Here is a 56,157-nt window from a genome sequence, read left to right as displayed (position 1 = left end):
GCGCGCCTCCTGGCTGCCGGTTTCGGCCAGCGGCGCGCGGTCGACATTGTCGCCCAGCTCGCTGGCGGCCCGCGCCAGCTGCTGGATGGGCCGCGCCACCAGCCGCGCCACCGCCAGCGCCATCACGGCCCAGGACAGGAATTCGACCCCGGCGATGGTCCAGATGCCGCCCGGCGGCGGCCGCTGTCCCGGCCAGGTATGGAACACCAGCACCATCAGCACGAAGGTGACGGCGTGGCTCAGCACCATGGCCGCCAGCACCAGCGCCAGCAGGCGGGCGTACAGGGTATTGAACCTGTCCATGCTAGCGCTCCACCTGCGCTTCCAGGATATAGCCTTCGCCGCGCACGGTGCGCACCAGGCGCGGCTCCCGGGGATCTTCCTCCAGCTTCTGGCGCAGGCGCGAGACCAGCAGGTCGATGCTGCGGTCGAAGGCTTCCATGGCGCGCCCGCGCGCGGCGTCCAGCAGCTGGTCGCGGTTGAGCACCTGGCGTGGCTTTTCCAGGAAGGCCCACAGCAGGCGGAATTCGCCGTTCGACAGCGGGATCACCACGTCCTTGGGAGAGGTCAACTGGCGGGTCGAGCGGTGCAGGCGCCAGCCGTCGAAGCGCACTTCATCGCCGTTGCCGATCGAGGCGGAGCGTGGGCGCTCGTCGCCGTGGGCCCGGCGCAGGATGGCGCGCACCCGCGCCACCAGCTCGCGCGGATCGAAGGGCTTGACCACGTAGTCGTCGGCGCCCATTTCCAGGCACATGACTTTGTCCGGGGCCTCGCCGCGCGCGGTCAGCATCAGGATGGGGATGTCGCTGCCGTCGCGCAGGCGGCGGCACAGCGACAGGCCGTCCTCGCCGGGCAGCATGAGGTCGAGGATGACGATATCGAACTGGCGCGCCTCGATGGCGGCGCGCATGGCGCAGCCGTCGGCGACGGCGGTGCACGCGATGTGGTAATCGCCCATGTAGTCGGTGAGCAGCTTGCCGAGTTCGGGATCGTCATCGACGATCAGGGCCTGGATGGTGTTGGACATTGTTGCGCAGTGCGTGGCATGGGCCGGACCGGCTATTCTACCGGTCCGGTGCGCACCGCTTTATGTCGTCTTTGTATCAGTCTGCCGGGCTGCCGGGTCAGGCGGCGGTCTGCAGGCTGCCAAAGGACTGGCTTTCGAAGGACGCGGCGGCCTGCTGGTAAGCCTGCTGCGCGGCCTGGGTCTTCTGCTCGTAGGCCAGGCGTTCTTTCTCGCTGACGCTACCGTCCTCGTTGGTATCGGCCGCCTCGTAGGTCTTGCTGGCGCTGCTGCTGGCGGTGGTGCCGGTAGCGCTGGCGCCAGCGCCAGTCTCGCCGCCGGCTGAAGCCCCACTGGCGCCGCCCTGGCTGTCGGCCTGGTCCGCAGCGGCGGCGCCGCTTGCCGCCACCGCGCTATCGACGCGCGACTGGTCGAATTGCGCATGCAGCTGTTCGCCCAGCTTTTTGGCGCCGTCGGTGAATTCTTCCTTGGTGATCTTGCCGTCGCCGCTGGTGTCCAGCGTTTTCAGGACCTCGCCGGCGCTGGGGCCCTTGCCGTCCTGCGACGGCGACGCCTGCTCCAGATCGGCCGCGTCGATATAGCCCTTGTTGCCGGTATCGAGCTTGCTGAAGGCTTCCGATGGATCGGGGCGCTTGCCGCCCTGGACCGGATACGCCGCCGTGCTGGCGGAACTGATGCCGCTGATGGAACCTGCCATGATGTACTCCCGTGGTTGAGCCTATATTTGCCGCTGCCTTGGCGCGGCGCCTGACTCATTTACGGCATGCAGGGACAAAACTGTGTCGCAGCTTTGTCTCAACCCTGTATCAAGCTTGATACACAAATCATTCGATCTCGACGAAGCGCATCTTGAAGTTGCGGCCCTTGAAGCTGCCGAAGTCGGCCCCGGCGCGGCTGCCGGCCGCCAGGCGCGCGAAGGCGTCGTAGGCCACGCGGCGGTCCAGCGCCACATAGGTCTGGAATTCGAACACATTGATCTTGCCGACCTGCTCCTTGGTCAGGCCGCCGTCGCCGGTCAGGGCGCCCAGCACGTCGCCGGGACGCAGCTTGTCCTTCTTGCCGGCCAGGATGCACAGGGTCAGCATGGGCGCGGGATCGCCCGCGTGCTCGTCGTCATCGAGGTCGTTGATGTCGAACCATTCGACTGCGATGCCCTGATATTCCTCGATCAGCTTGACCCATTTGCGCTCGCCGAACGAGGCCAGCGACAGCGCCAGGCCCTGCTCGTCGCCGCGCCCGGTGCGGCCGATGCGGTGGATGTGCACCTCGGCGTCGCGCGACACGTCGACATTGATCACGGCTTCCAGGTTGGCGATGTCCAGTCCGCGCGCGGCCACGTCGGTGGCCACCAGCACGGTGGCGCTGCGGTTGGCGAACAGCACCAGGATTTCGTCGCGCTCGCGCTGTTCCAGTTCGCCGTACAGGGCCAGCGCGGTGAAGCCCTCGGCGCGCAGCGCTTCCACCAGTTCGCGGCAGTGCACCTTGGTGTTGCAGAAGGCAATCGCCGACGCCGGTTTGTAATGCTTGAGCAGCTTGCCGACGGCGGCGTCGCGCTGCTCGTTCTCGATCTCGAAGAAGTGCTGCTCGATCTTGGTGTTGTCGTGCTGCGATTCCACCGTGACTTCGACCGGATCGGCCAGGAAGGCGTCGGTGGCGACGCGGATATCGTCCGGATAGGTGGCCGAGAACAGCAGGGTCTGGCGGCGCTTGGGACAGGCGCTGACGATGCCCGCGATTTCGTCGTAGAAGCCCATGTCGGTCATGCGGTCGGCCTCGTCCAGCACCAGGGTCTGCACGGTGGACAGGTCCAGGGTCTGGCGGCCCAGGTGGTCGCGCACCCGGCCCGGGGTGCCGACCACGATGTGGGCGCCATGCTCCAGCGAGGCGATTTGCGGGCGCATGGGCGATCCGCCGGTCAGCACCAGGATCTTGACGTTGCCGACCCCGCGCGCCAGCCGGCGCAGTTCATTGGCCACCTGGTCGGCCAGCTCGCGCGTGGGGCATAGCACCAGGCCCTGGATCGCGAACCAGGCCGGGTTGATCTTGCTCAGTATGCCGATGCCGAAGGCGGCGGTCTTGCCGCTGCCGGTCTTGGCCTGGGCGATCAGGTCGCGCCCCTGCAGCACCGAGGGCAGGCTTTGCGCCTGGATGGGCGTCATCTGCGTGTAGCCCAGGACATCGAGGTTGGCGAGGAATTCTGGCGTCAGCGGCAGGCTGTCAAAGGTATGGGAGCTCATGGGCGGGGGAATAAGGTGGGGGCGATGCGCACAGTCTAGCAGTCTGTGGCCGGGCTGCGCGCGGGGTGTGGTACGGGTGAGACTGGACGAAGCTCAGTCCCGGCGCCAGACCGGCAGGCCGGTGATGTCGAGGTTCTCGTCGCGCTGCCAGATGGGCAGGCCGGTGGTGTCGGTCGGTTCCAGCAGTTCCATCTGCACCTGCTTGATGGCCGCACGGCGCGCGCGCGGCGGCGGCGGGCGCTTGGGCTCCGGCTCCAGCGGCGCGGCCGGCGCAAAGCCGGGCAGGTCGAAGGTCGCGTTGTCTTTTTTGTCTCTCATTTCTCTGCGCGACGCTTGCGCGCCCTACAAAACAAAAGCCCGGCTGTATCAGTCGGGCTCCGTGGATTAAAGCAGGCCGCAGTGTATCACAAAGCCCTGCGGCCGTGTCGGGATTAGCGGAAGCTCAGGGCCCCGGTCAGGTCGCCCGGCGGCAGCGCGTTGCGGGCCGCGAAGGCTTCGTTGCGTAGCTTCAGGCCTTCCAGCAGCGGCAGGTCGTGCAGGCGCGTGATGAAGCGCATGATGGAGGTGGTGTCGTAGAAGGTGTGGTCGACCTGTCCCTGCTTGGCGAACGGCGACACCACGATGGCCGGGATGCGCGAGCCCGGGCCCCAGCGGTCGCCCTTGGGCGGCGCCACGTGGTCCCACCAGCCGCCGTTCTCGTCGAAGGTGATCACCACCAGCATGTTGCTCCACTGCGGCGACTTCTTCAGGTGCTCGACGACGTTGGCCACGTGGGCGTCGCCGGATTCCACGTCCGAGTAGCCGGCGTGCAGGTTGAGGTTCCCTTGCGGCTTGTAGAAGGTCACCGCAGGCAGCTTGCCGGCCACCGCGTCAGCCAGGAATTTGTTCGAGATCGGGCTGTCGCCCAGGCCGCCGTCGCGCAGGTGCTCGGTCCGTTCGGCGCTGCCGGGCGCGAAACTCTTGAAGTAGTTGAAGGGCTGATGGTGGTACTGGAAGTTGGGCTTCTCGCCGCCGCCGCGCGCGTCCAGGGCGGCCTGCCAGGCGCCGCCATACCAGGCCCAGCTCACTTTTTTACGCGACAGCAGGTCGCCGATGGTGTCGTAGGTCTGGGGCGGCAGGGTGGCGGCGTCCTTGGGATCGGCGTGCAGCGGATCGCCGTCGTAGGCCGGCCTGATGTAGCTGGGCTGGTAGGGCGGGGCCATGGTGTTGACCGCATAGCCGTCCGGCGTGATGGCGCCATCGTTGACGAAGTGCGGGCGGCCGTCCAGCGCCGAGGCCGGGCTGTCCTTGGCCACGGCCAGGCGGTAGCCGGTGGGGCCGTCCTCCAGCACCGCGATCTTTTTCTTGGCCGCGGTGTCCTTGGCGTTGAAGTATTCCGGCGTGCGGCCCGAGATCAGGAACTGGTGGTTGAGGTAGGAGCCGCCGAAGGCCGCCATGAAGAAGTTGTCGCACAGGGTGAACTGCTCGGCGATCTTCCACATGCCCAGGTTCTTGTTCGATTCGCCGTAATAGCCCATCACCATGCCACCGGTGTTGCCCCAGGCGGCGAAGCCATCGTTCTTGCCGCCGTTGATCTGCATCTGGTTGTGATAGAACAGATGCCACAGGTCGCGCGTGATGACGGCTTCCGGCAGCGGCTTGCCATCCTTGTCGGCCAGCTTGAAGGGGGCGTTGGGCAAGTCCTGGATATCGTCTTCCTTGATGATGTACTGCTTGCCGCCGATGTTCTGGCTGTTCGGCACCATGCCGCCCCAGATCTTGGGCAGCTTGGGCAGCACCGAACCGTCGCGGTCCTTCTGGGCGGCGGCGCTGGCCGGCACGGCCGACAGCGGCGACTGGGTGCCGGGGAAATTGGCGAACAGGTTGTTGAAGCTGCGGTTTTCCAGGTAGATCACGACCACGGTCTTGATGTTGGCCTTGAGCTTGGCGTCCAGCGAGCTGCCGGCGGCGACCTTCTTGCCGGGCGCGGCCTCGGCCACCCGGGGCAGGGTGGCGGCCACGCCGGCGGCGGTGGCGGCCTGGAAGATGCGGCGGCGCGCGGGATTGGCCGGCAAGTCCTGGTTGATGGCCGGGTCGCCGGCTGGCTGCTGTTGATCCTTCACGCGCTTCTCCTCTGCAATGGTTTCAGGCAAAGGCCGATTGTGACATCTTGCCGCTCATGTGAAAAGCGGGGTGGATGAAAATTCCGGGCGGCGGTCTGAACGCAGACCGTGCCGCAAAACAAAAAGCCGCTGATTCCTGATGAGAATCAACGGCTTGCGTATCTGGTTGCGGGGACAGGATTTGAACCTGTGACCTTCGGGTTATGAGCCCGACGAGCTGCCAGACTGCTCCACCCCGCGTCTGAGGCACGTATTATATACAGCTTTGCCGCATTCCGCAAGGACGGCTGAGATCAACCCGCCGCGCCCAGGCGCCAAAGAGACGTCACCTCGGCCGCACGCGCCGCGTGCAGGGGATCGCTGGCGTCGGCCGCCTTGCCGTGCAGCGGCTTGACGTCCTGCCGGCCCAGCACCTTCAGTCCGGCGGCTTCTATCCAGCCCAGCAGCTGTTCGCGCGGGCGCAGGCCCAGGTGCTCGGCCAGGTCGGACAAGACCAGCCAGCCCTCGCCGCCGGGCGACAGGTGGGCCGCCAGCCCGTCCAGGAAGCCGCGCAGCATGCGGCTGTCCGGGTCATACACGGCGTATTCGATGGCGGAACTGGGCCGCGCCGGCACCCAGGGCGGATTGCACACCACCAGCGGCGCGCGGCCCTCGGGGAACAGGTCGGCCTTGATGACCTCGACCTGGTCGTCCAGCCCCAGGCGCGCCATGTTCTCGCGCGCGCAGCCCAGGGCGCGCTGGTCCTGGTCGGTGGCGGTCACGCGCAGGCCGCGCCGCGCCAGCACCGCCGACAACACGCCGGTGCCGACGCCGATATCGAAGGCCTCTTTGGCGCCCTTGGGCAGCGGCGTATCGGCCACCAGCTGCACATACTCGCCGCGCACCGGCGAGAACACCCCGTACCAGGGATGGATGCGGGCGCCCAGCGCCGCGATCTCGACCCCGGTGCGGCGCCATTCATGGGCCCCGATCAATCCCAGCAGTTCGCGCAGCGAGGCCACGAACGCGTGTTCGCCACGTCCGTAGGCCTCGTTGCAAGCCAGCTTGACGTCCGGCGCGCGCCGCAGCGGGATGCTGTAATCGGCCTCGAACGGGATCAGCAGCATGGCCAGGGTGCGGGCCCGCTGTGATTGCGCCTGGCGGTGCAGGTGGAAGGCTTCGGTGGGCGTGGCCGGCGCCTTGGCGGGTTTGGTCTTGCGGGCGCCCTTGCCGTGCTTGTGGTCGGCGCGGCGCGCCAGCGCCTGCAGCAGCTGCCGCGCATTCTGGAAGTCGCCGCGCCACAGCAGGGCCGTGCCTTCGCAGGCCAGGCGGTAGGCCTGGTCGGCATTGGTGCGGTCGTCGGCGATGAGGACCCGCTTGGGCGGCGGCAGGCCGCTCTCGGAACGCCAGCGGGCCGTGTGCTGGGCGCCGTTTTCCTCCCACTGGATGAGCGGGAAGTCGGCGGTGGTGGTTTCTGGCATGGCGTGTGTGTTCGGCAGTGGAAGTAATGACAACGCCGCCGGTGCGCAGGCATCCGGCGGCGTGTTCGGTGATGCGCCTATTATACTGGGCTGATGACCCCGGGGAAGGCCACCCTCGCGGGCAGGCCGCGACGCAGGCACGCGGCCTGCCCCTTGGCACCCCTGCTGCGCGGCGTCAGGAAGCGGCGGGGGGCTGGCCGCCATTGGCGGCCTGGCCGGCCTGGGCTGCCGGCGCGGTGCCGCTAACGGTGGTGCTTTCCACCGGCGCCGCCGCGACCGCGCCGGCCGGACCGCCGGGCGTGACGCCATAGGCATCGTTGACCGCCTTGGACTGGTCGGCGGCAGGCGCCTCGTAGGTATCCTTGTCCTTGCTGTCGACCAGGTTGAGCAGGCGCAGCGACAGGTTGCGCAGGGCGCCGCGGTCCAAGCTGTTGCCATCCGTAGTGCCGCCTTGCCGGTCCGAGACGATGGATTGCAGATCGCGCCCGATCAGCTTGAACAGGTCCGACAGCGTGCCCGGGAAGTCGATGTTCGGCACCTGCACGGTGGGCAGGTCGTTGGTTGATACCGGCTTGCCGCTGGCTGCATCGCCGGCTCCATCCAGCGCATCGGAGCCGCTGCTGGTCTGGGCCGCGCCGGCCGTCAGCTCGTAGCTGTATTTGACTTCGATCTCGAAGTCGAACTTGCGGCCGTCGGCGGTGGTAATGGTGCCCTTGCCGATGAAGTGGGAGCTGTCGGCGAGGCGGAAGGCGGCGGCGTCGGTCACGCCGCTGGCGTCCTCGCTGTGCAGGGCGCCTATGCCGAAGCTCGATTGCGCCTCCAGGCTGGCCGAGTCGAAATCGATATTGGCGCCGTCGCCGAACAGGTTCTGGGCGAAGCTGTTCATCAGGCTCTGGGCGTAATCGATGGTGTCGTTGCCCACCGACTCCAGGCGCTGCTGCAGGTCCAGCGCGCCGCTGGACAGCGAGGTGGGCGTGGACGACACGCTGCCCTGCGCCTGGCGCGTGGCGGCTGCCGTGTTCTTGCCGTCGTCCTGCGCCGCCGTATTGTTCAGCAGCGAGTTGGGCAGGTAGCGGTTGGCGAGGGATGAAATGCTAGACATGGCGGTTCCGTTCATTATCACTACTGCAGGCAGCTTAGCAAGCTACAACGGCATCCGCGCCGGATACTTGAGCCGCAATGCTTAATGGTGATGGTGCCAGTCGCCGATCGGAGACGCCAGGTAGGACTGGACGGCGTCCGCCTGGCCGGTGGCGTGGCGCTTGATCTCGCCGCACTTGCAGATGCCCTGGTAGGGCTGGATGTGCGAGCAGGCCGAGACTTTCTGCAACTGGAGCTGGAGCGGCTTGCCGCAGCCGTCGCATTTAAAGGTCAGGAAACGTGGTGCTTTGGACATGATTTCAAACGATGTAAAACCCAAAACCCGATTTTAACATTCACGCGTAGATGTCGAGCACGGGCGGCACCAGCGGTGCGGTGTTGTAGGCTTGCCGCAGCCGGCCGCCGTCCACGGACTGGCGCTGGCGTTCGGCCAGTTCGGCGCGGGCCTGCTGTTCCATCTGCTGGGCCTGGGCAGCGACGGCGCGGTCGGCGTCCGAGGGCTGGGCCGGGGCCAGGGCGGCGGCCTGCATTGCGCGCGCCCGTTCCACTGTTTCCTCCGGCGTGGCGCCGGGCGAGGTATCGATCTGCACTTCGCCGCCGACGGCGTAATTGACGCCGTTCGGGCCGCGCTGGTAGGTGTAGGTGGGGCCGGACAGCGCCAGGCCGCCGGCCGCCGCCATGTGGGCCTGTTCGTGCTGGCGCACTTCCGTATCGCGCGACTTGAGCTTGTCCAGCAGGACCAGGTCGTCCCGGGACAGTGCGGTGTCTGCGGCGGCCTGGCGCGCCGGCGTGGCCGGTTGCGCGGCCGCGGCGTACCCCGATGCCGATGGAATGGCGGCGATGCTCATGGTGGCTGAATGATAGCAAATTTATAGCATTTGCTTGCAGTCAGTCAGCCGGATGGTGTGGTTCTTACTGCACGCTGACCGTGCTGCGGCCCCCGGCCGAGGGCTGGACCAGGATCTTGGTGGCGATACGCTCCGTCATTTCCTGCACGTGCGAGATCACGCCGACCTTGCGGCCCATCGATTGCAGGCCGTCCAGCGCATCCATGGCCACGCGCAGGGTGTCGGCATCCAGGCTGCCGAAGCCTTCGTCGATGAACAGCGACTCCACCTTGACCCGGTTGGACGACAGCGACGCCAGGCCCAGGGCCAGGGCCAGCGACACCAGGAAGGATTCGCCGCCGGACAGCGAGTGCACCGAGCGCATTTCGTTACCCATGTCCTGGTCGCGCACCAGCAGGGCCAGCGATGGATTCGAGGGGTGGACGATGCGCTCCAGCCGGTAGCGCCGCGCCAGCTGCGCCAGGTGTGCGTTGGCGTAGCCGAGCAGCACGTCCAGTGTGTACTGCTGGGCGTAGTTGCGGAATTTCTTGCCATCGGCCGAACCGATCAAGTCGCTCATGCGCGCCCAGCGCTGCTCGATGGCTTCCTGGCGCGCGATCTCGGCCAGCATGGCGCTGGCGCGCTGGCGCTTGGCGTCGTCCTGGGCCAGCGCCAGGCGCAGGGCCGTTGCCTGGTCATGTGCCGCGCGGCGTTCGGAGGCCAAGGCGTTCAGTGCGTGTGCCAGGCGGGCCAGGGCGGCGGACGAGGACTCGGCCGCCGGCGGCGCGGACCGGCCTTCGGCCTCTCCATCCTGGCTGGCCGCTGCGGCGTCCGATGGCTGGTCGCGGCCCGGCAGGCTGGTGTCACCGGCGGCTTGCCCGCTTGCGGGCGCTGCGGCCTGGGCGCCGGGAGCGCTGGATGGCGGCGCGGCGGCGCGGTGCTGCTCCAGCTGGCGCTGGCGCTCCGCCAGCACGGTGGCGGCGCTGGCGGCGGCGCGTTCCAGCGCCTGCAGCGCGGCGCGCTCGGCGTCCACGTCCTCCTGCGGACGCAGGAGCAGTTCGCGCAGGTGCGCCATGTCGCGCAGGCCGGCGACGGGCTGGCGCTGCTGAAAGTCTTCCAGCCAGTCCGCCAGCCGCTGCGCCGCCGTGTGCGCAGCCTGGTGCAGGGTTTGCTGGCGGGAGTGGGCCTGCACCAGCGCTTCCTCGGCGCGGGCGCGGCGCTGGGCCGCGTCCTGGCCCGCCAGCTGCGACTGCTCCAGCTGCGAGCGCGCCGCCGCGATGGCGCCATCCAGCGCCGCCTCCACGTTGCGCACCTCCTTGCCGCCCCATAGCTGCATGCGCTGTTCCTGGGCGGCGGCCAGGGCCTGGTCGGCCGCCGTGTATGCGGCCTGCACAGACTGGCCATCGTGCACGGTCCTGGACCAGGCCTCTTCCAGCGCCTTGAGTTCGATGGCGATGGCGGCCAACTGCTGGGCGCGCTCGTCGTGGCCGCTGCGCTGCGCCGTCCACTGGCGGCTCTCGGCCTGGCGCGCCTCGTAGAAGCGCGCCGGTCCGGTGCGCCAATCCTCTTTCCACTCATCGGACGGCAGGTCGGAGCCGCTGAAGGCCGGGTCCAGGTCGGACAGCAGGGCGCCCAGCTGCAGCGCCACCTCGATGCGCTGCCCGTCCAGCGCCGTGTGCTCGGCCTCGGCCTGGGCCAGCGCGGTGCGGGCCTGCGCCGCCACCTCCTGCAGGCGCGCATGTTCGGCCGCGACCCGGTCACAGGCCTGCTGCGCCTGATCGCGCGCCGCCTGGGCCGCGCGCAGCGCGTGCTCCTGCCGCTCCAGCTCCTGCAGCAGGGCGCGGGCCTCGGCCAGCTGCGATTCCAGCCATGCGCCGCGCTGTTCCGGCGGCGCCGATGCGGCCAGCGCGTGCCCGTCCCAGGCCTCCTGCAGACGCTGCAGCGCAGGCGCCTGCGCGCGCGCCTCGACCGCATTGGCGCCCAGCTGCTCCAGGCAGGATTGCATGGTGGCGCGCAGACCGGCCTGGCGTTCCACGTTCTGCTCCAGCTGGCGGCGGCAGCGCAGCACCTCGCCCTGCAAGCCCTGCAGCATGGCCTGCAGCGCGCCATCGTCGTGGCGGTAGGGATGCTCGGTGGCGCCGCACACGGGGCAGGGCGTGTGGTCTTCCAGCGCGGCGCGCAGGGTTTCCACATTTTCCGCGCAAGCCGCCTGCGCCAGCCGCAGCGAGCGCTCGGCCTGCTCGAAGGCCGCCATGATGAGGGGATTTTCCTGCTTGGCCTGCTCCAGCTGGGCTTCGGCGGCGGCGCGCGACTGCGACAACTGCGCCTCCTGCGCCGCCAGCTGGCGGCTGCGCGCCTGGCGCGCGTCCAGGTCCAGCCAGATCTTCTCGGCCCCGGCCAGCAGGTCGCGGCGCTGCTCCAGGGCGCGGCGCGATTGCTGCATCTGCTCCGGCGCGAACGAGGACAGGGTGCGTACCGCTTCCTGCCGGCGCGCTTCCAGCGCCTGCAGCTGCGCGGCGCTGGACTCCAGTTTATTGCGCGCCCCTGACTCCTCGTCGCGCAGGGCCTGGGCCCCGCGCTGCGTGCGCGCCAGGGCCAGCGACAACTTCTCGGCCTGCGCCGCCGCCTGCCCGGCCTGCATGAACAGCACTTCCCAGCGCGGCCACGATTGCGCCAGGGTTTGCCAGTGACGGTGCCGTTCCAGCCAGGCGGTGCTGGCGTCCTGGGTGGCGGCCAGCCTGCGCTGTTCCGACTGTTTTTCCTGCAAGGCGCCGCGTGCGGCCGCCTCTACCCGCTCGGCCTGCTCGCGCGCCGCGCTGGCCTGGCGGTGCGCCGGCAGCATGGCTTCGATGCGTGCGTCCAGCGCCTTGGCCTGGTCCAGCAGCGGCGCGCTGTCGCGGCGCGCCTGTTCGTCGCCCTGCAGGCGCTGGCCGGCCGCCTGCACCGCCAGCGCCGCATTGCGCTGCGCGGCTTCGGCCTGCTCCAGCGCGGCGGCGCCGGACGTCAGGGCGTGTTCGGCGGCGACGATCTCGGCCGCGATGCGTTCGATGTCGGCCGCCAGGGCGCGTGCCGGCTGCACCGCATCGCCCAGTTCCAGCGCGGCGCGGCGCGGCGCGGCCCGCTCCAGGTCCTGGCGCCGCGCCTGGCAGGCCGCCTGCGCCTGTTCGATGTCCGCCTCCAGTTTCTGGCTGTGCTGGTGCCAGCGCAGTTCCTGCTCCAGCAGCGTTTTCTGCTGGTCGAGCTGGCGCAACACGCCGTCGGCTGCCGCGCAATCGGCTTCCGCCTGCGCGCGCTGCGCGCCGCTGAGCGGCTTCTGGTCTGCCAGGCGGCCGTTCAGGCGCTGCAGTTCGGCCTGCTCCTTCCTGGCCCGCTCGTAGGCGCGCACCGAGATCTCGCTGTACACGGTGCTGCCGGTCAGCGTCTCCAGCAATTCGCCGCGCTCGTTGTCCTCGGCCTTGAGAAAAGCGGAAAACTCGTTCTGCGCCAGCAGCACGGCGCGCGTGAACTGTTCGAACGACAGGCCGATGCGCTTCTCGATCTCGGCCTTGACTTCGGTCTTGGTGGCGCCCACCGGTTGCAGCGCCGGCAGCACATGCAGGCTCATGGCGGTGGGCTGCAGCGCGCCCTCGGCGCGGGTGCGCGAACGGCGCACGCTCCAGCGGGCCCGGTAGCGGGCGCCGTCGCCGCCGACGAAATCGACTTCGGCATAGCCCTCGGCGGCGCCGCGCCGCAGCAGGTTGCGGGTGTCGCCGGTACTCACGGTGTCGCTGCCGACGTCGGGCAGGGCGCTGCGGCCGATGGCGCGCAAGAGACGCGGGGTGTCGTCGTACAACGCCAGGCACAGGGCGTCCAGCAGCGTGCTCTTGCCGGCCCCGGTCGGGCCGCTGATGGCGAACAGGCCGGACGAGGCCAGCGGCTCCTGCTCGAAGTCCACGCTGAATTCACCGGCCAGCGACGCCAGGTTCTTGCCACCTATTTTCAGTATCTTCATGGGGAATGCGGGACAGTGGTTCAGGCGCCGGGCAGCATCAGTTCGGCAAAGGCGGACAGCTGGTCGGGCGGCGCTTCGGCGCCGAATTTGTGCCGGTAGAGCTGGCGGAAGATATCGTCCGGTTTCAGGCGTGCCAGCTGGTCCAGCGTCATCACCTCCTGCTCCAGGGCGCCGGCGCGCGGTGCGCTGGACGTTTCTATCTTGGCCAGCCGTACCGGTTTGCCTTCCAGCGCCGCCTCGACGCGCGTGCGCAGGCCCGGTTCCGGCCCTTCCAGGCGTACCCGCACTTCCAGGAAGGGCTGCTGGTGGGCGTCCAGCAGCGGCAGCTCCAGCGCGGCCAGCTCCTCCAGCACCTGGGCCAGCGGCGCCGGGCGGGCCGGCACGCGCAGCAGTTCCACCGCGCGCGGCACCGGAATCGCCGCCACTTCCCTCAGCCGCTCGCCATCGAGATCGATGCGCAGCACCTGGTGCTGGTAGCCGGTTTCCGCGAACGACAGCGGGATCGGGCTGCCGCAATAGCGTATGTGCTGCTGCTGGCCGACCGCCTGCGCCAGGTGCAGATGGCCCAGGGCGGCGTAGGCGATGGCCGGGTCGAAGATCCCGGCCGGCAGCATCTCGGTGCCGCCGATCACGATGCGGCGCTCGGAATCCTGCGACATCTGTCCGCCCACCATGTGGCAATGGCCCATGGCGACGATGGCCTGGCCCGGTTCGCGCCGCGCCAGCGCCAGTTCCAGCGCCTGGCGGTACAGGGTGGCGATGCCGGCCAGGTAGGGATCGGGACCGCCATCCTCACCGCCGGCGGCGGTGCGCGGCACGTCGCCGGGGCGCAGGAAGGGCACGGCCAGGCACCAGGCCCGCACCGCGCCGTCGGCGCCATGCAGCGGCAGCACCAGCTGTTCCAGGTCGATCTCGCCATCGGCGCGGCGCTGGGCGCTGCCCACCACGCGGGTACCGTGCGCCTCCAGCAGCGGTCCGGGCGCTTCCAGCCGTCCCGGCGAATCGTGGTTGCCGGCGATGGCGACCAAATTCAGGTGCGGCGCCAGCTCGCGCGCCCGGCGCAGGAAGCTGTACAGCTGCTTCTGGGCGGCGGCGGAGGGGTTGGCGTTGTCGAAAATATCACCGGCGATCAGCAGTGCGTCGGCCCGTTCGGCCACGATGGTGTCCAGCAGCCAGTCCAGGAAGCGCTGGTGCTCGTAGTGACGCTCGAAATTATGCAGGGACAGGCCCAGGTGCCAGTCGGAGGTGTGCAGCAGACGCATGGAGGAAAAACCTGAAACAGCGGAGAAAGCGCTCAATATAGCCTAAGTAGCCACATCCGGGCTCGGATCTGCGTCAAATCCATGCCGCTCATGCCGCGTCGACGCGCGCGGGCAGCACTGGTCCGGCGCGGAAGGTGTCGCGGCCGGCCTGCTTGGCTTCGTACAGCAGCACGTCGGCGCGGTTGAGCAGCTCGGCCGGAGTCAGTTCCTCGCCGTGGTAATAGGCCATGCCTATGCTGGCCGAGATGTCCACCACCTTGCCATCGAGGTCGAAGGGCGCGCGCATGGCCTGCACGATCTTGGCCGCCAGCCCGTCCGCATCCTGGTGGCGGTGCAGCTGCTCCAGGATGATGGTGAATTCGTCGCCGCCCAGGCGGGCGATGGTGTCGCTGGCGCGCACGGCGTGCGCCAGGCGCAGGGAAAAGGCCTTGAGCAGGGCGTCGCCCACGCTATGGCCGTAGGTATCGTTGACCGGCTTGAAACGGTCGATGTCCATGTACATCACGGCCATCATGCCGCCCTGCGCGCGGCAGGACTGCATGCTGTCGGTGAGCTTTTGCAGGAAGCCGGCGCGGTTGGTGAGCCCGGTCAGGGCGTCGACCTGGGACAGCTTGAGCAGGCGCTGCTTCTCGCGCTTCTGGCTGGTGATATCCTGGCGCATGACGTGGAAGCCGATCACGTCCAGTCCTTCCTGGTCCATCTGCGGGATGTAGGCCACCTCGAAGTAGCGTTCCAGCAGCCCGCTGTCGTCCTGCTCCTCGAAGTCCAGGGTTTCGCCGGCCAGCGCGCGTTCGATATACGGTTGCAGGAAGGCGTAGCGCTCCGGGCCCACCGTCTCCAGCACGCTCTTGCCCAGCACCTCGCTGCCGCTGCGGTTGAATTCGCGCTCGTAGGCCACGTTGTGGAAGCGGTAGACCTGTTCCTCGTCGATGTAGGCCACCATGGCCGGCAGGCTGTCGGCAATGGTGCGCAGGCGCGCCTCGCTTTCGCCCAGCGCGATTACCGACTTGCGGAGATGGGTGATGTCGTCCACCGTGCCGACATAGCCGATGGCCTTGCCGTCCACCACCATGGGCGCGATCTTGAAGGCGATCCACAGCAGGGTGCCGTCCGGATGCACGCAGCGCACCGTGTCGCGCTGCGGCTGGCCGCTGTCCACCAGCTGCTTCAGGGCCGCCTGCAGCTGCGGCCTGTCGTTGGGATGCACGGCGCGTATCCAGGCGTCGCCCAGCGCCTCCTCGCGGGTCAGACCGGTCACGGCTTCGAAGGTGCGGTTGACATAGGTGCAATGGCCGTCCGGATCGGCATGGATCAGTCCCAGCGGCGAGGCGTCGTTGACGGCGGTGAGTTCGGCCTGGCTGCGCCGCAGGCGGCGGTGCTGCTGCGTCAGCAGGCCGATAAAGCCCAGCATCAGCAGCGAAGCCACCGTCACCGCGCCGTAGTACATGCGGCGCTGGCGCTCGAAGCGGGCCATGGCGGTGTGCGCCGGGATGCCCACCACCGCCATCAGCGTATAGCGCGCGATGTCGCTGTAGCTGTAGATGCGCGGCACCTGGTCCAAGGGCTGGCTGGGCACCAGTTCATCGGCAAACGCGCCCGTCGCCGATGGCGGCCGATACAGGTCCAGGGTGTCGCTGATGACCAGCTGCTCGTTGACGCGGCCCACCGCCAGCGCGTTGTCGCGGCTGAGCAGCAGCAGGGCGCCGTCGTCGTCCAGGCTGATGCGGTCGTAGTCGTCGACAAAATAGGCGGGATCGACCTGGATCACGATCACGCCGGCAAAGGCGCCATCCGGTCCGTTCAGGCGGCGCGACAGCTGAATCTGCCATTTTTTCGTGCGCGGCTCGACCACCGGCATGGACACCACCGGCATGTCCTCGTTGGCGGCGGCATGGGTCTTGAAATACGCCATGCCGCCCTGGTCGGGCGCGAACCAGCCGTTCATGCTGTCGCGCAGCCTGCCATCCGGTCCTACCAGGGCCAGCGGCAGCGCCAGCTTGGACGGCAGCAGGGAATCGAGCAGCCCGTTCCTGCGTGCAAATTCGGCCAGCGTCAGGCGTCCGCCGCCGGCTTCGTACTGGATCTTGAACAGCTGGGTGGCGTGCTCGGTCTGGCGCAGCAGGTGGTTGGTGTGCTCGCCCAGCGTGCGCGCCAGCGTGCGGCTCTGCAGCACCGCGTCGGCGTGGGCGCTGGCGCGTTCCTGGCCGACCTGGTAGATCACGGCCGCCCACATGGTGGCCAGCAGCACCAGCACGAAGGAGGGCAGCAGTATCGCGCGATACAGTTGGCGGAGGAAAGCGAGGCTGGACCCGGTCCGATTCATTGGTTATATTCTGCACGGAAAGATCCGGTTTGGACAGGAAAGCACGGGCCGGTGTCGCAAAAAACACAGGCAATGTTGACCGCTCTTTATTAGAATAGGCGCTCTCATTCCAGGATCGCCGATTTGACCGCATCGATACTCAGCCCGTCTGCCGCGCCGGAGCAGGCATGATCTTGCCCGCCGCCCCCGCCAGCCTGCTGGATGGCGCTGGCCGCCCGCTGCTGGGCCGCTACGCCGGCCACACCGGTCCGCTGGACTGGTCGCAGCTGGCGCCGCCGTTCCGCCGCGGCCCGCTGTGGCGCCGCTTCCACCACAAGCGCTGGCATTACGTGGCCCTGTACACCGAGCGCGTGTTCTGCGCCGTGGCCATCGTCGACCTGGGCTGGGCCAGCACCGCCTTCGCCTACGCCTTCGAGCGCAGCGATGGCGACATGCTGACCAATTTTTCCGAGGACGGCGTGCCGCTGCTGTCGGCCCGGGTGGCCGACCAGGCGCGCGGCGCCAGCCACTTCCGCACCCGCCGCTGCACCATCGAGATCGCGCCGGAAGGCGCCGGCCAGCGCCTGGCCGTGCGCAGCGACTACCTGGAAATCGACGCCCTGCTCGGTCCCGGCGCGGCGCCGCCGCTGCTGGCCTGCGGGCCGGTGCAGGGCGGCTCGGTGCACGCCACCCAGAAGACGGGCGGCCTGCCGCTGCTGGGCGGCGCGGTGCGCACCTACCGCGATGAATTCGCGCTGGCCGGCGGCGTGGCCAGCGTGGATTATTCCAACGGCCTGCTGGCGCGCCGCACGGCCTGGCGCTGGGCCTCGGCGCACAACCTGGAACTGGGCTTCAACCTGCAGGCCGGCTATTTCGGCGCGCACGAAAACGCGCTGTGGCTGGACGGCCAGGTGCACGCACTGGGACCGGCCCACTTCCTGTACGATGTGAAGGATCCGGTGGCGCGCTGGCACATCTTCACCGAGGACGACCAGCTCGACCTGTATTTCACGCCGGAAGGCGCACGGCGCGAGCAGCGCAGGCTGCCGTTCGCCTCCAGCCGCTACGTGCAGCCGCTGGGCACCTTCAGCGGCTGGGTGCGCAGTGGACCGGACCAGCCGAAACGCATCATCAGCCAGCTGCCCGGTGTGACCGAGGATCACGCCGCGCGCTGGTAGCCACCGCCACGGAGGGACGGATGAGCATCACCCACATGGAGCGCCTGTTCTGTCCCGCCTCGGTGGCCGTGGTCGGCGCCTCGGACAAGCCGCAGCGCATCGGCACCCGGGTGCTGGCCAACCTGGCCGGCGGCGGCTACGGCGGCGCCATCTGGCCCGTCAATCCCAAGTACCAGCGCCTGCTGGACCTGCCGTGCTACCCACGGGTGGCGGCGCTGCCGGATGCGCCCGACCTGGCTATCCTGTGCACGCCGCCCGACACCATCCCCGGCCTGGTGGCCGAGCTGGGTGCGCGCGGCACCCGCGCCGCCATCGTCATGACAGCCGGGCTAGCGGCGCGCCAGGCCGGCGGTGGACGCAGCCTGCAGCAGGCCATGCTGGGCGCGGCCAGGCCGCACCAGCTGCGCATCCTCGGTCCCGGCAGCGTCGGCCTGCTGACGCCGGCACTGGGCTTGAACGCCAGCTTCAACCACCTGGGCGCCGCGCCCGGCAAGCTGGCCTTCGTGTCGCAGTCGGGCGCCCTGGGCGCGGCCGTGCTGGACTGGGCCAGCCTGCGCGGCATCGGTTTTTCCAGCGTGTGCGCGCTGGGCGACATGGCCGACATCGATGTGGGCGACGTGCTCGACTACCTGGCCGCCGATACCGATACCGCCGCCATCCTGCTGTGCCTGGAGCAGATCAGCTGCGCGCGCAAGTTCATGTCGGCGGGGAGGGTGGCGGCGCGCGGCAAGCCGGTCATCGTTCTGAAGGTGGGGCGCGACCCGTCCGCCGACGCCGAGCAGGTGTTCGATGCTGCGTTGCGGCGCGCCGGCATGCTGCGCGTGTACTCCACCGAAGACCTGTTCGACGCTGTCGAAACCCTGGCCCACCAGCGCGGCCAGCGCGGCGAACGCCTGGCGCTGCTGACCAACGGCGGCGGCTTGAGCCGGCTGGCCGCCGACGCCCTGCGCGACGGCGGCGCGCTGCTGGCGCAGCTGTCGCCCGATACCGCCGCCCGCCTGCGCCGCGCCGGCGCGGCCGATACCAATCCGGTCGACCTGCTGGCCGATACGCCGGTCGAACGCTACGCCGCCGCCGCCGCCGCCCTGCTGGCCGAGCCGCAGACGGACGCCCTGCTGTTCCTGCACGCGCCCACGGCCATGGTGGAGGGCAGGGCAGTTGCGCAGGCGCTGGCGCCGCTGCTGGCGGCGGCGCCGCGCAATGTGCTGTCCTGCTGGCTGGGCGGACGCGCCGCCGCAGGCGCGCGCCAGGTGTTTGCCGAGGCCGGGCTGCCGACCTACGACACGCCGGAAAAAGCCGTGCGCGGCTTCCTGCAGCTGGCGCAATACCGGCGCATCCAGGACTTGCTGATGGAAGTGCCGGGCGCCGTGCCGCTGGCGGCCGCGCCGGAGCGCGCGGCGGCCGCCGCGCTGGTGGAGGCCACCCTGGCGGCGGGCCGGGAACGGCTGGACGACAGCGATACGGCCGCGCTGCTGGCGGCCTATGGCATCACCCTGCAGCCCTGCCTGAAGCCTGCCAGCACGGCGGTGGCGGCGATACGCGTCGTGACCGACCCCGTGTTCGGTCCGGCCATCCATGTGGGCCAGGGCGGCGTGGCCGCCGAGGTGGTGCACGACAGCGTGGCCGGCCTGCCGCCCCTCAACCTGGCGCTGGCGCGCGACATGCTGGGCCGCACCCGCGCCGCGGCCCTGCTGGGCGGCGGGGCCGCCGTGGCCGAGGCCCTGGGCCGGCTGCTGGTGCAGGTGGCCGGGCTGGTGGCCGACATCCCCGGCCTGCATGGCCTGGCGCTGGACCCGGTCCTGGTGCAGGACGGCGTGCTGCGCGTGGGCGGCGCCAGCATGGTGCTGGGTCCGGCCGCGCAGCGCGCGCCGCTGGCCATCCGTCCCTATCCGCAGGAGCAGGAGCAGCAGGTGCAATGGCAGGGCCGGACCCTGCTGCTGCGGCCCATCCGTCCCGAGGACGGGCCGCAGCACCAGGCCTTTTTCCACGCGCTGGACCCGGACGACGTGCGGCTGCGCTTCTTCACCGTCATGCGCGAACTGCCGCCGGCCCAGCTGGCGCGCCTGACGCAAATCGATTACGACCGCGCCATGGCTTTCATTGCCACCCGCCCCGGCGCCAACGGCGTAGCGGAAACCCTGGGCGTGGCGCGGGCCGTGGCGGACGCCGACAATCAGCGCGCTGAATTCGCCATCGTCGTGCGTTCCGACTTGAAAGGACAGGGCTTGGGACGGGTGCTGTTCGAGAAACTCACCAATTATTTCCGCAGCCGGGGCACGGCCGAGATCTGCGGCGAGGCCCTGGCCGAGAACGCCGGCGTGCAGCATCTCATACGCCGATTCGGCGGTGTGGTTTTGCCGCATCCTGAAGCGGGCATGGTGCGCCTCCGCTTGCCTCTCCGATAGCATTCGGCGCGTCCTTGTTATATATTGGAATACCCCGGTGGAGCGCGCCGCTGCCAGGTTCTGCTGCGAGGCGCGTTTGTTCTGCATCAAAGCGTATTTGTCGGAATTCTTTACACTTTTACTTCCCCTTGCCGCTTCAACCACGCGTCAACCACAGTTGGGAGTCAGAATGTTAACCGCCACATATACCCTGGTCGCGCTGTCCGTTGAGCAAGCCAGTGTCCGCATGAGCTTGCAATCATTTCAAAAGTACATGCGCTCCACGCTGATGGAGCAGAACAGCATCACCCTGGGCCAGCTGGAGTACGCCTGCGAAACCCTGAACCGCCTGTACCACGCCTGCCACTGGCGCAAGATCGAGATGTACCTGATCCCGGCCATCCGCCAGGCCACCGAGCGCGCCGACCAGTTGCTCGATGAGCTGGGCCGCCTGAACCAGATGGCGCTGGACGCCATCCGCACCCTGCAGTCGCTGCAGTCGCAATACGGCGCCTTGGCCGACGGCCGCGACCAGCACGTAGGCCGCATCTGCGACAGCATCGAAGCCTTCTGCGCCGCCATGCTGCAGCGCCTGGAAAAGGAAGAGCAGGAGTTGTTCGACGTGGCGCGCCGCGTGATTGGCGGCGAGGCCTGGTTCTCCATCGCCAACCAGCTCATGCTGCATGACAAGCAGGTGGAGGAAGCGCGCCGCGCGCCCCAGCAGCCAGCACACCCGCAGCGGCCCCCGCAGCGCCTCGATGGCGAGTCGGCCTGGGACCGCGCCGGCGGCATCCCGGTGCCCAGCCTGGCCGTGCTGCCCATGGTGCGGCCCGAACCCGACAGCCTGCCGACCGCCGCCCGCCGTCCTGCGCGCCAGACCGCCGCCGCAAAATAAGCACCCGCATGGCGCGCGGCCGGGCAAAACCCGGCCGCTTTGCTATGATGGTGGTTTTAGCCACTCCATAGCTCACCATGTTCGAATTCCTCTTTAAGCGAGCTACCGATACTTCCGCAGTTACCGCCGGCCAGGAGGTCTCCGAACAGGACGCCGCAGCCTCGGCTGCACGCCGCGAACAGCAGGCCGCCTACGCCCGCTCCCTGGCCGGACAGGAACAGGTAGCCGTCGACGTCATCCTCAATAGCGAATTTGCCGGTGTGCGCCTGGCAGCCGCCGAGCACGTGCATTCCCAGCCCCTGCTGGAGCAGGTGCTGCAAGCCATGCGCAATACCGACCGCCGCGTCGCCAAGCTGATGCAGCAGCGCCTGGACGCACTGCGCTACCAGCAGACCGAGCACCAGCGCGCCCAGGCCTGCCTGGAGCAGGCCCGCAAGCTCTTGCAAGATGAGAAACTTACTCCTAATCAAGTAGCCAGCCTGGACCGCCAATGGCAGGTGATAGGGGCCGTGCCCGAGCTGGCCCAGCCGTTCCAGGAAACGCGCGCCGCCCTGGCCGCGCGCCTGGAAGCCCAGGTTGCGCTGCAGCGCAACATCATCGACGCCGTGGCCGCCCTGCGCAAGGACCCCGATCCAGAACACACGCCGGAGCAGGCCGCCGCCGCCCTGGCCGAATTGCAGGCCGCGCACGACGCCTACCTGTCGGCGCCGGAACACGCGGCCTTGCCGCGCCACCTGCTGCAGGACTACGAAGTGGCGCTGCAGCGCCGCCAGGCCGCCGTCGCGGCGCTGGGCGAGCATCAGGCCGCGTTTGCCGCGCGCAGCAGCGCCCTGGCCGACTGGCTGGCCGCCGATCACGCCACCCTGGCGGTGGATGAGCTCAAGCGCACTTGGCAGAGCCTGCCGCGCCTGCCGCAGGGCGAGTTGGCAAGCAAGATGCAAGCCGATTTCCAGTCTCTGCTCAGCCTGCTACAGCCGGCCGCCGCGCCGTCCCAGGAGCGCAAGGCAAAAGGTCCGGGCAAAGCTGACAAGGCGCCCCCCAAGGAAGTGGATAAAAAGTTCATCGAGACCATGGACGCGCTGGAAGCGGCACTGGGCCAGGGCGCCCTGCACGCCGCCGCCGAGCATGACAAATGGCTCAAGGAGCACAAGTCCGGCCGGCTGACGCACGCCCAGGGCGAGCGCCTGAACCAGCTGCGCGCCGAGCTGAAACGCCTGAACGACTGGGCGCGCTGGAGCGGCAATGTGTCGCGCGAGGAGCTGATCAAGGCGGTCGAGGAACTGCCCGCGCAAAAGCAATCGATGAGCGAGCTGGCCAAGAAGGTCGGCAGCATGCGCGACCGCTGGAAGGCGCTGGACGCCACCTCCGGCCATGCGCCGAAAGCCCTGTGGGAGCGCTTCGACGCCGCCTGCACCACCGCCTACGCGCCGGCCGCCGCCCATTTCAAGCAGCTGGCCGAGGAGCGCCACACCAACGCGCTCAAGGCCCAGGCCCTGATCGACGAGACGCGCGCCATGGCGGCCGCCATCGGGCCCGATCCGGACTGGAAGAGCATCGCCGCCGCCGGCCAGCGCCTACGCCAGGTGTGGAGCCGGCTGGGCGCCATGGACCGCAAGGACAAGCGCAAGCTGGACCAGGCCTTCGACCAGGCCATGAACCAGCTGCTGGCGCCCCTGTCCGAGCGCCGCAAGGAGGAGGGCGGCGAGCGCGAACGCCTGATCGCCGAAGTGGGCAAGATCAACCCGTCCGACCGCCACGCGCTGGACCAGCTGCGCCGCCTGCAGGAACAGTGGCAGGCCCACGCCAAGGCGCTGCCGCTGGAGCGCAAGGCTGAGCAAGCCCTGTGGCAGAAATTCCGCGCCGCCTGCGACGCCCTGTTCAACCAGCGCAAGGAAAGCGCGCACGCGGCCGATCACGAGCGCAAGGCCCACCTGCATGCGCGCGAAGCCATCTGCAAGGAAATGGAAAGCGCCACCTTCGAGGGCGAGGACAAGGCCAGGCTGGCCGCCATCGCCAAGCTGCTGCGCGACTCGGCGGCGGCGTGGCACGCCAGCGGCGTGGTGCCGCGCGCGGCCGAGGAACGCATCAGCAAGCGCTACCAGGCCGCCGTGGCCGGGCTGCAGGCCCAGGCCGACGCCATCAAGCGCCGCGCCGGCGCGGCCCAGGCCAACGCCCTGCGCGACAAGCTGCGCCTGGCCCAGGCGCTGGAGCAGGCCATCGTGGCCGGAGAAGAGATCGATGGCGCGGCCTGGGAGGAGCGCTGGAAGGCGCTGCCGCCGTTGGCGCCGGACTACGAGCGCACCCTGCATGGCCGCTTTGCCGCCGGCCTGGCCGGCGCCGCCAAGGACCGCGCCGGCTATGCCGCCACCCTGGAACGTAACCGGCCCAAGCTGCTGGACGAAGTGCTGCGGCTGGAAATCGTGGCTGGCGTGGACAGCGGCGCCGAATTCGCGCGCGACCGTCTCAAGATGCAGGTCGAGGTGCTGCAATCCTCGCTCAAGTCCGGCGTCAAGCCGCTGACCCAGGCCGCCCAGTATTTGCAGCTGTGCGCCATGCCGGCCCTGGCCGACGTCCGCACCGCCAGCCGCATCGAACAGCTGTTCCGCCGCATCGGCGCTACGGAGCGCGGATGAGCGCACGCGCACCGTTCCAGGTCCGCATCCAGGAACAGGATTTCGACCTGAGCGCGGAAGTGGCGCAATTGCGCGCCGCTAACCCCGGCGTGGGCGCTATCGTCACCTTTGTCGGCGCCGTGCGCGACCTGAACGAGGGCGAGGCGGTCGCCGAGATGGAGCTGGAGCACTATCCCGGCATGACCGAGCAGTCCATCGCGGCCATCATGGAGCAGGCCGGCGCGCGCTGGCCCGTGCACGGCGCTTTGGTGATACACCGCGTCGGTCCGCTGAAACCCATGGAGCAGATCGTGCTGGTGGCGGTGACGGCGGCCCACCGGGGCGAGGCGTTCGCGGCTTGCGAATTCATCATCGACTACCTCAAGACCGAGGCGCCGTTCTGGAAAAAGGAGCAGACCCCGTCCGGCGCGCGCTGGGTCGACGCCCGCGTCAGCGATGACGAGGCGCTGCGCAAGTGGCAGGCCTGAACCGGGTCGAACACGCTCCTTGAAAATGTGACGCTGGGCCTTATCTGTAGCTCAAGTTAAATACATTGCATGGAGCATGAAATGCGGCAAGACAAACTCACCACCAAACTGCAGGAAGCCCTGGCCGACGCCCAAAGCCTGGCGGTCGGCAACGACAATCCCTATATCGAACCGGCGCACCTGCTGACGGCCTTGCTGAACCAGGACGATGGCAGCGCGCGTTCGCTGCTGCAGCGGGCCGGCGTCAACGTCGGCGGCCTGACGAAAGCGCTGAGCGGCGCCATCGAGCGCCTGCCCAAGGTGTCCGGCACCGGCGGCAACGTGCAGGTCAGCCGCGAGCTGGTGGCCGTGCTCAACCTGTCCGACAAGGAAGCGCAAAAGCGCAACGACCAGTTCGTGTCCAGCGAAATGGTACTGCTGGCCCTGACCGAGGATAAATCCGAGGCCGGCCGGCTGGCGCGCGAAAACGGCCTGGTGCGCAAGTCGCTGGAAGCGGCCATCGACGCCGTGCGCGGCGGCGCCAAGGTCGATAACCAGGATGCCGAAGGCCAGCGCGAAGCCCTGAAAAAATACACGCTGGACCTGACCGAGCGCGCCCGCGCCGGCAAGCTCGATCCCGTGATCGGCCGCGACGACGAAATCCGGCGCGCCATCCAGGTGCTGCAGCGCCGCACCAAGAACAACCCGGTGCTGATCGGCGAACCGGGCGTGGGCAAGACCGCCATCGTGGAAGGCCTGGCGCAGCGCATCGTGAACAACGAAGTGCCCGATTCCCTCAAGGGCAAGCGCGTGCTGTCGCTGGACATGGCGGCCCTGGTGGCCGGCGCCAAGTTCCGCGGCGAGTTCGAGGAACGCCTGAAAGCCGTGCTCAAGGAACTGGCCATGGACCAGGGCCAGACCATCGTCTTCATCGACGAGATGCACACCATGGTGGGCGCCGGCAAGGCCGATGGCGCCATGGACGCCGGCAACATGCTCAAACCCGCGCTGGCGCGCGGCGAGCTGCATTGCGTGGGCGCCACCACGCTGGACGAGTACCGCAAGTACATCGAGAAGGATCCGGCGCTGGAACGCCGCTTCCAGAAAATCCTGGTCGATGAACCGTCGGTGGAAGCCACCATCGCCATCCTGCGCGGCCTGCAGGATAAATACGAGCTGCACCACCAGGTCGCCATTTCGGACGCCGCCATCATCGCGGCGGCCGAGCTGTCGCATCGCTATATCACCGACCGCTTCCTGCCCGACAAGGCCATCGACCTGATCGACGAGGCGGCGTCCAAGATCAAGATCGAGATCGACTCCAAGCCGGAAGTCATGGACAAGCTGGAACGCCGTTTGATCCAGCTGAAGATCGAGAAGGAAGCCGTGAAAAAGGAAAAGGACGAAGGCTCGCTCAAGCGCCTCGGCCTGATCGACGAGGAAATCGCCAAGCTCACCCGCGAACTGAACGACCTGGAGGAAATCCTCAAGGCCGAAAAGGCGGTGGTGCAGGGCAGCACCCACATCAAGGAAGAGATCGAGGCCATCAAGCTGCAGATGGAGCAGGCCACGCGCGAGAGCAACTGGCAGCGCGTATCCGAGCTGCAGTACGGCCGCCTGCCGGAGCTGGAAGCCCAGCTGCGCCAGGCCGAGGGCCAGCAGCCGGCCAAGGGTGACGCCGCCGCGCTCAAGCCCAAGCTGCTGCGCACCGAGGTCGGCGCCGAGGAAATCGCCGAGGTGGTGTCGCGCGCCACCGGCATCCCGGTGTCGCGCATGATGCAGGGCGAGCGCGACAAGCTGCTGCACATCGAGGACAAGCTGCACGAGCGCGTGGTGGGCCAGGACGAGGCGATTTCCGCCGTGGCCGACGCCATCCGCCGCTCGCGCGCCGGCCTGGCCGATCCGAACCGCCCGTATGGCTCGTTCCTGTTCCTGGGTCCGACCGGCGTGGGCAAGACCGAGCTGACCAAGGCGCTGGCGACCTTCCTGTTCGATACCGAGGAAGCGCTGATACGCATCGACATGAGCGAATTCATGGAGAAGCATTCGGTGGCCCGCCTGATCGGCGCGCCGCCCGGCTACGTGGGCTATGACGAGGGCGGCTACCTGACCGAGGCGGTGCGCCGCAAGCCGTACAGCGTGATCCTGCTGGACGAGGTGGAAAAAGCGCATCCTGACGTGTTCAACGTGCTGCTGCAGGTGCTGGACGACGGCCGCATGACCGATGGCCAGGGCCGCACGGTGGACTTCAAGAACACGGTCATCATCATGACCTCCAACCTGGGTTCGCACAAGATACAGGCCATGGACGAGTCGGATCCGGCCGTGGTGCGGCTGGCCGTGATGGCCGAGGTGCGCAGCCACTTCCGTCCCGAGTTCGTCAACCGCATCGACGAGATCGTCGTGTTCCACGGCCTGGACGAGAAGAACATCGGCGCCATCGCCCGCATCCAGCTGCGCATCCTGGAGCAGCGCCTGGCCAAGCTGGACATCGGCCTGGACATCAGCGACGCCGCCCTGCAGAAGATCGCGGAGGCCGGCTACGATCCGGTGTACGGCGCGCGGCCGCTCAAGCGCGCGGTGCAGCAGCAGATCGAGAATCCGCTGTCCAAGCTGATCCTGCAGGGCCGCTTCGGTCCCAAGGACACCATCAAGGTCGATGCGCGCGACGGCGACCTGGTGTTCGGCTGATCCTTCCCCGGGTCGTTCATTAAGGCCCGGTTAAACGCCCCGCCGGTGATCCTGCCGGCGGGGCGTTTTGCGCTACACTAGCCGGAACGAATGCAGCCCACCGGATGGAGGATACGACTTTGTTTTCTATCGAGCAGATGCAATCCGTGCTGACGGCCTTGCCCGATCCCGTGTTCATTTTGACCCGCAGCGGCCGCTACGCCGCGCTGTACGGCGGCTCCGACCTGCGCTATTACCACGACGGCTCCGGCCTGGTGGGGCGCACCCTGCACGAGGTGCTGGACCAGGAAAAAGCCGACTGGTTCCTGGGGGAGATCCGCCACGCGCTGTCCACCCGCAGCCTGCATGTGGTCGAATACAGCCTGACGGGCGGCGACGTCCAGGGCTTGCCCGACACCGGGCCGCCGCAGGCGATCTGCTTCGAGGGCAGGGTGCAGGCCCTGGAATTCCAGGTGCAGGGCGAGGACGCCGTGCTGTGGGTGGCGTCCAACATCACGGCGCGCAAGGAACTGGAAGCCAAGCTGCGGCTGCAAAGCGAAACCGACAGCCTGACCGGCCTGCCCAACCGGCGCAAGCTGATGGAAGTGCTGGGCAACCACTATGAGCTGTTCAACCGCTACGAGACCCCGGTTTCGCTGCTGATCTTCGACATCGACGACTTCAAGCACATCAACGACGGCTACGGCCACCTGGCCGGCGACCAGGCCATTGTGACGGCGGCCGAGGTGTGCCGCGCCGAGCTGCGCACCACCGACGTGCCGGGCCGCCTGGGCGGCGACGAGTTCGTGGTGCTGATGCCGCACACCCACTGGCAGCAGGCCGTGCCCATAGCCGAGCGGCTGCGGCTGCGCATTGCCGACGCCCTGCGCGCCCTGGGCACGCTGGGGCCGGGCGCCACCATCAGCGGCGGCCTGAGCGAGGTGGCCAGCGGCGACGTCTCCATAGAAACCGTGCTCAGGCGCGCCGACGACGCGCTCTACCAGGCCAAGCGCGATGGCCGTAACCGCATCGTGGTGGCCAAGCCCGTGCCCGCCCAAGCTTATCCCCGCTAGTTCGCCGGGCCGCCGGAGCGCAGGACCGCCTACTCGGTCCGGTCCAGGTTGTGCCTGATCTGGGTGAGCAGTCCCAACAGCTGCTGCTGCTGCTGCGCATTCATGCCGCGCAGGGCCTGGGTATTGAGCAGTTCCGCCTGGTGCTGGGCGGCGGCCTGTATCGCCCGTCCCGCTTCCGTCAGAGACAGCCGCGTGTTGCGCCGGTCCTGCGCATCGGCCTCGCCCTGCAGCAGGCCGCGCTCGCGCAGGGCCGTGATCAGGCGCGCCAGCTGGGCCTTGTCGCGGCCGCTATGGCGCGCCAGGTCGCTCTGGGTGCTGGCCGGATGGCGCTCGAAAAAGCCCAGCACCTTGGCTTCCATATGGGTCAGGTCATGTGGGCCATCGCGCAGGGCCTGGAATTGCTGCGAACGGTACTGGTGCATGATCGTATGGATCAGTTCCAGCACGGTATCCTCACGGGGTGTGTGGGAATGGTTGACATTGTCATTCGACTGGTGGATGATGGGTGACATTGTCAATCAACTGTAAAGATAAAGTCATGAGTATAGACTCTCCTGTCAGCCGTGTGCAGCGGGTGCGCCACGAGCTCAAGATCCGTAACGTGGAAGTGTTGCGCGTGCGGCCCATAGGCCTGCATTTCGTCGCCGTCACCTTTGGCGGCGAAGCGCTCAAGGGCTTCATCAGCGCCTCTTTCGACGACCACGTCAAATTCATCCTCGGCGACGGTCCGGACGCCGTCAAGCGCGACTACACGCCGCGCAGCTTCGACCCGGTGGCGGGGGAGCTGGTGATCGAGTTCGCCCTGCATGGCGACGGTCCCTGCGCGGCCGGGGCGGCCCAAGCCGCGCCCGGACAGCGCGTCACCATAGGCGGGCCGCGCGGCTCCCTCATCATTCCGGTCGATTATGACTGGCACCTGCTGGTGGCCGATGAAACCGGCCTGCCGGCCATCTCGCGCCGCCTGGAGGAACTGCCGGCCGGCGCCGCGGCCATCGTCATCGCCAAGGCGGAGCAGGAGGCCGACCGGCGCCAGTTCGCGGGCGAGGCCGATGCGCGGGTACGCTGGGTGTCCAGCGACGCCGAACTGCTGGCCGCCGTGCAGGCGCTGTCGCTGCCGCCGGGCGAAGGCTATGCATGGTGCGCCGGCGAGGCCGCCACCATGGCCGCCGTGCGCGGCGAACTGGTGAGCGCCAAGGGCCTGGGCAAGCACCAGATCCGCGCCGCCGCCTACTGGAAGAAGGGCGGCAGCGGCTTCCACGAAAACCTTGAAGGCTAGGTTTGGTCTCATCATGGCGTTGTCGTCATCGTGGTGGAAACCACATCATGCCATCACTGCCGGGGTTTTTAGAGGTGCTCTATCGTTATGCGAAAAACGCGGACGGCGAGCAGCCGAACGTCTTCTTGAACATGGCGGAAAAGGCCGACTGGCTGGCATAGCCCAGCGCGTGCGCCACCTGCGACAGCGGCGTGCCGCGTGCGATCATGGGGGCGGCATGCGCCAGCCGCACCTGCTGGCGCCATTGCACGAAGCCCATGCCCAGCTCGCGCTCGAACAGGCGCGCCAGGGTGCGCTCCGAAGCGCCCACCTGCTGCGACCAGTCGCGCAGGCTCAGCTCCGCGCCGGGATCGGCCATCAAGGCCACGCACAGGGCTTTCAGGCGCTTGTCGGCCGGCAGCGGCACGCGCAGTGGACGTGTCTGGCAGCGCGGCAGTTCGTCCAGGATCAGGCCGGACAGCAGCGCCCTGCGGGCCGATTGCTCGCCATCGTCCAGTTGCTCCAGCGCCGCAATCAGTTCGCGCAGCAGGCCGGATACTTCCAGCACACGGCATTCGGAACCGGGGAAGGGCACCCGGCTCGGATGCACGCACAGCGGCCGCAGGCGCGTCGCCTCCAGCACCGTGACCTCGTGCACCACGTCCGGCGCCACCCAGATGGCGCGCTGAGGCGGCAAGATCCAGCTGCTGCGGTCGGCGGTCAGGCGCAGCATGCCCTCCATGGCGTAGGTCAGCTGGCCCCAGGGATGCCGGTGCGGCAGCTTGACGGCGCCGGTGGCCAGGTCGCGGCTGCGCATGGTGACCGGGCGGGCGTCGGTGGGTATCTCGGCGTCCCAGTGGAACTGGGTGTGCTGGACGATGCGTATGGCCATGGCTTGGCGGATTTGCGATAAAGAATGTCACTTTATCCCAAATCCGCCGTGACCGGATTGTCTACACTATGTTTTTACGTTTCCTGGAGCAGCAATGACGCCCTCTGTCTTCAAACAGGACGCCCGCGTGATCGGCCTGGTCGGCCTGGCGCACGGCACCTCGCACTTCTATCACGTGATCCTGGCCGCCCTGATTCCCTGGCTCAAGCCGGAATTCCACCTCAGCTATGCCGAGCTTGGCGTGCTGATGACGGTGTTCTTTGCCGTTTCCGGCGTGGGCCAGGCCATGGCCGGCTTCGTGGTGGACCGCCTGGGCGCACGCGTGGTGCTGTGCGGCGGCATCGCCCTGCTGGGCGTATCGGCCGTTGTGCTGTCCAGCGCGCAAACCTATGTGCAGCTGCTGCTGGGCTCCTTCTTGGCCGGCTGCGGCAACAGCGTGTTCCACCCGGCCGACTACACCTTGCTCAACCAGCGGGTGTCCAAGGCGCGGCTGGCGCACGGTTTTTCCGTGCATGGCATCAGCGGCAATATCGGCTGGGCGCTGTCGCCGCTGTTCCTCACCCACGTGGCGGCCGGTGCCGGCTGGCGCATGGCGCTGCTGTATGTAGCCCTGTTGCCGGCCGCCGTGCTGGTGCTGCTGGTGGCCAACCGCTATGCGCTGCGTCCGCTGGATGCGCCCGCCGTGGCGCCCGCGCCGGGCGCGGCCAAGGCCGCAGGTTCCTTCGATTTCCTGCGTTTGCGGGTGGTGTGGATGTGCTTTGCCTTCTTCCTGATTTCCGCCGTGGCCCTGGCCGGCATCCAGACCTTTGCCGCCACCAGCCTGGTGGCGCTGTACGGCATGTCGCTGGCCTGGGCTACCACGGCCTATACGGCCTACATGGGTTGCTCGGCGCTGGGCATGCTCTACGGCGGCTTTGTCGGCGCCGGCTCGCGCCGCCATGAGCGCACCATCGTGGCCGCCTTCGCGGCGGCCGCCGTGCTGGCACTGGTGCTGGCGGCGGCCGTGGTGCCGGCCTGGATGGCCATCGCGCTGATGGGCTTGATCGGCCTGGTGACCGGCATCGCCGGCCCTTCGCGCGACCTGATGATACGGGCTGCCGCCCCGGCCAACGCCACCGGCCGTGTGTTTGGCGTGGTGTATTCGGGCCTGGACAGCGGCCTGGCCCTGGGGCCCATCCTGTTCGGCATGCTGATGGACGCCCAGCGCCCGGCCTGGGTGTTCATCTGCATAGCCGTGTTCCAGGCGCTGGTGATCGTCACCACCGCCGGGGTGCGCAGCGGCAGCCGCGAGGCTGCGCTGGTGCAGCGGGCCTGACGGAGCCGGTCGGCGGCGCTACAATGGATCCACCCTTGGACTGAGCGCGAGACCACCATGAACTTTGCCACTACCGACCTGTGCGACGACAACGCCAACCTGCTGGAGGATGGCCGCCTGGCCGTGCTGCCGCCCGTGTTTCGCCATTACGGCAAGCGGGTCAAATTCTCCGGCCGCGTCACCACCCTGAAAGTCCATGAGGACAACGCCCTGGTGCGCGCCACCCTGGAGACCCCGGGTGACGGCCATGTGCTGGTGATAGACGGCGGCGGCAGCCTGCGGCGGGCGCTGGTGGGCGGCCAGCTGGGCTTGCTGGCGCAGGACAATGGCTGGGCCGGCATCATTGTCGATGGCTGCATCCGCGACAGCGAGGAAATCGAGAGCTGCGAGATCGGCGTGTGCGCGCTGGGCACGCATCCGCAGAAAAGCGCCAAGAAGGGCGCGGGCGAGCGCAACCTGCGGGTCCACATAGCCGGCGTGCCGGTGCAGCCGGGCGACTGGATTTATGCGGATGCCGACGGCATCCTGGTGGCGCAGCAGAAGCTGGCTTGATGCCGCGCGGGCGCTGATGTGGCGCCACGTAAGTGATGCCGAAACATGATGCCGAAGCCGCATGGACACAGCTTCGGCATGGGCTGCCGCAGGCGCGGCAGCGACGTTGCAGGCCGCGACGGTGCCGCGGCTTTTGCGTCTACGGCGTGGCCTGCTTGGCCAGGTGCTGCGCCAGGTGCTGCTGCAGGCGCTGCTGGAAGCTGGCGGCGTCCGTGATGACGGCCAGGTCGTCGTCGACTTCCAGCTGGTGGGTTTGATGGCCGGGAGCGAAAGTCACGCTGACTTCCACGCCGCCTTGCTTGTCGCTCAGGGAGTGGCCCTGGACGGCGCCCAGCAGCTTGCCCTGGGCGTCAGTAATGATGGTCATTTTCATGCCAGGCCTCCACCTTGCAGGTTGTGGAAGGCGGCGCCGAAACCCCGGTTGTGGATTTGTACCGAGTAGGTCGCCACGCCATTGTTGTCCTTGCGCTTGCCCTGTTCGTCCGCCACATGCACGGCGCCGAGGTTGGGGGTCTTGACGTCGGCCGTGGCGAACTGCGTGCCATGGTCGTCGCCGTAGGTGTAGCTCCAGAAAGCCGTCTGTCCCTGCGCCAAAAAGGTCAGCGGCCCTACGTTGTTAAAAGCCATGATGTCCTCCAAAGAAAGTAAGCCGGACGGCGGTGGCCGCCAGGCTGAAAGTCATCTTATGCCCCGTTATTGGGCACGGTTTGATCTATTCGATATTGCAGCGCCGGGGCCGGGTTTTTGGCGGCCTGCGCTTTCTGAGGGATAATGGAGCTTGTATTCCCCGAAAGGACACCCTGTATGTTGAGTTACCGCCACGCCTTCCACGCGGGCAATCACGCCGATGTTTTGAAGCATTTCGTGGCCATCCAGCTGATGCAGTACCTGAACCAGAAGGACACTGCCTACAGCTATATCGATACCCATTCCGGCGCCGGCGTCTACGCCCTGGACGGCAGCTACGCTTCCAAGAACGCGGAGTATGAAACCGGCATCGCCAAGCTGTGGGACCGTGACGACCTGCCGGCGCCGCTGAAGGAGTACGTGGACCTGGTGCGCGCCATGAATCCCAGCGGCAAGATGCGTTACTACCCCGGCTCGCCGTACTGCGCCGACCAGGTGGCGCGCGAGCAGGACCGCCTGCGCCTGTTCGAGCTGCATCCGGCCGACGCCAAGCTGCTGGCTGATAATTTCCGCAAGCTGGAGGAGCACGCCGCCGCCCAGGGCATCCGTCCCACCGTGCGCGGCAAGCGCGTGCTGATCACCAAGGGCGACGGCTTCCAGTCGCTCAAGGCCCTGCTGCCGCCGCCCTCGCGCCGGGCCCTGGTGCTGATTGACCCGCCCTACGAGGACAAGCAGGATTACCGCAAGGTCAAGGATGTGCTGGCCGAGGCCCTGGGCCGCTTTCCGGCCGGCACCTACGCGGTCTGGTACCCGCTGCTGCAGCGGGTCGAGTCGCGCCAGTTCACGGACAAGCTCAAGCAACTGCCCGGCGTCGAGTGGCTGAACGTGGTGCTGACCACCCACACGCCCATGCCGGACGGCTTCGGCCTGCACAGCAGCGGCATGTTCATCATCAACCCGCCGTACACGCTGGAACCCATGCTCAAGGAAGTCATGCCCTACCTCGTCAAAGTGCTGGGCAAGGACAAGGGCGCGCGCTACATCCTTGAATCGGGCAAGCAGACGACTGCTGGGCGCAACACTGGAGCCCGCAAGGCCTGATTCGATTCAGAAAATATTGTTCAGTCATCACTGAAGGTATAGGCTTATAGTTAAGTCTTATAACAGACCGGAGGTGATGGATGACCCTGCCGCAATCTTCAGTGCCGATGCCGGACCGTTTCTTTTTGGCCCGGCAGCCCATCCTCAACCGCAGCCAGCGCCTGTTCGCCTATGAACTGCTGTACCGCGACGCCGCGGAATCCACAGTTGCCGATGTCGCCGACGGCGCCGAAGCCACGGCCACGGTGATTGCCCACGCGTCCCAGCTGGGCATGGGACAGGTGGTGGGCGACCAGCTGGCCTTCGTCAACGTGGACGAGGTGGGCCTGATGAGCGATTTCATCCGCTTCCTGCCCAACGATAAGGTGATCCTGGAAATCCTGGAGAGCGTGCGCGCCACGCCCGCAGTGCTGGAGCGCGTGCGTGAGCTCAAGCAGGCCGGCTTCAAGTTCGCGCTGGACGACGTGGTGGCCGATTCCGAGGAAGTGCGCCAGCTGCAGGCCTTGTGCGACATCATCAAGGTCGATATCCGCGACATGGCGCCGGACCAGCTGGAAGCGCTGGCGCGGGCGCTGAAGAATCCGCGCCAGAAGCTGCTGGCGGAAAAGGTGGAAACGCTGGAAGAATTCCAGCAGTGCATGAAGCTGGGCTTTGAATACTTCCAGGGCTATTACTTTGCCCGGCCCGCCATCCTGAGCGGCAAGAAAATCACCCCGTCCCAGCTCAGCATCCTGCGCCTGCTGGACTTGCTGGACACCGATGCCGACAGCCGCGAGATCGAGCGCAGCGTCAAGCACGACGCCCTGATCACCCTGAACCTGCTGCGGCTGGTGAACACGCCGGCCGTGGGGGCGCGCTACCGCATCAATTCGGTCGGCCACGCGCTGGTGGTGCTGGGCCGGCGCCAGCTGCGGCGCTGGCTGCAGATCCTGCTGTACGTGAAGACCGGCCAGGCCCAGGAATTCACCTCGCCGCTGCTGCAGATGGCCACCACGCGCGGCAAGATCGTCGAGCTGATGGTGGAAAAGCTGCGCCCCGGCCAGCGCACCGCCGCCGACATCGGCTTCACGGTGGGCGTGATGTCACTGATGGATGCGCTGTTTTCCATTGCCATGAGCGACTTGCTGGACAGCGTCAATGTGCTGGACGAGGTGCGCGAAGCCTTGCTTGAGCGGCGCGGCGATTATGGCGGCATGCTGAGCCTGATCGAGCAGACCGAGATGAGCGCCGAAGGCCCGTCGGTGGCGCGCATGCTGCATGAGCTGAACCTGTCGCCGTCCGAGCTGTACGCGATCCAGCTGGAAGCGTTCGAGTGGGTGCGTGAGTACGCGTACGGGATACAGTAATTTTGCGGACTATTGGCCCAGCAGCAGGAACACGGTCGGCTTCTTATGGAAGTCCGGGCCCTTACCGGCGCCCAGCTGGGCCTTCCATTGCGCCGCGCTCCGGGTGGCGATGGTTTCGCTATCCAGGCTGAGGTCGGTCGCCACGCAGATCAGGGTGGGACCGGCGCACGCGTTCGCCAGCGCTTCCAGCATGGCCGCGTTGCGGTAGGGTGTCTCGATGAACAGCTGGGTCTGCTTTTCCTTGCGCGAGCGCTGCTCCAGCTCGGCGATGCGTTTGGCGCGCTGGCCGGCGTCGGTGGGCAGGTAGCCGTTGAAGGCGAAGCTCTGGCCGTTCAGGCCGCTCGCCATCACGGCCAGCAGCAGCGAGGACGGCCCCACCAGCGGCCGCACGGTGATGCCGCGCTGGTGCGCCAGCCGCACCAGGTTGGCGCCGGGATCGGCCACGGCCGGCACGCCCGCTTCGGATATCAATCCCGCGTCCTGGCCCGCCAGTAGCGGCGCCAGCAGGCCGTCCAGGGCGGCGGCCGGGGTGTTCACATTTAGTTCCTCGATACGGATTTCCTGCAGCGCCTTGCCCAGCGGATGCGTGGCGCCCAGCTGCTTGAGGTAGGCGCGCGTGGTCTTGGCGTTCTCGGCCACGAAGTAATCGAGGCGCGCGGTCAGGGCTTGCACCTGCTCGGGAATGATGGAGGACAGGGCGCCGGTCTGGCCCAGGGTGTTCGGTATCAGGTAAAGGGTGCCGCTCATGTGTTCGTGTTCAGGTGTTGAAGAAGGCCACGCCCAGGCGGCGCAGCATGCCGGTCAGGGCGATCAGGGGCAGGCCGGTGAGGGCGGTCGGGTCGTCCGATTGTATGCGTTGCAGGAGGGCGATGCCCAGCCCCTCGTTCTTGGCGCTGCCGGCGCAGTCGTAGGGCTGCTCGATGCGCAGGTAGGCGTCCAGTTCGGCGTCCGGCAGGTCGCGGAAGGTGACCAGGGTGGGCACGTTCTCCACCTGGGCGCTGGCGCTGCGGCCATCCCACACGCACAGGGCGGTGTGGAACACCACCTGGCGCCCGCGCATCTTTTGCAGCTGGGCCAGGGCGTTTGCGTGGGTGCCGGGTTTGCCGATCTGCTGGCCGTCCAGGGTGGCGACCTGGTCGGAACCGATCACGATGCTGCCCGGCAGTCGCACGGCCGCGGCGGCTGCTTTCTCGCGCGCCAGGCGCAGGGCGGTGGCGTCCGGCGACTCGCCCGGCTGCGGGCTTTCATCGATAGCGGGCACGCACACGTCAAAGGGGAGTTGTAGACGCGACAATAATTCCTTGCGGTAGGCGGAGCTGGAGGCCAGCACCAGGCGCGGCGCAGTGGAAGAGGCGGGTAAACTTTCGGTCATCTCTGGCTAGTCTGGAAGAAATGTTATATGCTGTGTCGCCGAGCAAAAACGTGGCGGCAAAGACGAAAGTGGGCGAAAAATCGCCAGGACTTTGACTGCGCAGCGAAAACCCTGCTATTATCGCAGGTTTTCCGGGGAACATCTGTAATGAGTGCTTTTGTGATCGACGCGTTTGAATTTTGTCGCAGCAACGGCATCCGCGCAGGTGTGACGCCCGTGGCGGAGATGCTCCGCCTGGCTAGGGACTGTGCCGACACCTCGGGCGAGATCGCCTGGAAAGTGGAGGGCGGCAGCAGCAAGCAGGGTTACCCGCAAATGCGCCTGACCGTGTCCGGTCCCGTCAAGCTGGTGTGCCAGCGTTGCCTGAGCCCGTTCGAATACCAGATCGATTCGTCCACCCTGCTGATGCTGGGCAAGGATGACGATGACGCGGACGAGATCGAAGAGATCATAGACGACGAGAGCATCGACGTGATTGTCGGCACCCGCAGCATGGATATCATGGACCTGGTCGAGGACGAGGCCCTGCTGGCCCTGCCGCACACGGCCAAGCACGAGGTCTGCCCGGACAACAGCCTGCTGGACAAGGCCAAAAGCGAGAAAGTCTCGCCCTTCGACGCCCTCAAGGGCCTCAAATCCTGACGTATTTGTTTGTTGTAAAGAAAACGTGTCAAACGCGTGCAGTAATCGAGTATGACATCGTGGTAGCAAAGAGTAGTTAGCGATGCGGTAGAAGTTTTGCCGCAGGGATACTCGATTCGCATGTATTTTGCCAGTCGAATGTGTTAAAATTTTAGAACTTGTGTATTAGGAGTCATTAACATGGCCGTTCAACAGAATAAAAAGTCCCCTTCGAAGCGCGGTATGCACCGTTCGCACGACTTCCTGGTTGCTCCGCAACTGGGCATCGAGCCGACCACCGGTGAAACCCACCTGCGTCACCACATCAGCCCCAACGGCTTCTACCGTGGCCGCAAAGTCCTGAAAACCAAGAACGACGAGTAATCGACGCTCTTACAGGCTAAGATGAAAGCGGTGCAACGTCCCATACCGGCGTGGCGCCGCTTTTTCTTTGTCGTCTGTTGTAAATATCATCGGCTGCAAACTCTTTGCACACCGTCATGTTGAATCGCGCCGGCCTGCCATAAGGTCAGCAACTTGCCGCAACCGGCCCCGGAAGGGCGGGCGTGGTACTGAATCCAAACAATGACAATCAAAATTTCCATCGACTGCATGGGCGGAGATCACGGCCCCTCGGTCACCATCCCCGCAGCCCTCTCCTTTGTCAAACGCGAGTCCGACGCCGAACTCATCCTGGTCGGTCTGCAGGATGTCATCCACGCCGAGTTGAAGAAGCACCACGGCGAAAACCACCCCCGCATCAGCGTGCTGCACGCTTCGGAGCAGGTGACCATGGACGATCCGCTGGAGGTGGCGCTGCGCCGCAAGAAGGATTCCTCGATGCGTGTGGCCATCGAGCAGGTCAAGGATGGCAAGGCCCAGGCCTGCGTTTCGGCCGGCAATACCGGCGCGCTGATGGCCGTGGCCCGCTACGTGCTGAAAACCATGGCCGGCGTCGACCGTCCGGCCATCTGCAGCATCATGCCCAACCAGAAGGGCGGCCCCACCTACATGCTGGACCTGGGCGCGAATGTCGATTGCGAACCGCACCATTTGCACCAGTTCGCCATCATGGGCTCGGTGCTGGTCACCGCCATGGAAGGCATCGCCCGCCCCACCATCGGCCTGCTGAACGTGGGCACCGAAGATATCAAGGGCAACGAAGTGGTCAAGCTGACCGCCAAGCTGCTGCAGGCCGACAAGGAACGCGGCGCCCTCAATTACCACGGCAACGTGGAGGGCAACGATATCTTCAAGGGCACCACCGATGTGGTGGTATGCGACGGCTTCGTCGGCAACGTGACCCTGAAGGCGGTGGAGGGTGTGGCGCGCTTCTTTGCCGACACCATGCGCGCCGAGTTCACGCGCAGCGTGGTGACCAAGCTCAGCGCGCTGGTCGGCATGGGCGCCTTGAAGGCCATCCGGTCCAAGCTCAATCCCTCGCGCTACAACGGCGCCAGCCTGCTGGGGCTGCGCGGCCTGGTGTTCAAGAGCCACGGCAGCGCCGACGCCTATTCCTACGAGTGGGCCATCCGGCGGGCGTATGATGCTGCTAAAAACGACGTGTTGGCGAATCTGTCGAGCATGATTGCCGAACTGATGCCGCGCGACACGGAAACCCCGGTAATACCAAGCTCAACTACAAGCTCAACTATTTAGTGGATGGTGGAACGGCATGACTTTGTACAGCAAAATTAAAGGCACTGGCAGCTACCTGCCGGCCCGGCGGGTCACCAACCAGGACTTGACGGACCAGCTGGCTGCCAAGGGCATAGAGACGTCCGACGAATGGATCAGCACCCGCAGCGGCATCGCGGCGCGCCACTACGCCGCCGCCGATGAAAAGACCTCGGACCTGGCCGTGCACGCCGCGCGCCAGGCGCTGGACATGGCCGGCATGCGCCCGGACGATATCGACCTGATCATCGTGGCCAGCTCCACCCCCGACTTCTTCGGCAGCTTCCCCAGCACCGCCTGCATCGTGCAGAGCAAGCTGGGCATGAGCAACAACAGCGCCGCGCTGGACGTACAGGCCGTGTGCAGCGGCTTCGTCTACGCCGTCTCCACCGCCGACGCCTTCATCAAGTCCGGCGCCCACCGCAATGTGCTGGTGATAGGCGCGGAAGCCTTCTCGCGCATCCTCGATTTCAACGACCGCAGCACCTGCGTGTTGTTCGGCGACGGCGCCGGCGCCATCGTGCTGAGCGCCTCGGACGAGCCGGGCGTGCTGGCCACCAAGCTGCACGCCGACGGCCGCCATGCCGACATCCTGCGCGGCCCGGCCGCCGTGGACCAGGGCGCCATTGCCGGCGAAGCCTACCTGTACATGGATGGCCCGGCCGTGTTCAAGCTGGCCGTGTCGGTGCTGGAAAAGGTCGCGCATGAAGCGCTGGACCAGGCCGGCATGCCGGCCGGGCAGCTGGACTGGCTGGTGCCGCACCAGGCCAATATCCGCATCATGAACAGCACCGCCAAAAAGCTGGGCCTGCCCACGGAAAAGATGGTGGTGACGGTGGACCAGCACGGCAACACCTCGGCAGCCTCGATTCCACTGGCGCTGGACATCGCCGTGCGCGACGGCCGCATCAAGCCCGGCCACAACGTCATGATGGAAGGCGTGGGCGGCGGCTTCACCTGGGGCGCGGTCCTGGTGCGCATGTAGTTTTTTGCATTGCATTTAGAATTAGAATTCTAACGGCCCGCAAGTTGCCGCCATCTGTAGCGCAAGCGTCATGATGGCGTGCTAGTTTGCTGTGCCATCAAGATAAACGGATAACGAGATGACCAAATTCGCATTTGTATTCCCCGGCCAGGGTTCGCAGGCCATCGGCATGCTGGACGGCTTTGCCGGCAACCCGGTAGTGCAGCAAACCGTCGCCGAGGCGTCGGAAGCCCTGGGCGTGGACCTGGGCAAGCTGATGGCCGAAGGCCCCAAGGAAGACCTGGACCTGACCACCAACACCCAGCCCGTGATGCTGACCGCCGGCGTGGCGGCCTACCGTGCCTGGATCGCCGCCGGCGGTCCGGTTCCGTCCGTGGTGGCCGGCCACAGCCTGGGCGAATACTCGGCCCTGGTGGCGGCCGGCGTGATCGCCTTCAAGGATGCCGTGCCCCTGGTGCGCTTCCGCGCCCAGGCCATGCAGGAAGCCGTGCCGGTGGGGCAGGGCGCCATGGCCGTGGTGCTGGGCCTGTCGGATGGCGACGTGCGCGCGGCCTGCACCGAAGCGGTGGCCGACGATGCATCCCAAGTGGTGGAGGCCGTGAACTTCAACGCCCCGGCCCAGGTGGTGATTGCCGGCCATACGGCGGCAGTCGAGCGCGCCTGTGAGCTGGCCAAGGCCAAGGGCGCCAAGCGCGCCATGAAACTGCCGGTGTCGGCCCCATTCCACTCCTCGCTGTTGAAGCCGGCCTCGGACCGCCTGCGCGACTACATGGAGGGCCTGCAGTTCTCCGCTCCCCAAATCGAGCTGATCAACAACGTCGACGTGGCTGTGGTGAGCGACCCAGCCGCCATCAAGGACGCCCTGGTGCGCCAGGCCGCCAGCCCGGTGCGCTGGGTGGAAACCATGCAGAAGGTGGCCGCCGCCGGCGTCACCCAGGTGGTCGAGTGCGGCCCCGGCAAGGTGCTGATGGGCCTGGCCAAGCGCATCGATCCGGTGCTGGTGGGTGACGCCGTGTTCGACCAGGCCTCCCTGGACCGTATTTTGACCTCGCTCAAATAATGCGCGCCCGTCGCGCACTATCTTAACCAGACCAGAACATAGATTAAATTCAGCAAGGAAGCACATGACACTCGCACATCAAGTCGCCCTGGTCACGGGCGCATCGCGCGGCATCGGCAAGGCCATCGCACAGGAACTGGCGCGCCAGGGCGCGCGCGTGATCGGCACCGCCACCACCGAAGCCGGCGCGCAAGCCATTTCGGCCTACCTGGCCGAGATCGGCCCCGAAGCCGGCCGCGGCGCCGTGCTGAACGTGACCGATGCGCCGGCCTGCGCCGCCATTATCGACGCCATCGCCAAGGCCGAGGGCGCCGTATCCATCCTGGTCAACAACGCCGGCATCACCCAGGACCAGCTGGCCATGCGCATGAAGGACGAGGAGTGGGACAACGTGATCGCCACCAACCTGAACTCGGTGGGCCGGCTGTCGCGCGCCGTGCTGCGCGGCATGATGAAGGCCAAGGGCGGCCGCATCATCAACATCACCTCGGTGGTGGCCTCGTCCGGCAACCCGGGCCAGATCAACTACGCCGCCGCCAAGGCTGGCGTGGAAGGCATGACGCGCGCGCTGGCGCGTGAAATCGGCAGCCGCAACATCACCGTCAACAGCGTGGCGCCCGGCTTCATCGATACCGACATGACCAAGGCGCTGGGCGAGGAGCAGCACGCCGCCCTGCTGACCCAGATTCCGCTGGCGCGCCTCGGCACGCCGGAGGACATCGCCGCGGCGGTGGCCTTCCTGGCCTCGCCGCAGGCCGCCTACATCACGGGCACCACCCTGCACGTGAATGGCGGCATGTACATGAATTGATGGGTTTCGGGCATGAATAATGCCCGTACGCATCGTTTTAAGAGCGATTTCGGCACAATTAGCAGCAGACACCGAAATTAGTTTTTCAGTGCGCAAACCTGATAAAATGCGCGCTTTCCGTAACAAACATAATGGAGCCATAACATGTCGGATATCGAACAACGCGTTAAGAAAATCGTCGCTGAGCAACTGGGCGTGGCCGAAGCGGACATCAAGACCGAATCGTCTTTCGTGGACGACCTGGGCGCCGACTCGCTGGACACCGTGGAGCTGGTGATGGCCCTGGAAGACGAGTTCGAAATGGAAATCCCTGACGAACAAGCCGAAAAAATCACCACCGTGCAGCAAGCGATCGACTACGCGACCGCCCACGTCAAGGCCTAAGCCGGACATTCCGATCCACTCCAGGAGAATCGCTTGAGCCGTAATAAAAACCGTCGTGTTGTGATTACCGGCCTCGGCTGCGTAACGCCCGTCGGCAATACTGTTGCCGATGCGTGGAGCGCCATCGTCGAGGGCAAGTCCGGGATCGCCAACATCACCAAGTTTGATGCGCAGCCGTTCAGCACTCACTTCGCCGGCGAGGTGAAGGGCTTCAATATCGAGGATTACATCCCCGGCAAGGAAGCCCGCCACATGGATACCTTCATCCATTTCGGCATGGCAGCCGGCATACAGGCGGTCCAGGACTCGGGTCTGGTCGTCACCGAAGAGAACGCCGACCGCATCGGCGTGATCATCGGCTCGGGCATCGGCGGCCTGCCGATGATCGAGGAACAGAAGGAAGACTACGACAAGCGCGGCCCGCGCCGCATTTCGCCGTTCTTCGTGCCCGCCTCCATCATCAATATGATCTCGGGCAACCTGTCCATCAAGTACGGCATGCGCGGCCCCAACCTGTCCATCGTGACGGCCTGCACCACCGGCCTGCACAGCATAGGCGCGGCGGCCCGCCTGATCGAATACGGCGACGCCGACATCATGGTGGCCGGCGGCGCCGAATCCACCGTGTCGCCGCTGGGCCTGGGCGGTTTCGCCTCGGCCCGCGCGCTGTCCACCCGCAACGACGATCCGGCCACCGCGTCCCGTCCCTGGGACCAGGACCGCGACGGTTTCGTGCTGGGCGAGGGCGCCGGCGTCATGGTGCTGGAAGAATACGAGCACGCCAAGGCGCGCGGCGCCAAGATCTACGCCGAGCTGCTGGGCTTTGGCATGAGCGCCGACGCCTACCACATGACCTCGCCGCTGGAAGATGGCAGCGGCGGCAGCAAGGCCGTGATGTCGGCGCTGTCCTATGCCGGCATCAACGCCGACCAGGTGCAGTACCTGAACGCGCACGGCACCTCCACGCCGCTGGGCGACGTGGCGGAAGTGACCGGCATCAAGCGTACCTTTGGCGAGCACGCCAAGAAGCTGGTGGTGAACTCGACCAAGTCCATGACCGGCCACCTACTGGGCGGCGCCGGCGGCCTGGAAGCCGTATTTACCGTGCTGGCCGTGCACCACCAGGTGTCGCCGCCGACCATCAACATCTTCAACCAGGACCCCGCCTGCGACCTGGACTTCTGCGCCAACGTGGCGCGCGAGATGAAGATCGATTACGCCGTGAAGAACTCCTTCGGCTTCGGTGGGACCAACGGCAGCCTGGTGATCGGTAAAATCTAAGGGCCGCTTAAAAAGACCGTGGCGTCGTTGCGGGCCAAGGCCGGGGCGCCTCGCCGTGCAGGCGCACTGTCTTCGGCACCGCGCCTCGCCACGCTCTTTTGAATCGGCCCTGAAACCGCTTCAAAAAAAAGTACACAGCCTGTGAACTTTGCTCTGCCCGCCCTGTCCAAACAGGGTGAGCGTTGATTCGGTGCCGGCATTCGCCGGCACCAATCCCCCCGGTTTTCGAACCGGCGCTTCCATAGTGTTCCCCTTTTTTCGTTGTGGACTCCGTCCGGTAGCCGGCCATCGCCATGTCGATTGCGGTCTCTGCCATTGTTCGCCCCTCGGCGGGTATGCGTCGCCTGCAGGCCTGGTTCTGCCTGGCGCTGGGCATGTCCGCGCCTTGCTGCGCGCACTGGTGGGGCCTGCTGCCGCTGGCGGCCGCCGTGGCGGGATGGCTGATGGGGCGCCGCGCAACTGCGCTGCGCATTGACATTTCAGGTGTCGGGCAGTTGGGGCTGGCGGTATACCAGCAGATTGGGTATGAGCCGGCCCAGGCAGCAAGCCTGCTGGGCGGCTCTACCCTCTGGCCCTGGCTGTTGCTGCTGCGCGTGGCGCAGGCTGACGGCCGGACCGTGCTGCTGGCCGTGGCGCCGGATAGCGTGACGCCGGAGGAATTCCGGGCGCTGTCGCTGGCTTGCCGTGCGCTGGCCGCGCGCGGCGCCGCGCCGTCGCGCTAGCCCCGTCTCCACGAATGATGAACTTCTTGCAGCGGAATAACTCTATAGCGTATTGCTGGAGGCTCGCGTTGCAGGCCACCGAGGATATCGGGCGTGACTACCGAACGTGAGTGCGACCAGGTGCTGGTCGAGCGGGTCCAGGCGGGTGACAAGCAGGCGTTTGATTTGCTGGTATCCAAGTATCAGCGCCGGCTGATGCGCCTGCTGACGCGCATCGTCAACGATACGGCGGAAGCCGAGGACGTGGTGCAGGAAACCTTTATCAAGGCCTACCGCGCGCTGCGCCACTTCCGTGGCGATTCGGCTTTCTACACCTGGCTGTACCGCATCGGCATCAACACCGCCAAGAACGCCCTGGCCAACCAGGGCCGGCGGGTGGCGGTGGCCGACGCCGAGGAGCAGGCAGAGGGCTATGGCGATGGCGAGCAGCTACGCGACATCAATACGCCGGAATCCATGCTGGCCAGCAAGCAGATCGCCCAGACCGTGAACGCGGCCATGGACGCGCTGCCGGTGGACTTGCGCACCGCAATCGCGCTGCGCGAGATCGAAGGGCTGACATACGAGGAAATTTCCGACATCATGGCCTGTCCCATCGGCACTGTCCGCAGCCGCATCTTCCGGGCGCGCGAGGTGATCGCAGAAAAATTAAGACCGCTGCTCGACATTCCGGGCGACAAGCGGTGGTAAGGTGGGAGCGCTGATGGCTGGGAAACGTGATGGATACCTCGAATCGACTGCACAACTATATATCCGCCCTGGCCGATGGGGCCCTGCCGGAGGATGAGCGCGAGCTGGCGCTGGCGGCGCTGGCCACGCCCGAAGGGCAGGCCGCCTGGCGCGCCTATCACCTGGTGGGTGAGGCGCTGCGGGCCGGAGTGGCGGCCGTGCAGCCATCGGCGGCCATGGCGGAGCGGCTGGCGCGCCGCCTGGCGGACGAACCGCCGCTGCGCCCGGAGCAGCAAAACGCCGCGCCCGGCGCCGCCCATGCCCTTGAAAATCTGCCCTGACGGTTCAACTTGTGTAGGCGGCAACGCCGATTTCGCTTACCATGTGCTAGCCTTGCGTGCCGCTGGCGCATGCGGCGACAGAACTGAACTTGACCGAGACAGATACTTCCCATGAAAAATAATATCCTCGCTGGCAGTAAAACTCTTTCCGCGCTGATGGTCAGCGCCGGTGTCTTGTTTGCCCCCGCCGTGCTGGGGCTGGCGCCGCAGGCCCATGCCGCGTCCACCTCGGCCGTGGCCGGCTTGCCCGATTTTACCGAGCTGGTCGACAAGGCCGGCCCGGCTGTCGTCAACATCCGCACCACCGAGCGCCTCAGGCAGCGCCAGCGCGGCATGAATGGCATGAGCCCGGACGACATGCAGGAATTCTTCAACCGCTTCTTCGGCGGTAACATGCCGACCCCGAACGCGCCGCGCGGCCAGCGCCGCCAGCAGCCGCCGCAGCAGCAGCCGGATAACGACGAGCAGGTCGACCGCGGCGTCGGCTCCGGCTTCATCATCTCGGCCGACGGCTACGTCATGACCAACGCCCACGTGGTGGAGGGCGCCGACGAGGTCTACGTGACCCTGACCGACAAGCGCGAATTCAAGGCCAAGGTGCTGGGCACCGACCCGCGCACCGACGTCGCCCTGATCAAGATCGAGGGCGACAAGCTGCCCACCGTGGTGCTGGGTGATTCCGACAAGATCCGCGCCGGCGAATGGGTGATCGCCATCGGCTCGCCGTTCAACCTGGAAAACACGGTCACGGCCGGCATCATCTCGGCCAAGTCGCGCGACACCGGCGAATACCTGCCGCTGATCCAGAGCGACGTGGCGGTCAACCCCGGCAACTCCGGTGGCCCGCTGATCAATATGCGGGGCGAGGTGATCGGCATCAATTCGCAGATTGCCACCCTGTCCGGCGGCTATAACGGTATTTCCTTTGCCGTGCCCATCGACGAGGCCATGCGTGTCATCGAGCAGATCAAGAAGTCCGGCAAGGTCACCCGTGGCCGCATCGGCGTGCAGATCGGCGACGTCACCAAGGAAGTGGCGGAATCGCTGGGCCTGAAGACTGCCCAGGGCGCCAGCGTGTCGCTGGTGGAGCCGGGCGGCCCCGCCGACAAGGCCGGCATCAAGCCGGGCGACATCATCCTGAAATTCAACGGCACCCCGATCACGCGCCGCAGCGACCTGCCGCGCGCCGTCGGCGCCGCCCCGCTGGACAAGAAAGCCACTGTGACGGTGTGGCGCAAGGGCGCCTCCATCGACCTGCAGGTCGATGTGGCTGACCTGGACGGCGAGAAAGCGGCAGCCAAGGGCAAGGGCAAGGACAAGGATGACGACCAGGCCCAGCCCGCACCGGGCAAGGCCAACGCCCTGGGCTTCAAGGTAGCCGACCTGACGGCTGCCCAGAAACGCCAGCTGGGCCTGGACGGCGGCGTGATGGTTACCGCCACCGAGGGCGCAGCCGAGCGCGCGGGCCTGCAGGAAGGCGATGTGCTGCTGCAGCTGAACAATATCGAGCTCAAGGACGCCAAGCAGTTCAATGCGGCCGTGGCCAAGCTCGACGCCCGGAAGCCGGCCGTGGTGCTGGTGCGGCGCGGCGACGTGGCCCAGTTCATCTACCTGCGCCCCAGCACCAAGTAAGAGGCAGGCCGGGGAGGGCCATGCCTTCCCCGGCATACGCATGCATTTCACCCTCTACTCGCGCAGTTATTGCCATTTATGCCAGGACATGCTGGAGGCGCTGCTGCGCCTGCGCACTCCGGAACGCCCGTTCACGGTGGACGTGATCGACGTGGACGCCGATCCGGCCCTGGTGGAGCGCTACGACGAGCTGGTGCCGGTCCTGTACGCCAGCCTGGACCAGCCCGAGCTGTGCCATTATTTCCTCGATGAAGACAAGGTCAGGGCGGCCTTGGCCTTAAATAAAGATTAACTCCTGCATATTCAGCCCGCCCGGCATGTCATAAACCGGGATTTCCACTCTGAAATCCGGTAAAATGGCTATCTGGAACAGCTTCCGTATTGCGTAATCCGACAGTCAGCAAGGCGCTCGCCAGGGCCACCGGCCCCGCTCGGAGCGCTTTTTTTGTGTTGCGCCGCCGCGCTGTCCACGCTGACCGCTTACGCCCGTCGTCCTTATCCGTCTGAATTTTAATGAACAACATACGCAATTTCTCCATCATCGCCCACATCGACCACGGCAAATCGACCCTGGCCGACCGCATCATCCAGCTGTGCGGCGGCCTGTCCGAGCGCGAGATGGAGGCGCAGGTGCTCGATTCCATGGACCTGGAGCGCGAGCGCGGCATCACCATCAAGGCCCAGACCGCGGCCCTGCAGTACAAGGCGCGCAACGGCGAGGTGTACAACCTGAACCTGATCGACACCCCGGGCCACGTGGACTTCTCGTACGAAGTGTCGCGTTCGCTGTCGGCCTGCGAAGGCGCGCTGCTGGTGGTGGACGCCTCGCAGGGCGTGGAAGCCCAGACCGTGGCCAACTGCTATACCGCGCTCGACCTGGGCGTGGAAGTGGTGCCGGTGCTCAACAAGATCGACTTGCCCAACGCCGACCCGCCGACCGCCATTGCCGAGATCGAGGACGTGATCGGCATCGAGGCCGGCGACGCCGTGCACTGCTCGGCCAAGACCGGCCTGGGCGTGGAAGACGTGCTGGAATCCATTATCGCCAAGGTGCCGGCGCCCAAGGGTGACGCCAATGCCCCGCTGCAGGCCCTGATCATCGACTCCTGGTACGACGCCTATGTGGGCGTGGTGATGCTGGTGCGCGTGGTCAACGGCACCTTGAAACCCAAGGACAAGATCAAGCTGATGGCCACCGATTCGGTGCAGTTGGTGGAAGACATCGGGATCTTCTCGCCGCGCTCGGTCTCGCTGCCGCAGTTGACGGCCGGCCAGGTGGGCTTCGTGATCGCCGGCATCAAGGAACTGAAGGCCGCCAAGGTGGGCGATACCATCACCCTGGCCAGCCATCCGGCGCCGGCGCCGCTGCCCGGCTTCAAGGAAGTGCAGCCGCAGGTGTTTGCCGGCCTGTTCCCGGTCGAAGCCAACCAGTACGACGCCCTGCGCGACTCGCTGGAAAAGCTCAAGCTGAACGACGCCGCCCTGATGTACGAGCCGGAAGTGTCGCAGGCGCTGGGCTTCGGCTTCCGCTGCGGCTTCCTGGGCCTGCTGCACATGGAAATCGTGCAGGAGCGCCTGGAGCGCGAATTCGACATGGACCTGATCACCACCGCGCCCACCGTGGTGTACGAGGTCGAGCTGCGCGACGGTTCCGTGATCAAGGTGGACAACCCCTCGCGCATGCCGGACACCACCAAGATCAACGAGATCCGCGAGCCCATCGTCACTGTCAACCTGTACATGCCGCAGGAATACGTGGGCTCGGTCATCACGCTCTGTATCGGCAAGCGCGGCGTGCAGATGGACATGAGCTACCACGGCCGCCAGGTCAAGCTGGTGTACGAAATGCCGATGGGCGAGATCGTGCTGGACTTCTTCGACAAGCTGAAATCCACCTCGCGCGGCTACGCCTCCATGGACTACGAGTTCAAGGAATACCGCCCGTCCGACGTGGTGAAAGTGGACATGCTGATCAACGGCGAGAAGGTGGACGCGCTGGCCATCATCGTGCACCGCTCCAACAGCCAGTACCGCGGGCGCCAGGTGGCGGCCAAGATGCGCGAGCTGATCCCGCGCCAGATGTTCGACGTGGCCATCCAGGCCGCCATCGGCGTGAACGTGATTTCGCGCGAGAACGTCAAGGCGCTGCGCAAGAATGTGCTGGCCAAGTGCTATGGCGGCGACGTCAGCCGTAAGAAGAAGCTGCTGGAAAAGCAAAAAGCAGGTAAAAAACGCATGAAGCAGGTGGGCTCGGTGGAGATCCCGCAAGAGGCGTTCCTGGCAATCTTACAAGTGGAAGAGAAATGAATCTGCAAGTGATCTTGGGTAATTTCGCTTTAATCCTGTTCGTGCTGATGGTGGTCACGGGCGTGATCTGGTGCCTGGACGTGTTCTACCTGGCCAAGCAGCGCCGCGCCGCCGCCGACCGCGCCCTGGCCGACTACGACGCCCGCCACGCCAGGCTGACCGCCGACGGCATCAAGGCCGACAGCGGCTCCAGCCGCGCCAGCATCGAGGCGGCGCTGCTGCGCCAGCCGACCTGGATCGAGTATTCGGGCAGCTTCTTCCCCGTGATCGCCCTGGTGTTCTTCCTGCGCTCCTTCCTCTACGAGCCATTCAAGATCCCATCCTCGTCCATGGTGCCGACCCTGCTGGTGGGCGACCTGATACTGGTGAACAAGTTTACCTATGGCATCCGCTTGCCGGTGATTAACAAGAAAATCATCCAGATCAACGACCCGCAGCGCGGCGACGTGATGGTGTTCAAGTACCCGCTGGACATGTCGCAGGACTACATCAAGCGCGTAATCGGCGTTCCCGGTGATAAGATCACCTACGAGAACAAGCGCCTGACGGTGAACGGCAAGGAAGTGCAGTACACGCCGCTGGACGACTACCTGGATGAGGAACACCTGGTCTACAACAAGCAGTACACGGAAAACCTGACCGGCGTGGCGCACAAGATCCTCAACAACGAGGCCGCGCCCACCCTCAACCTGGCCGACGTGCGCCAGTTCCCGCACAATGACGCCTGCACCTACAAGTACGAAGGTTTCACTTGCGTGGTGCCTGCGGGTAACTACTTTATGATGGGCGACAACCGCGACAACAGCGCGGACAGCCGCTACTGGGGCTTTGTGCCCGACAAGAATATCGTCGGCAAGGCCTTCTTCGTATGGATGAACCTCGGCAACCTGCGCCGCATAGGCGGCATACACTGAGCGGCAAAGGGGCTAACATGTATATCGGGCGGCACGCGGGCGGGCGGCACGCGGGCGGGCGGCACGCGGGCATTGTGTTCAGCAAGGACAACGGCGTAACGGAAGTCAGTTTCGCCTACAAAAAGAAAATTCCGCTGGCCGGGCCGGCCAGCCTGCTGCTGGAATACTCGGGCAGCACCGCCCAAGAACCACAAGTAAAGACAAGTACAAACCCATGAATCTACAGTTATTGCAAACCCGCTTAGGCTACACGTTCCAGGATGCTGGCTTGCTGCAGCAGGCCCTGACGCACCGTAGCCACAGCGGTGCGCATAACGAGCGGCTGGAATTCCTGGGCGACTCCGTGCTGAACTGCGTGGTGGCCTCCATCCTGTACGAGCGCTTCCTCAACATCGACGAGGGCGATTTGTCGCGCCTGCGCGCCAACTTGGTCAAGCAGCAGTCGCTGTTCGAGATCGCCCAGAAGCTGGAGCTGTCGCAATTCCTGCGCCTGGGCGAGGGCGAGCTGAAATCGGGCGGCTTCCGCCGTCCCTCCATCCTGGCCGACACCCTGGAGGCGCTGCTGGGCGCGATCTTCCTCGATGGCGGCTTCGACCGCGCCAGCGCCACCATACGCTCGTTCTACATTCCCATCCTGGATTCGGTCGATCCCCAGACCCTGGGCAAGGATGCCAAGACCCTGCTGCAGGAATACCTGCAGAGCCGCAAGATTTCGCTGCCGCAGTACAATGTGGTGGCCACCCTGGGCGCCGCCCACAGCCAGGAATTCGAGATCGAGTGCCTGGTGCCCAAGCTGGGCATACAGGTCTACGGCCGTGGCGGCAGCCGCCGCGCCGGCGAACAGGCCGCCGCCCGCCTGGCGCTGGATGCGGCCGAGCAAGCATTGCAAAAGACCCCGGCGGCCGGCCGCAAGCCCCGTCCGCGCGCGGCCCAGCTCAAGCTGGCCGGCATCGCCACCAACCAGAGCGATGTCCCGGACGACGAACCCGCCAAGCTGGCGAAACGATAAACACGCTGCAGGACCGCCATGACCACCGCACCCACACCCGCCAATTTCCGTTGTGGCTATATCGCCATCGTTGGCCGCCCCAACGTGGGCAAATCGACCCTGATGAACGCCTTGATCGGCGCCAAGGTCAGTATCACCTCGCGCAAGGCGCAGACCACGCGCCACCGCATCACGGGCATCCAGACCGTGGAGGATGCGCAGTTCATCTACGTGGACACGCCGGGCTTCCAGACGCGCCACGCCAATGCGCTCAACAACACCCTGAACAAGACTGTCACCAACACCCTGATCTCGTCGGACGTGATCCTGTTCGTGATCGAGGCCGGCACCTTCGGCCCGGCCGACCAGCAGGTGCTGGACTTGCTGCCCACCGAAGTGCCGGTGATACTGGTGGTGAACAAGTCCGACCGCGCCAAGGACAAGGCGGTGCTGCTGCCCTTCGTCCAGCAGGTGGCCGCCAAACGCGACTTCGCCGCCATTGTGCCGGTGTCGGCCAAGCTGCGCTTCCAGCTGGACGGCCTGGAGCGCGAGATCAAGAACTTCCTGCCCGAAAACGAGGCCATCTTCGGCCCGGACGACATCACCGACCGCAGCGAGAAGTTCCTCGCCTCCGAGATCGTGCGTGAAAAGCTGTTCCGCTTCGTCGGCGACGAGCTGCCCTACACCAGCACGGTGCTGATCGAAAAGTTCGAGCAGGAGGGCAATCTGCGCCGCGTGTTCGCCGCCATTCTGGTGGAGCGCGACGGCCACAAGTCCATGGTGATCGGTAACAAGGGAGCGCGCTTGAAGGATATCTCGACCCAGGCCCGGATCGACATGGAAAAGCTGTTCGGCGGCCCGGTGTACCTGGAAATCTGGGTCAAGGTCAAATCCGGCTGGGCCGACAACGAAGCCGGTCTGCGCGCCTACGGCTACGAGTAAGGCGCAGGCGCAGCGCATGTCCAGCCTCATGCCAGACGCGCCGACGGCGCCCGCCGAGCCGGCCCATGTTGAGACTGCGCCCGCTGAGACTGCGCCCGCTGAGCCGGCAGCATCAGCCCGCCTGCAGGCTGGGGCCGCCGCGCCGGCCCGCGCCGAGGCGGCTTCCAGGCGCGCCCGCGCCCCGGCGCGTGAGCGCACCGTGGGCACCAAGGTGGCGGGACAGCCGGCCTTCGTACTGCACAGCTATCCCTACAAGGAAACCAGCCTCATCATCGATCTGTTCACGCGCGACTATGGCCGCGTGGCCCTGATCGCCAAGGGCGCCAAGCGGCCGCACTCGGCCCTGCGCGGCGTGCTGCAGACTTTCCAGCCGCTGTCCTCCAGCTGGGTAGGCAAGGCCGAGCTGCGCACGCTGACCGACGCCGAATGGGTGGGCGGCATGCTGCCGCTGGAGAAGACCGCGCTCTTGTGCGGCTTCTACCTGAACGAGCTGCTGGTCAAGCTGCTCGCGCGTGACGATGCCCATCCGGCCCTGTTCGACCATTACGTCTCCACCCTGAACCAGCTGGCGCACGGCGAGCCGGCCACCATCGTCTTGCGAAAATTCGAACGGGCCTTACTTAAGGAGACGGGCGTGGCAGCCGACCTGCGGCGCTGCACGGCAACGCGCTCGCCGGTGCTGGCCGAGGGTGTGTACGTGGTCGACCCCGAGCGCGGCCCGCGGCCCGAGCTGGCTTCCGACGTGTGGCCGCGCGTGGCCGGCAAGACCCTGCTGGACATGGAAAACGAGGATTACGGCGACAGCGCCACCCAGGCCCAGAGCAAGCAGCTGATGCGCTTCCTGCTGGCCCACCACCTGGGCGGCGCACCGCTCAACACGCGCCAGATCCTGATCGATCTGCTGCAGTTATAAACCTGCTAAACCATATATACCATGAGCTTTCTGCATCCCGTAGGTTCCCTCATCGACCTGGGCGTCAACATCGACCACGTGGCCACCCTGCGCAATGCGCGCGGCACTGCCTATCCTGACCCTATCCGCGCTGCGCTGCTGGCCGAGCAGGCCGGCGCCGACAGCATCACCCTGCACCTGCGCGAGGACCGCCGCCACATCAAGGACGCCGACGTGATCGCCCTGGCGCCGCAGCTGCAGACGCGCATGAACCTGGAAGCGGCCGTGACCCAGGAAATGATCGATTTCGCCTGCCGCATCAAGCCGGCCGACGTTTGCCTGGTGCCGGAAAAGCGCACCGAGATCACCACCGAGGGCGGGCTGGACGTGGTGGGCCATTTCAACGCCGTGCAGGCCGCCGTCAGGCAGCTGCAGGCCGAGGGCATACGGGTCAGCCTGTTCATCGACGCCGACGAGCGCCAGATCGCCGCCACCGCCGAGATCGGCGCACCGGTGATCGAGCTGCACACCGGCCGCTATGCCGACACCGAGGGCGCCGAACAGCAGGCGGAACTGGAACGCATCAAGGCCGGGGTGCGCTACGGCGTCGAGCGCGGCCTGGTCGTCAACGCAGGCCACGGCCTGCATTACACCAATGTGCAGGCGATTGCCGCCATCCCCGACATCGCGGAACTGAACATCGGCCACGCCATCGTGGCCCACGCCGTATTCGTGGGCTGGGAAAACGCCGTGCGCGAAATGAAGGCCATCATGGTCTCGACGCGGCTGGGCGCCAAGTGATTTACGGCATAGGCACCGATATCTGCAAGATCCCGCGCATGGCGCAGGCCCTGGCGCGCCAGGGCGAACGCTTCGCGCGGCGGATATTGGGGCCGGCCGAGATGGAGGAATACCTGGCGCGCGGCGCACGCCACCCGGAGCGCGGGGTGCGTTACGCCGCCACCCGCTTCGCCGCCAAGGAAGCGTTTTCCAAGGCGCTGGGCCTGGGCCTGCGCCCGCCCATGAGCTGGCGCCTGGCGCAGCTGGAGAACGGGGAGGGCGGCAAGCCGCGCATCGTGTGCGGCGGCGCCCTGGCGGACTACATGGAACAACACGGATTATCGGCGCAGGTGTCGATCAGCGACGAGGAGGATTACGCCGTCGCTTTCGTCATCGTCGAACAAAGGCAGGCAAGCAGTGACTGACGAAGCTATCATTCCCGACCCGCGCGAGCAAGTGCTGGCCACCGTGGCCAGGCTGCCCAACCTGCCGGGCGTGTACCGCTATTTCGATGCGGCCGACAACGTGCTTTACGTAGGCAAGGCGCGCGACCTGAAAAAGCGCGTCTCCAGCTACTTCCAGAAGAACCTGGCCAGCCCGCGCATCGCCATGATGGTGGAGCGCATCGCGCGCCTGGAGACCACCGTCACCCACAGCGAGGCCGAGGCACTGATCCTGGAAAACAACCTGATCAAGGCCCTGCAGCCGCGCTACAACATCCTGTTCCGCGACGATAAGTCCTATCCCTACCTGAAGATCACGGGCGGCGACTCGCCGCGCATGGTCTATTACCGGGGCGCGCTGGACAAGAAGAACCAGTACTTCGGGCCTTTCCCCAGCTCCTGGGCGGTCAAGGAATCCATGCAGATCCTGCAGAAGGTGTTCCGGATCCGCACTTGCGAGGACAGCGTGTACGCCAACCGCACCCGGCCCTGCCTGCTGAACCAGATCGGCCGCTGCAGCGGCCCCTGCGTGGACCTGATCAGCAAGGAAGACTACCAGGTCGATGTCGACAACGCGGCGCGCTTCCTGCGCGGGCGCACCAGCGAAGTGCTGGAAGACCTGGAAAAGAAAATGCACGGCTACGCGGCCGAACTCAAGTTCGAGCAGGCCGCCGCGGTGCGCAACCAGATCCAGTCGCTGTCGCGCGTGCTGCACCAGCAAAGCATGGAGATTAGCGGCGACGCCGACGTCGACATCATCGCCGTGCTGGTGCAGGGCGGGCGCGCCTGCGTCAACCTGGCCATGGTGCGCGGCGGACGCCACCTGGGCGACCGCGCCTACTTCCCCAACCACGTGGGCGACGCCGCCGCCATCGCGGAAGACCCGATCGAGGTCGAGGTGCTGGCCGCCTTCCTGGTCCAGCACTACACCGAGAAATTCATTCCGGGCACCCTGATCCTCAACATCGAGTTCGACCAGCCGGCCCTGATGGTGGCGCTGCAGGAGCAGTGCGGCCACCGCATCAACCTGGTGTTCCAGCCGCAGGGCCAGCGCCGCCAGTGGCTGGAGCTGGCGCACAAGGGCGCCGAGATCTCGCTGGCGCGGCTGCTGTCCGAGCAGGGTTCGCAGCTCTCGCGCACCCGTGCCCTGGCCGAGGCGCTCAACCTGGAAAGCGACGACCTGGACGCGCTGCGGGTGGAATGCTTCGACATCAGCCACACGCAGGGCGAAGCGACCCAGGCCTCTTGCGTGGTGTTCCACCACCACCAGATGCAGAACGGCGAATACCGCCGCTACAACATCAACGACATCACGCCCGGCGACGACTACGCCGCCATGCGCCAGGTGCTGATGCGGCGCTACGAGAAGGTGGCCAACGGCGATGGCGTGATGCCGGACGTGGTGCTGATCGACGGCGGCAAGGGCCAGATCGAAATGGCGCGCCAGGTGTTCGTGGAACTGGGGCTGGATACCAGCTTGATCGTCGGCGTGGCCAAGGGTGAGGGCCGCCGCGTCGGCCTGGAGACCCTGATGTTCGTCGATGGCAGGCCAGCGCAGGAGCTGGGCAAGGAATCGGCGGCGCTGATGCTGGTGGCGCAGATCCGCGACGAGGCGCACCGCTTCGCCATCACCGGCATGCGCGCCAAGCGCGCCAAGACGCGACAGACCTCGCGCCTGGAAGAGATCGAGGGCATAGGCGCCAAGCGCCGCCAGCGCTTGCTGGCGCGCTTTGGCGGCCTGCGCGGCGTGGTCAACGCCAGCGTGGAAGACTTGATGCAGGTGGAAGGCATCTCCAGCGCGCTAGCCGAAGAAATATACCGCCAGCTCCATTGATCAGCCGTGCGCTGGTTAAAAGGTCAACGGCAGGGTAGACTAGCGGCGCATTACCTGATTTCATGGCCGCCGATCCCCTGAACTATGCCTTTTAATATACCGATTCTGTTGACCTGGTTGCGCGTCGCGCTGATTCCCCTGGTGGTGGGGGTGTACTATCTGCCGGTGTCGTGGCTGCCGCAGCAGGACCAGAACCTGGCCGCCACCCTGGTGTTCATCATCGCCGCCGTGACCGACTGGTTCGACGGCTTCCTGGCGCGGCGCTGGAACCAGACCTCGGCCTTCGGCGCCTTCCTCGATCCCGTGGCCGACAAGCTGATGGTGGCTGGCGCGCTGCTGGTGCTGGTGCAGCTGGACCGCGCCAACGCCGTACTGTCCTTCATCATCATCGGGCGCGAGATCGCCATTTCCGCCTTGCGCGAATGGATGGCCCAGATCGGCGCCTCCAAGTCGGTGGCGGTCAGCTCGCTCGGCAAGATCAAGACCACGGCCCAGATGACGGCCATCCCGCTGCTGCTGTTCCACGACGTGCTGCTGGGCGCCATCGACACCCAGGTGTGGGGCTCGGCCCTGCTGGTGGTGGCCGCCGTACTGACCGTGTGGTCGATGTTCTACTACCTGCGCCTGGCCTGGCCGCTGATCAAGGAAAAGGCCGGCACACTGTAGGCAAGGTTTTTAAATCGATCAACGATTTGCCATTGACAGCGGCTATAGAACCTCTATAATGCTGGCCTGTTGTTGATGACGACGAAGCGGGAGTAGCTCAGTTGGTAGAGCGCAACCTTGCCAAGGTTGAGGTCGAGAGTTCGAGACTCTTCTCCCGCTCCAG

At 66.6% G+C, this 56,157-nt stretch carries 54 protein-coding genes and 2 tRNA genes (1 of these 56 only partly in view); 36 read left to right on the top strand and 20 right to left on the bottom strand.

What is annotated here, in order from left to right; genetic code table 11:
• The 14 genes from ACLB1G_RS18165 to ACLB1G_RS18100 form a co-directional block, all read right to left on the bottom strand.
• Positions 1-303 carry the 5' end (the start) of an ATP-binding protein gene (locus ACLB1G_RS18165; RefSeq protein WP_491628646.1) on the bottom strand. 669 nt of this gene lie to the left of the window's left edge, so only the first 303 of its 972 coding nucleotides appear in the window; it begins with the start codon at positions 301-303; its stop codon lies beyond the left edge, outside the window.
• Position 304: 1 nt separating this feature from the next.
• Complete coding sequence (locus ACLB1G_RS18160; protein WP_491628645.1) at positions 305-1,027, bottom strand: response regulator; 723 nt, start codon at positions 1,025-1,027, stop codon at positions 305-307.
• A gap of 97 nt (positions 1,028-1,124) precedes the next feature.
• A complete protein-coding gene (locus tag ACLB1G_RS18155; RefSeq protein ID WP_491628644.1) occupies positions 1,125-1,721 on the bottom strand; it encodes an EF-hand domain-containing protein in 597 nt (198 codons plus the stop codon).
• 127 nt (positions 1,722-1,848) lie between these two features.
• On the bottom strand, positions 1,849-3,261 hold the full coding sequence (dbpA, locus tag ACLB1G_RS18150) for an ATP-dependent RNA helicase DbpA (protein ID WP_491628643.1): 1,413 nt from the start codon (positions 3,259-3,261) through the stop codon (positions 1,849-1,851).
• Between the two features lie 93 nt (positions 3,262-3,354).
• Positions 3,355-3,579, bottom strand: coding sequence for a hypothetical protein (locus tag ACLB1G_RS18145; protein ID WP_491628642.1), 225 nt, complete (start codon positions 3,577-3,579; stop codon positions 3,355-3,357).
• Between the two features lie 113 nt (positions 3,580-3,692).
• Positions 3,693-5,363, bottom strand: coding sequence for an acid phosphatase (locus ACLB1G_RS18140; RefSeq protein WP_491628641.1), 1,671 nt, complete (start codon positions 5,361-5,363; stop codon positions 3,693-3,695).
• A 163-nt stretch (positions 5,364-5,526) separates the two neighbouring features.
• Positions 5,527-5,603 (bottom strand) — tRNA-Met (locus ACLB1G_RS18135).
• Positions 5,604-5,656: 53 nt separating this feature from the next.
• On the bottom strand, positions 5,657-6,823 hold the full coding sequence (locus ACLB1G_RS18130; RefSeq protein WP_491628640.1) for a methyltransferase: 1,167 nt from the start codon (positions 6,821-6,823) through the stop codon (positions 5,657-5,659).
• A gap of 175 nt (positions 6,824-6,998) precedes the next feature.
• Complete coding sequence (locus ACLB1G_RS18125) at positions 6,999-7,925, bottom strand: hypothetical protein (RefSeq protein ID WP_491628639.1); 927 nt, start codon at positions 7,923-7,925, stop codon at positions 6,999-7,001.
• Positions 7,926-8,006: 81 nt separating this feature from the next.
• Positions 8,007-8,219, bottom strand: a complete 213-nt coding sequence (locus tag ACLB1G_RS18120) for a hypothetical protein (RefSeq protein ID WP_491628638.1) — start codon at positions 8,217-8,219, stop codon at positions 8,007-8,009.
• 40 nt (positions 8,220-8,259) lie between these two features.
• On the bottom strand, positions 8,260-8,772 hold the full coding sequence (locus ACLB1G_RS18115) for a putative metalloprotease CJM1_0395 family protein (RefSeq protein WP_491628637.1): 513 nt from the start codon (positions 8,770-8,772) through the stop codon (positions 8,260-8,262).
• Between the two features lie 64 nt (positions 8,773-8,836).
• Positions 8,837-12,742 (bottom strand): AAA family ATPase, encoded by a 3,906-nt coding sequence (locus ACLB1G_RS18110; protein ID WP_491628636.1) that lies wholly within the window; start codon positions 12,740-12,742, stop codon positions 8,837-8,839.
• Positions 12,743-12,762: 20 nt separating this feature from the next.
• Positions 12,763-14,004 (bottom strand): exonuclease SbcCD subunit D C-terminal domain-containing protein, encoded by a 1,242-nt coding sequence (locus ACLB1G_RS18105; protein ID WP_491628635.1) that lies wholly within the window; start codon positions 14,002-14,004, stop codon positions 12,763-12,765.
• 88 nt (positions 14,005-14,092) lie between these two features.
• A complete protein-coding gene (locus tag ACLB1G_RS18100) occupies positions 14,093-16,327 on the bottom strand; it encodes a sensor domain-containing diguanylate cyclase (RefSeq protein WP_491628634.1) in 2,235 nt (744 codons plus the stop codon).
• A gap of 167 nt (positions 16,328-16,494) precedes the next feature.
• On the opposite strand from ACLB1G_RS18100, the gene ACLB1G_RS18095 reads away from it, so the two are divergent.
• The 7 genes from ACLB1G_RS18095 (at position 16,495) to ACLB1G_RS18065 (ending at position 27,585) form a co-directional block, all read left to right on the top strand.
• Positions 16,495-17,484, top strand: coding sequence for a DUF2804 domain-containing protein (locus tag ACLB1G_RS18095; RefSeq protein ID WP_491628633.1), 990 nt, complete (start codon positions 16,495-16,497; stop codon positions 17,482-17,484).
• Positions 17,485-17,504: 20 nt separating this feature from the next.
• Positions 17,505-19,889 (top strand): bifunctional acetate--CoA ligase family protein/GNAT family N-acetyltransferase, encoded by a 2,385-nt coding sequence (locus ACLB1G_RS18090; protein WP_491628632.1) that lies wholly within the window; start codon positions 17,505-17,507, stop codon positions 19,887-19,889.
• 253 nt (positions 19,890-20,142) lie between these two features.
• The gene (locus ACLB1G_RS18085) at positions 20,143-20,763 is read left to right on the top strand and encodes a hypothetical protein (protein WP_491628631.1); all 621 of its coding nucleotides are present in this window, start codon (positions 20,143-20,145) and stop codon (positions 20,761-20,763) included.
• Positions 20,764-20,840: 77 nt separating this feature from the next.
• The gene (locus ACLB1G_RS18080; protein ID WP_491628630.1) at positions 20,841-23,396 is read left to right on the top strand and encodes a DUF349 domain-containing protein; all 2,556 of its coding nucleotides are present in this window, start codon (positions 20,841-20,843) and stop codon (positions 23,394-23,396) included.
• Entirely contained in the window at positions 23,393-23,863 is a 471-nt protein-coding gene (locus ACLB1G_RS18075) for a molybdenum cofactor biosynthesis protein MoaE (protein ID WP_491628629.1), read from the top strand. The genes ACLB1G_RS18080 and ACLB1G_RS18075 overlap by 4 nt, the downstream gene beginning before the upstream one ends.
• Positions 23,864-23,944: 81 nt before the next feature.
• Entirely contained in the window at positions 23,945-26,533 is a 2,589-nt protein-coding gene (gene clpB, locus ACLB1G_RS18070; protein WP_491628628.1) for an ATP-dependent chaperone ClpB, read from the top strand.
• Between the two features lie 119 nt (positions 26,534-26,652).
• Positions 26,653-27,585, top strand: coding sequence for a GGDEF domain-containing protein (locus ACLB1G_RS18065; RefSeq protein WP_491628627.1), 933 nt, complete (start codon positions 26,653-26,655; stop codon positions 27,583-27,585).
• 29 nt (positions 27,586-27,614) lie between these two features.
• Here ACLB1G_RS18065 and ACLB1G_RS18060 read toward each other — a convergent pair whose 3' ends face one another.
• A complete protein-coding gene (locus ACLB1G_RS18060) occupies positions 27,615-28,097 on the bottom strand; it encodes a MarR family winged helix-turn-helix transcriptional regulator (RefSeq protein ID WP_491628626.1) in 483 nt (160 codons plus the stop codon).
• Positions 28,098-28,123: 26 nt separating this feature from the next.
• Between ACLB1G_RS18060 and ACLB1G_RS18055 the strand changes: the two genes are divergently transcribed.
• Positions 28,124-28,861, top strand: a complete 738-nt coding sequence (locus ACLB1G_RS18055; protein ID WP_491628625.1) for a siderophore-interacting protein — start codon at positions 28,124-28,126, stop codon at positions 28,859-28,861.
• Positions 28,862-28,946: 85 nt separating this feature from the next.
• Here ACLB1G_RS18055 and ACLB1G_RS18050 read toward each other — a convergent pair whose 3' ends face one another.
• Positions 28,947-29,732, bottom strand: coding sequence for an AraC family transcriptional regulator (locus tag ACLB1G_RS18050; RefSeq protein ID WP_491628624.1), 786 nt, complete (start codon positions 29,730-29,732; stop codon positions 28,947-28,949).
• Between the two features lie 94 nt (positions 29,733-29,826).
• On the opposite strand from ACLB1G_RS18050, the gene ACLB1G_RS18045 reads away from it, so the two are divergent.
• The gene (locus tag ACLB1G_RS18045; RefSeq protein WP_491628623.1) at positions 29,827-31,047 is read left to right on the top strand and encodes an MFS transporter; all 1,221 of its coding nucleotides are present in this window, start codon (positions 29,827-29,829) and stop codon (positions 31,045-31,047) included.
• Between the two features lie 57 nt (positions 31,048-31,104).
• A complete protein-coding gene (gene rraA, locus ACLB1G_RS18040; protein ID WP_491628622.1) occupies positions 31,105-31,599 on the top strand; it encodes a ribonuclease E activity regulator RraA in 495 nt (164 codons plus the stop codon).
• Positions 31,600-31,738: 139 nt separating this feature from the next.
• Here rraA and ACLB1G_RS18035 read toward each other — a convergent pair whose 3' ends face one another.
• Together ACLB1G_RS18035 and ACLB1G_RS18030 are read right to left on the bottom strand one after the other, a co-directional pair.
• Complete coding sequence (locus ACLB1G_RS18035) at positions 31,739-31,972, bottom strand: hypothetical protein (RefSeq protein ID WP_491628621.1); 234 nt, start codon at positions 31,970-31,972, stop codon at positions 31,739-31,741.
• Positions 31,969-32,226 carry a hypothetical protein gene (locus ACLB1G_RS18030; protein ID WP_491628620.1) on the bottom strand — a complete coding sequence of 86 codons (258 nt, stop codon included), beginning with the start codon at positions 32,224-32,226 and terminating at the stop codon, positions 31,969-31,971. The genes ACLB1G_RS18035 and ACLB1G_RS18030 overlap by 4 nt, the downstream gene beginning before the upstream one ends.
• Positions 32,227-32,403: 177 nt before the next feature.
• Here ACLB1G_RS18030 and ACLB1G_RS18025 point away from each other — a divergent pair, with 177 nt between their 5' ends.
• Positions 32,404-33,327: a 23S rRNA (adenine(2030)-N(6))-methyltransferase RlmJ gene (locus ACLB1G_RS18025; protein WP_491628619.1), complete on the top strand. Its 924-nt coding sequence runs from the start codon at positions 32,404-32,406 to the stop codon at positions 33,325-33,327.
• Between the two features lie 80 nt (positions 33,328-33,407).
• A complete protein-coding gene (locus ACLB1G_RS18020) occupies positions 33,408-34,673 on the top strand; it encodes an EAL and HDOD domain-containing protein (RefSeq protein WP_491628618.1) in 1,266 nt (421 codons plus the stop codon).
• Positions 34,674-34,682: 9 nt separating this feature from the next.
• Here ACLB1G_RS18020 and ACLB1G_RS18015 read toward each other — a convergent pair whose 3' ends face one another.
• Together ACLB1G_RS18015 and ACLB1G_RS18010 are read right to left on the bottom strand one after the other, a co-directional pair.
• The gene (locus ACLB1G_RS18015) at positions 34,683-35,420 is read right to left on the bottom strand and encodes an SAM-dependent methyltransferase (RefSeq protein ID WP_491628617.1); all 738 of its coding nucleotides are present in this window, start codon (positions 35,418-35,420) and stop codon (positions 34,683-34,685) included.
• Between the two features lie 10 nt (positions 35,421-35,430).
• A complete protein-coding gene (locus ACLB1G_RS18010; protein ID WP_491628616.1) occupies positions 35,431-36,045 on the bottom strand; it encodes a Maf-like protein in 615 nt (204 codons plus the stop codon).
• Between the two features lie 147 nt (positions 36,046-36,192).
• Between ACLB1G_RS18010 and ACLB1G_RS18005 the strand changes: the two genes are divergently transcribed.
• The 24 genes from ACLB1G_RS18005 (at position 36,193) to ACLB1G_RS17890 (ending at position 56,156) form a co-directional block, all read left to right on the top strand.
• Entirely contained in the window at positions 36,193-36,687 is a 495-nt protein-coding gene (locus ACLB1G_RS18005) for a YceD family protein (RefSeq protein ID WP_491628615.1), read from the top strand.
• Positions 36,688-36,867: 180 nt separating this feature from the next.
• A complete protein-coding gene (gene rpmF / locus ACLB1G_RS18000) occupies positions 36,868-37,050 on the top strand; it encodes a 50S ribosomal protein L32 (RefSeq protein ID WP_008449924.1) in 183 nt (60 codons plus the stop codon).
• Between the two features lie 201 nt (positions 37,051-37,251).
• Positions 37,252-38,325 (top strand): phosphate acyltransferase PlsX, encoded by a 1,074-nt coding sequence (gene plsX / locus ACLB1G_RS17995; protein WP_491628614.1) that lies wholly within the window; start codon positions 37,252-37,254, stop codon positions 38,323-38,325.
• 16 nt (positions 38,326-38,341) lie between these two features.
• Entirely contained in the window at positions 38,342-39,328 is a 987-nt protein-coding gene (locus tag ACLB1G_RS17990; RefSeq protein WP_491628613.1) for a beta-ketoacyl-ACP synthase III, read from the top strand.
• A gap of 118 nt (positions 39,329-39,446) precedes the next feature.
• On the top strand, positions 39,447-40,388 hold the full coding sequence (fabD, locus tag ACLB1G_RS17985) for an ACP S-malonyltransferase (RefSeq protein WP_491628612.1): 942 nt from the start codon (positions 39,447-39,449) through the stop codon (positions 40,386-40,388).
• A 64-nt stretch (positions 40,389-40,452) separates the two neighbouring features.
• Positions 40,453-41,199: a 3-oxoacyl-ACP reductase FabG gene (gene fabG, locus ACLB1G_RS17980; RefSeq protein ID WP_491628611.1), complete on the top strand. Its 747-nt coding sequence runs from the start codon at positions 40,453-40,455 to the stop codon at positions 41,197-41,199.
• Between the two features lie 144 nt (positions 41,200-41,343).
• Positions 41,344-41,583, top strand: a complete 240-nt coding sequence (gene acpP, locus ACLB1G_RS17975) for an acyl carrier protein (protein ID WP_055936274.1) — start codon at positions 41,344-41,346, stop codon at positions 41,581-41,583.
• A gap of 33 nt (positions 41,584-41,616) precedes the next feature.
• Positions 41,617-42,864 (top strand): beta-ketoacyl-ACP synthase II, encoded by a 1,248-nt coding sequence (gene fabF / locus ACLB1G_RS17970; protein WP_491628610.1) that lies wholly within the window; start codon positions 41,617-41,619, stop codon positions 42,862-42,864.
• Between the two features lie 293 nt (positions 42,865-43,157).
• Positions 43,158-43,586, top strand: coding sequence for a protein YgfX (locus ACLB1G_RS17965; protein ID WP_491628609.1), 429 nt, complete (start codon positions 43,158-43,160; stop codon positions 43,584-43,586).
• Positions 43,587-43,679: 93 nt separating this feature from the next.
• Positions 43,680-44,276, top strand: a complete 597-nt coding sequence (gene rpoE, locus ACLB1G_RS17960) for an RNA polymerase sigma factor RpoE (RefSeq protein ID WP_491628608.1) — start codon at positions 43,680-43,682, stop codon at positions 44,274-44,276.
• A gap of 29 nt (positions 44,277-44,305) precedes the next feature.
• Entirely contained in the window at positions 44,306-44,596 is a 291-nt protein-coding gene (locus ACLB1G_RS17955; RefSeq protein ID WP_491628607.1) for a sigma-E factor negative regulatory protein, read from the top strand.
• A 156-nt stretch (positions 44,597-44,752) separates the two neighbouring features.
• The gene (locus ACLB1G_RS17950; RefSeq protein ID WP_491628606.1) at positions 44,753-46,228 is read left to right on the top strand and encodes a DegQ family serine endoprotease; all 1,476 of its coding nucleotides are present in this window, start codon (positions 44,753-44,755) and stop codon (positions 46,226-46,228) included.
• A 40-nt stretch (positions 46,229-46,268) separates the two neighbouring features.
• Positions 46,269-46,520 (top strand): glutaredoxin family protein, encoded by a 252-nt coding sequence (locus ACLB1G_RS17945; protein WP_491628605.1) that lies wholly within the window; start codon positions 46,269-46,271, stop codon positions 46,518-46,520.
• A gap of 221 nt (positions 46,521-46,741) precedes the next feature.
• A complete protein-coding gene (gene lepA / locus ACLB1G_RS17940) occupies positions 46,742-48,535 on the top strand; it encodes a translation elongation factor 4 (protein ID WP_491628604.1) in 1,794 nt (597 codons plus the stop codon).
• Positions 48,532-49,449, top strand: a complete 918-nt coding sequence (gene lepB / locus ACLB1G_RS17935) for a signal peptidase I (RefSeq protein ID WP_491628603.1) — start codon at positions 48,532-48,534, stop codon at positions 49,447-49,449. The genes lepA and lepB overlap by 4 nt, the downstream gene beginning before the upstream one ends.
• Before the next feature lie 17 nt (positions 49,450-49,466).
• Positions 49,467-49,667 carry a hypothetical protein gene (locus tag ACLB1G_RS17930; protein ID WP_491628602.1) on the top strand — a complete coding sequence of 67 codons (201 nt, stop codon included), beginning with the start codon at positions 49,467-49,469 and terminating at the stop codon, positions 49,665-49,667.
• On the top strand, positions 49,664-50,458 hold the full coding sequence (gene rnc, locus ACLB1G_RS17925; protein ID WP_491628601.1) for a ribonuclease III: 795 nt from the start codon (positions 49,664-49,666) through the stop codon (positions 50,456-50,458). Before ACLB1G_RS17930 ends, rnc begins: the two co-directional genes overlap by 4 nt.
• A gap of 18 nt (positions 50,459-50,476) precedes the next feature.
• Entirely contained in the window at positions 50,477-51,379 is a 903-nt protein-coding gene (gene era / locus ACLB1G_RS17920) for a GTPase Era (RefSeq protein WP_491628600.1), read from the top strand.
• Positions 51,380-51,395: 16 nt separating this feature from the next.
• On the top strand, positions 51,396-52,292 hold the full coding sequence (gene recO, locus ACLB1G_RS17915; RefSeq protein WP_491628599.1) for a DNA repair protein RecO: 897 nt from the start codon (positions 51,396-51,398) through the stop codon (positions 52,290-52,292).
• A 21-nt stretch (positions 52,293-52,313) separates the two neighbouring features.
• Complete coding sequence (pdxJ, locus tag ACLB1G_RS17910; protein WP_491628598.1) at positions 52,314-53,072, top strand: pyridoxine 5'-phosphate synthase; 759 nt, start codon at positions 52,314-52,316, stop codon at positions 53,070-53,072.
• Positions 53,069-53,476, top strand: coding sequence for a holo-ACP synthase (gene acpS / locus ACLB1G_RS17905; RefSeq protein WP_491628597.1), 408 nt, complete (start codon positions 53,069-53,071; stop codon positions 53,474-53,476). The genes pdxJ and acpS overlap by 4 nt, the downstream gene beginning before the upstream one ends.
• Positions 53,469-55,328: an excinuclease ABC subunit UvrC gene (gene uvrC / locus ACLB1G_RS17900; RefSeq protein WP_491628596.1), complete on the top strand. Its 1,860-nt coding sequence runs from the start codon at positions 53,469-53,471 to the stop codon at positions 55,326-55,328. The genes acpS and uvrC overlap by 8 nt, the downstream gene beginning before the upstream one ends.
• Before the next feature lie 84 nt (positions 55,329-55,412).
• Positions 55,413-55,994, top strand: coding sequence for a CDP-diacylglycerol--glycerol-3-phosphate 3-phosphatidyltransferase (gene pgsA, locus ACLB1G_RS17895; RefSeq protein WP_491628595.1), 582 nt, complete (start codon positions 55,413-55,415; stop codon positions 55,992-55,994).
• Positions 55,995-56,080: 86 nt separating this feature from the next.
• Positions 56,081-56,156 (top strand) — tRNA-Gly (locus ACLB1G_RS17890).
• Position 56,157: the final 1 nt, after the last annotated feature.

It is taken from the genome of Duganella kummerowiae (assembly GCF_053572355.1).
This window is presented reverse-complemented; position numbering and strand designations above follow the sequence as displayed.

Bases quoted from the DNA above. Each gene is read 5' to 3' on its own strand.
- lepB (WP_491628603.1), top strand. From the start codon at position 48,532: ATGAATCTGCAAGTGATCTTGGGTAATTTCGCTTTAATCCTGTTCGTG.
- clpB (WP_491628628.1), top strand. From the start codon at position 23,945: ATGCGGCAAGACAAACTCACCACCAAACTGCAGGAAGCCCTGGCCGAC.
- ACLB1G_RS18125 (WP_491628639.1), bottom strand. From the start codon at position 7,925: ATGTCTAGCATTTCATCCCTCGCCAACCGCTACCTGCCCAACTCGCTG.
- ACLB1G_RS18145 (WP_491628642.1), bottom strand. From the start codon at position 3,579: ATGAGAGACAAAAAAGACAACGCGACCTTCGACCTGCCCGGCTTTGCG.
- lepA (WP_491628604.1), top strand. From the start codon at position 46,742: ATGAACAACATACGCAATTTCTCCATCATCGCCCACATCGACCACGGC.
- ACLB1G_RS18110 (WP_491628636.1), bottom strand. From the start codon at position 12,742: ATGAAGATACTGAAAATAGGTGGCAAGAACCTGGCGTCGCTGGCCGGT.
- plsX (WP_491628614.1), top strand. From the start codon at position 37,252: ATGACAATCAAAATTTCCATCGACTGCATGGGCGGAGATCACGGCCCC.
- ACLB1G_RS18035 (WP_491628621.1), bottom strand. From the start codon at position 31,972: ATGAAAATGACCATCATTACTGACGCCCAGGGCAAGCTGCTGGGCGCC.
- rpmF (WP_008449924.1), top strand. From the start codon at position 36,868: ATGGCCGTTCAACAGAATAAAAAGTCCCCTTCGAAGCGCGGTATGCAC.
- ACLB1G_RS17950 (WP_491628606.1), top strand. From the start codon at position 44,753: ATGGTCAGCGCCGGTGTCTTGTTTGCCCCCGCCGTGCTGGGGCTGGCG.
- acpP (WP_055936274.1), top strand. From the start codon at position 41,344: ATGTCGGATATCGAACAACGCGTTAAGAAAATCGTCGCTGAGCAACTG.
- ACLB1G_RS18115 (WP_491628637.1), bottom strand. From the start codon at position 8,772: ATGAGCATCGCCGCCATTCCATCGGCATCGGGGTACGCCGCGGCCGCG.
- ACLB1G_RS17955 (WP_491628607.1), top strand. From the start codon at position 44,306: ATGGATACCTCGAATCGACTGCACAACTATATATCCGCCCTGGCCGAT.
- ACLB1G_RS18105 (WP_491628635.1), bottom strand. From the start codon at position 14,004: ATGCGTCTGCTGCACACCTCCGACTGGCACCTGGGCCTGTCCCTGCAT.
- ACLB1G_RS18005 (WP_491628615.1), top strand. From the start codon at position 36,193: ATGAGTGCTTTTGTGATCGACGCGTTTGAATTTTGTCGCAGCAACGGC.
- ACLB1G_RS18085 (WP_491628631.1), top strand. From the start codon at position 20,143: ATGCGCTCCACGCTGATGGAGCAGAACAGCATCACCCTGGGCCAGCTG.
- ACLB1G_RS18025 (WP_491628619.1), top strand. From the start codon at position 32,404: ATGTTGAGTTACCGCCACGCCTTCCACGCGGGCAATCACGCCGATGTT.
- ACLB1G_RS18050 (WP_491628624.1), bottom strand. From the start codon at position 29,732: ATGGCCATACGCATCGTCCAGCACACCCAGTTCCACTGGGACGCCGAG.
- ACLB1G_RS18095 (WP_491628633.1), top strand. From the start codon at position 16,495: ATGATCTTGCCCGCCGCCCCCGCCAGCCTGCTGGATGGCGCTGGCCGC.
- rraA (WP_491628622.1), top strand. From the start codon at position 31,105: ATGAACTTTGCCACTACCGACCTGTGCGACGACAACGCCAACCTGCTG.
- ACLB1G_RS18155 (WP_491628644.1), bottom strand. From the start codon at position 1,721: ATGGCAGGTTCCATCAGCGGCATCAGTTCCGCCAGCACGGCGGCGTAT.
- ACLB1G_RS18120 (WP_491628638.1), bottom strand. From the start codon at position 8,219: ATGTCCAAAGCACCACGTTTCCTGACCTTTAAATGCGACGGCTGCGGC.
- ACLB1G_RS17965 (WP_491628609.1), top strand. From the start codon at position 43,158: ATGTCGATTGCGGTCTCTGCCATTGTTCGCCCCTCGGCGGGTATGCGT.
- era (WP_491628600.1), top strand. From the start codon at position 50,477: ATGACCACCGCACCCACACCCGCCAATTTCCGTTGTGGCTATATCGCC.
- ACLB1G_RS18075 (WP_491628629.1), top strand. From the start codon at position 23,393: ATGAGCGCACGCGCACCGTTCCAGGTCCGCATCCAGGAACAGGATTTC.
- ACLB1G_RS18055 (WP_491628625.1), top strand. From the start codon at position 28,124: ATGAGTATAGACTCTCCTGTCAGCCGTGTGCAGCGGGTGCGCCACGAG.
- fabG (WP_491628611.1), top strand. From the start codon at position 40,453: ATGACACTCGCACATCAAGTCGCCCTGGTCACGGGCGCATCGCGCGGC.
- pdxJ (WP_491628598.1), top strand. From the start codon at position 52,314: ATGAGCTTTCTGCATCCCGTAGGTTCCCTCATCGACCTGGGCGTCAAC.
- ACLB1G_RS18100 (WP_491628634.1), bottom strand. From the start codon at position 16,327: ATGAATCGGACCGGGTCCAGCCTCGCTTTCCTCCGCCAACTGTATCGC.
- ACLB1G_RS18060 (WP_491628626.1), bottom strand. From the start codon at position 28,097: ATGTCACCCATCATCCACCAGTCGAATGACAATGTCAACCATTCCCAC.
- ACLB1G_RS18015 (WP_491628617.1), bottom strand. From the start codon at position 35,420: ATGAGCGGCACCCTTTACCTGATACCGAACACCCTGGGCCAGACCGGC.
- ACLB1G_RS18090 (WP_491628632.1), top strand. From the start codon at position 17,505: ATGAGCATCACCCACATGGAGCGCCTGTTCTGTCCCGCCTCGGTGGCC.
- ACLB1G_RS17945 (WP_491628605.1), top strand. From the start codon at position 46,269: ATGCATTTCACCCTCTACTCGCGCAGTTATTGCCATTTATGCCAGGAC.
- ACLB1G_RS17990 (WP_491628613.1), top strand. From the start codon at position 38,342: ATGACTTTGTACAGCAAAATTAAAGGCACTGGCAGCTACCTGCCGGCC.
- dbpA (WP_491628643.1), bottom strand. From the start codon at position 3,261: ATGAGCTCCCATACCTTTGACAGCCTGCCGCTGACGCCAGAATTCCTC.
- ACLB1G_RS18130 (WP_491628640.1), bottom strand. From the start codon at position 6,823: ATGCCAGAAACCACCACCGCCGACTTCCCGCTCATCCAGTGGGAGGAA.
- ACLB1G_RS18045 (WP_491628623.1), top strand. From the start codon at position 29,827: ATGACGCCCTCTGTCTTCAAACAGGACGCCCGCGTGATCGGCCTGGTC.
- recO (WP_491628599.1), top strand. From the start codon at position 51,396: ATGTCCAGCCTCATGCCAGACGCGCCGACGGCGCCCGCCGAGCCGGCC.
- ACLB1G_RS18010 (WP_491628616.1), bottom strand. From the start codon at position 36,045: ATGACCGAAAGTTTACCCGCCTCTTCCACTGCGCCGCGCCTGGTGCTG.
- ACLB1G_RS18020 (WP_491628618.1), top strand. From the start codon at position 33,408: ATGACCCTGCCGCAATCTTCAGTGCCGATGCCGGACCGTTTCTTTTTG.
- ACLB1G_RS18160 (WP_491628645.1), bottom strand. From the start codon at position 1,027: ATGTCCAACACCATCCAGGCCCTGATCGTCGATGACGATCCCGAACTC.
- ACLB1G_RS18030 (WP_491628620.1), bottom strand. From the start codon at position 32,226: ATGGCTTTTAACAACGTAGGGCCGCTGACCTTTTTGGCGCAGGGACAG.
- rnc (WP_491628601.1), top strand. From the start codon at position 49,664: ATGAATCTACAGTTATTGCAAACCCGCTTAGGCTACACGTTCCAGGAT.
- pgsA (WP_491628595.1), top strand. From the start codon at position 55,413: ATGCCTTTTAATATACCGATTCTGTTGACCTGGTTGCGCGTCGCGCTG.
- ACLB1G_RS18080 (WP_491628630.1), top strand. From the start codon at position 20,841: ATGTTCGAATTCCTCTTTAAGCGAGCTACCGATACTTCCGCAGTTACC.
- fabD (WP_491628612.1), top strand. From the start codon at position 39,447: ATGACCAAATTCGCATTTGTATTCCCCGGCCAGGGTTCGCAGGCCATC.
- ACLB1G_RS17930 (WP_491628602.1), top strand. From the start codon at position 49,467: ATGTATATCGGGCGGCACGCGGGCGGGCGGCACGCGGGCGGGCGGCAC.